The organism is Kitasatospora albolonga, assembly GCA_002082585.1.
In the GTDB taxonomy this organism is placed as follows: Bacteria; Actinomycetota; Actinomycetes; order Streptomycetales; family Streptomycetaceae; genus Streptomyces; species Streptomyces stephensoniae.
Window position 1 is genome coordinate 800,001 of sequence record CP020563.1, and the last position, 57,671, is coordinate 857,671.

Here is a 57,671-nt window from a genome sequence, read left to right on the forward strand (position 1 = left end):
GCCACCTCCGACGGGCACAAGGTGCCGCTGCTCGCCAATGTCGGCGGTCCGGGCGATGTGCCCGCCGCTGTCGAGGCGGGGGCCGAGGGTGTGGGGCTGTTCCGCACCGAGTTCCTCTTCCTGGACGACAGCAAGCAGGCTCCTTCCGAGGAGAAGCAGGTCGCGGCCTACCGGGCGGTGCTGGAGGCGTTCCCCGAGGGGCGTGTCGTCGTACGCGTACTGGATGCCGGGGCCGACAAGCCGCTGGACTTCCTGACGCCGGCCGACGAGCCGAACCCGGCGCTGGGTGTGCGCGGGCTGCGGAGCCTGCTGGATCACCCCGAGGTGCTGCGTACCCAGCTGACCGCGCTGGCGAAGGCCGCCGAGGGGCTGCCGGTCTACCTGGAGGTCATGGCCCCCATGGTGGCCGACCGCACCGACGCCAAGGCGTTCGCGGACGCGTGCCGCGAGGCCGGGCTGCGGGCGAAGTTCGGCGCGATGGTGGAGATTCCGTCCGCCGCTCTGCGGGCGCGGTCGATCCTCCAGGAGGTCGAGTTCCTGTCGCTGGGCACCAATGACCTGGCGCAGTACACCTTCGCCGCCGACCGTCAGGTGGGCGCGGTGTCGCGGCTCCAGGACCCGTGGCAGCCGGCGCTGCTGGACCTGGTGGCGCTGTCCGCCGAGGCCGCCCGTGCCGAGGGCAAAAGCTGTGGTGTCTGCGGGGAGGCCGCGTCCGATCCGCTGCTGGCCTGTGTGCTGACGGGGCTGGGGGTCACCTCGCTCTCGATGGGTGCCGCGTCCATTCCTTATGTGCGCGCCACGCTGGCCAAGTACACGCTGGCGCAGTGCGAGCGTGCGGCGAACGCCGCCCGTTCGGCCGACTCCGCCGACGAGGCCCGCAAGGCCGCTCAGGCTGTGCTGTCCGGCGAGTAGGCACGCCGCGGGTGGTGTGTGTTGCAGGAGGGGCTTTCCGCCTGGGGGCGGGGAGCCCCTCCTGTTGTGTGTCGGCGTCAGTGGTGCGGTTCCGCGGGGTCGGCTCCGATGTCGAAGCCCGCGCAGTACTCCACGCCGGATTCCGGGGAGACGGGCTCTCCGGTCTCGGCGTCGGTGCAGTAGGCGTTGAAGACCTCGCCCGCGGTGAGCGGGGCGAGGGCGCCGTGGGCCAGGCGCCAGCCGTGGACGCGGTCCGGGGTGTCGGGGGCGCTGGTGCGGAGCACCACTCCCCCGGGTTTCTCCAGGGCGATGGCCACCGCGAGCACGGTGGCGAACTCCGCTCCTTCCGAGGTGTCCAGGCGGGCCGGGCCCGTGGGGTCGCGGTGGGTGTGGAGCACCGCCAGGAGCTGGTCGTTCTCCGTGGGGGTGGAGCAGACCAGGTGGTGGGTGCCCGGTCCGGCCCGCTCCAGCAGCCGGGTCAGGAGGTGGGAGGCCCGGTCGAAGGCCGCGCGTCCGATGTCCTGGCCGCAGTCCGCGCAGGCTCCGAGGTCGGTGAGGACGAGGGTGGCGTACTCCCAGGTGGCACGGCGGACCGCGCGGGAGACCAGGAGGGGGATGAGGTCGGTCAGGCGTTGGCCGGTGTAGGCGACCGTGGCTCCGGCGGCGGCGATCTCGGCGGTGAAGCGGCTGCGGCTGGCGCCGGTGTCCGCGTCGAGTCCGGACTCCGCGCAGAACTCGGCGTAGTCCTCGGGGTCGAAGAGGGCGATCGTGGTGTGCACGCCCTGGGCCGTCAGCGTCTTGAGCAGGCGCTCGACCTGGTGGAGGTAAGCGGCGTGGTCGTCGAAGGGGAAAGTGCGGTAGCGCCGCATGGCCGCGAAGTCCTGCTCGTCGACCAGGAGGCCGACGGTGCTGGGGGCTTCGCGGCGCAGGATGCGTCGCAGGGTGGTGCCGGGTGCCGTGCGGTGTTTCGAGCTGTGCTCGGTGGTGCGCTTGGTGTTGTTCGTCTGCGCCATGTGTCGTGTCCCCCTGTGCACGGTGAATCCTTGCTCACTCAGCGTAATCAGGGGGACTGACAACCGGTCCGGGACGGCTTCTAGCGGCGGCGGCTCGCGGCCAGTTCGGCGTAGAAGTGGAGCAGGTCGAGGTTGTCGACCGAGCCCGGGTTGACCGCCTTGGCCAGCTCGGTGCCCTGGAGCAGGCGTTTGACCGGGACCTCGATGCGCTTGCCGGTGAGGGTGTGCGGGATGGCGGGGACCTCGATGACCTCGTCCGGGACGTGGCGCGGGGAGAGGTTCTCGCGGATGGTCGCCTTGATCGCGGCGCGCAGATCGTCGTCGAGGGTGGCGCCTTCGGCGAGGTGGACGAAGAGCGGCATCCAGTAGCCGCCGTCGGGTTCCTCGATCCCGATGACGAGGGACTCGCGGATCTCGGGGAGCCGTTCGACGGCCTCGTAGATGTCGGCGGAGCCCATGCGGACGCCCTGGCGGTTGAGGGTGGAGTCGGAGCGGCCGTGGATGATCACCGAGCCGTGGTCGGTGAGGGTGATCCAGTCGCCGTGGCGCCAGACGCCGGGGTACATGTCGAAGTAGCTGTCGTGGTACCGGCTGCCGTCGGGGTCGTTCCAGAAGCGGATCGGCATGGAGGGGAGCGGGTTGGTGACGACGAGTTCGCCGACCTCGTCGGTGAGGGGTTTGCCCGCCGGGTCCCAGGACTGGAGGTCGGTGCCGAGGCAGGGGGCCTGGAGTTCGCCGATGTGGACGGGGAGCGTGGGGACGGCTCCGGCGAAGCAGGAGCAGACGTCGGTGCCGCCGCTGACCGAGGCGATCCAGAGGTCGTCGGCGACCTCGTCGTGGAGCCAGCGGAAGCCGTCGGGCGGGAGCGGGGAGCCGGTGGTGGCGACGCACTGGACGCGGGAGAGGTCGAAGTCGCGGCCGGGGTGGATGTCGGCCTTGCGGCAGGCCATGACGTACGCGGCGGAGGTGCCGTAGAGGGTGGCGCCGGTCTGTTCGGCGATCCGCCACTGGGCGCTGACGTCGGGGTAGCCGGGGCTGCCGTCGTACAGGACGACGGTGGTGCCGGTGAGGAGGCCGGAGACGAGGAAGTTCCACATCATCCAGCCGGTGGAGGTGTACCAGAAGAAGCGGTCCTCGGGGCCGAGGTCGCAGTGCAGGCCGAGCTGCTTGAAGTGTTCGAGCAGGATGCCGCCCTGGGACTGGACGATGGCCTTGGGCAGGCCGGTGGTGCCGGAGGAGTAGAGGACCCAGAGCGGGTGGTCGAAGGGGACCTGCTCGAAGACGGGCTCGGTGTCGGCGGAGGTGAGGGCGGCCCAGGCGAGGGCGCCTTCGGGGGCGTCGGTGCCGAGCAGCGGGATGTGGACGACGGCGCGGAGGGTGGGCAGTTCGCGGCGGAGTTCGGCGACGGTCTCCGTACGGTCGTGCTCCTTGCCGCCGTAGCGGTAGCCGTCGACGGTGAAGAGGACGACGGGTTCGATCTGCTGGAACCGGTCGAGGACGCTGCGGGCGCCGAAGTCGGGGGCGCAGGAGGTCCAGACGCCGCCGACAGCCGCGGTGGCGAGGAAGGCGACGACGGCCTGCGGGATGTTGGGGAGGTAGCCGCTGACGCGGTCGCCGGGGGTGACGCCGAGGGCGCGGAGTTCGGCGGCCAGTGCGCCGACCTGGCGGCGGAGGTCGGACCAGCTGATGGGGACCTGGGTGTGGGTCTCGTCGACGTACAGGAGGGCGGGGGTGTCGGCGCGGGCCGGGTCCTCGGAGGTGCGCAGGGCGTGTTCGGCGTAGTTGAGGGTGGCGCCGGGGAACCAGGTGGCGCCGGGCATGGTGCGGTCGCCGAGGACGCTCTCGTACGGGGTGGAGAAGCGGATGTCGAACCAGTCGGCGACGGCCTGCCAGAAGGTGTCGAGCTCGTCGACGGACCAGCGGTGCAGGGCCGCGTACCCGCCCTCGGCCGGGGCTCCGTAGCGGCTCGCGGCCCAGCTCTGGAAGCGGGTGACGGCCGCGGCGGCGATGCGTTCGGGGCCGGGCTGCCAGAGAGGGGCGTCGGGCGTGGCTGCGGTCATGGGGCGGCTCCCTGGCTGGACGACGGGTACGCGGGTGGCGTGTCGGCGCGCACGGCTGGGGTGTGCGCGTGGGCGGCTGACACGGACGATGCCATGTGATCGTCTTCGGCACCAGGGTGGGTCGACGTGATGCGGGGCTCGGTGGGGGTGGGTGCCGGGCCGTCGGTGGGCCGGGCGGTTGCGCGGCGGAGCGGGTGAACGGGAGTTGAACGGGAGGTTCTGCGGTCCGGGCGGGTGGCATGGTGTGCGCCATGGACGGTCGTGACCTGGTGCGTCGGGTGAAGCTGGTCGGTTCGGTACGGGGGCTGCGCACGGTGCGTGCTGCCTGGCGGCGCCGGTCGGCGGACGCGCGTGCGCTGCCCGCGCGCGGTGCCGAGCGGGCCCGGGTGCCCGGTGCTCTGGTGGGGGCGGAGCCGGGTCCGGGCGGGGGTGTGGTGCGGTTCGCCCGTTCGGAGCTGCGGATCAGGGTGGCGGTGGGCGGTGCGGTGTTCTGGGCGTGGGACGGGGCCGGTCCGCTGCCGTCGTACGCACCGGCGGGCGAGGTGCCCGCGGCCGATCCGCGGGCGGTGCTGGAGCCGGGTCAGGACGGTGGCTGGCAGGTGGTGTCCGAGCGGCTGACGGTGCTGGTGTCGCGTTCCGGTGCGGTGGAGCTGCGGACGCCGGGCGGGGTGCTGCTGCGGCGGGAGCTGCCGCCGCGCTGGTGGGAGCCGGTGGGCGGGGGTTCGGTGCGGTGGGTGCAGCGGTCGGAGGTGCCTGCGGACGCGCGGTTCTTCGGGCTGGGCGGGCGGGCGTCGGGGCCCCGGCTGCGGGACGGGGCGTACGGGCTGTGGAACACCGATCCGGGCGGGCGGTTCGGTCCGGGGGACGATCCGCTGTATCTGACGATGCCGGTGCAGGTGGTGGTCTCGGACGCGGGTACGCATCTGGCGTTCCACGACAACACCTGGGCGGGCCGGGTGGTGGTGCGCGAGGGCGAGGAGGGCGCGGGGTCCGGGCACGACCGGCCGGGCACGTGCGAGGTGCGGATGGAGGGCGGTCCGCTGCGCTGCTGGGTGGTGGCGGGGACACCGGCCCGGGTGCTCCAGGGGTGGACGGCGCTGACGGGTGCGCCGGCGGTGCCGCCGTCGTGGGCGCTGGGGCCGCAGCACGCCCGGTGGGGGTTCGGCAGCGAGCGGGAGGTGCGGCGGGTGGTGGCCGGGTACCGGGAGCGGGGGCTGCCGCTGTCCGTGCTGCATCTGGACATCGACCACTACGACGGGCACCGGGTGTTCACGGTCGACCGGGAGCGGTTCCCCGATCTGCCCGGGCTGGCGAAGGAGTTGCGGGCGGAGGGCGTGCGGCTGGTGTCGATCGTCGATCCGGCGGTGAAGGCGGCGCCGGGCGACGCGGTGTTCGACGCGGGGCTGGCGGTCGGGGAGCGGGGGGCGTACGTCCGGGACGCGCGGGGGCGGGTGGTGGTGGGCGAGGTGTGGCCCGGGGCCTGCGTCTATCCGGATTTCACCGATCCGCTTGTGCGGGAATGGTGGGGATCTCTGTACGGGGAGCGGCTTGCGCAGGGCTTCTCGGGGGTCTGGCACGACATGAACGAGCCGGTGTCGTTCGCGGCTTTCGGGGACCCGTCGCTCCCCCGTTCCGCCCGGCACGTCCTGGAGGGCCACGGCGGGGACCACCGGGAGGCGCACAACGTGTACGGGCTGGCGATGGCGCGCGCCGGGTACGAGGGGCTGCTCCGGCTGCGCCCGGAGGAGCGGCCGTTCCTGTTCTCGCGGTCGGGGTGGGTGGGGATGCAGCGGTACGGGGGCACCTGGTCCGGTGATGTGTCGTCCGGGTGGCCGGGGCTGCGGGCCTCGCTCTCGCTGGTGCTGGGCCTCGGGCTGTGCGGGGTGCCGTACTCGGGGCCGGATGTGGGCGGGTTCGACGGGTTCCCGTCGCCGGAGCTGTATCTGCGGTGGTTCCAGCTGGGCGCGTACCTGCCGTTGTTCCGGACCCATGCGGCGATCGACGCGGGGCGCCGGGAGCCGTGGGAGTTCGGGCCCGAGGTGCTGGAGCACGCGCGGGCGGCGCTGGTGGAGCGGGAGCGGCTGCACCCGTACTTCGTGACGCTGTCGCAGGTGGCGCGGCTGACGGGGGCGCCCTATGTGCGGCCGGTGTGGTGGGGGGCGCCGGGCGACCGGGGGCTGCGGGGGTGCGAGGACGCGTTCCTGCTGGGCGACGCGCTGCTGGTGGCGCCGGTGCTGGAGGCGGGTGCGGACCGGCGGGTGGTGCGGCTGCCCCGGGGGCGCTGGTACGACACGGTGACCGGGCGGGCGTACGAGGGGCCGGGGCCGGTGGTGGTCGAGGCGCCGCTCTCGCGGATTCCGGTGCTGGCGCGGGCGGGGGCGGTGATTCCGGTGCGGGACGCGGACGGGGAGCTGGAGCTGGAGGTGTGGGCCCCGGCGCCGGGGCGTACCGGGGGCGGGCTGGTGGTCCGGGACCCGGGTGACGGGTGGGCGGAGGCCGAGGTCGAGCGGTATGTGGCGCGGTGGGAGGGGGACCGTGTGGTGGTGGAGCGGGACGGCGGTGGGGAGGGGGTGGAGGCGGTGGGGCTTCCGGTGCGGGTGCGGGGGGTGGTGGAGGGGTGAGCGGGCCCCTTGAGGGGTCCTCTGCCGGGCGGAGCCCGTACACCGGGGGTCTCAGCCGTAGCGGCCCGCGAACCAGGCGTTCACGGCCTCGGTGTGGAGCGGGAACGTCAGCGGGCGCGGGGCGTGGAGGATCTCGTACCCCGAGGTCTCGTGGGTGGGGGTGGAGGGCGGCAGGGCCGACAGGGGCCGTTGCGGGAGGAGGCCGAAGAGCAGGAGGTGGCCCGCGGTGTCGCTGAGGGCGTCGGCCAGGCGGACGTCCTGTTCGGCGGCCTCGATCCCGGTCTCCTCGCGCAGTTCCCGGACGACCGCGTGGCGCCAGTCCTCGGCGTGGTCGATGAAGCCGCCGGGCAGCGCGGTGCCGCCCTTCCCCGGTTCGATGGTGCGGGTGATCACGACGAGGCCGGTCGGGCCGGGGCCGGTCACGGGGAGCAGGGCCACGGCGACCGGGAGCGGGTTGCGGTAGGCGGTGGCACCGCAGCGGGCGCAGGTGCGGGGCCAGGTGCCGGGGGCCGGGAGGGCCGTGTACGGGGCTCCGCAGGTGGAGCAGTGGGAGTCCCTGACGTACGGGGAGGGCTGCCGACCGGCCGTCGGGGCGGGGCTGTTGGTGGGCTCGGGCACGGGCGGACTGTATCCGATGGTGCTCTTGTGCGTGTTGCGAAGCCGGTGATCGTGCTCTCGTGTGTGCCGTGAAGCGGCGATCGTGCTCTCTCGCGCCTGCCGCGAAGCCGGTGGTCGTCCTCTCGCCCGTGCCGTGAAGCCGGTGGACGATGTGGGCCATGACAGGAATGCGTACCGCCCTCCGTGCCCTGGCCACCGCTGCCGCCGCCGCTGCCCTGCTCGCCGGTGCGGTCGTCTCCCCGGCGCCGGCCCGGGCGCGCCCCGAACCCACGGCTCCCCGGGAGTTCGTGGCGCTGCGTTCGGTCGATCCGACGATCATCCAGGAGATGCGTTACACCACCGCGCACACCTTCCTCGGCGAGCGGGTCGACGGCTACCGGCAGCCGGTCTGCATCCTGACCCGGCCCGCCGCCCGTGCGCTGCACCTCGCGCAGAAGCGGCTGCTGCGCCAGGGGTATTCGCTGAAGGTGTACGACTGTTACCGGCCGCAGCGGGCGGTGGACCACTTCGTGCGGTGGGCGGAGGATCTCGAAGAACAGTCGATGAAGGGGGAGTTCTATCCGCTGGTCGGCAAGCACCGGCTTTTCGAGGACGGTTACATCGCGGAGAGGTCCGGGCACAGCAGGGGCAGCACGGTGGACCTGACGCTGGTCCGGCTTCCGGCGCTGCCGACCAGGCCGTACCGTCCGGGTGAGAGGCTGACGCCCTGCTTCGCGCCCCGGGGCGAGCGGTTTCCCGACAACTCGGTGGACATGGGCACCGGTTACGACTGTTTCGACACCCTCTCGCACACGGACGACCCCCGGATTCAGGGGACCCAGCGCGCCAACCGGCAGTTCCTGAAGCGGACGTTGGCCGAGGTGGGGTTCGTGAATCTGCCGGAGGAGTGGTGGCACTTCACCCATAGGCCCGAGCTGTTCCCGGACACCTATTTCGACTTTCCGGTGGCTCTCGGGTCGGTCGCCGGGCACTGAGCGGGGCGGGTGCCGGAGGGAGGTGAACGGGCGGACCGGGACCACCCCCGTGGGCTCCGGCCGCCCGTTCTTCCCTTCGGACGCGCAAGGACCGTTTTCGGTTGCGGTCCGGGCGGCTACGGTGCCCGTATGTCACAGCAGACGTTCGATTCGTACGAGGAATTCTGGCCGTACTACGTCGCGATGCACTCCCGCGCCGCCACCCGCTGGGTCCATCTGACCGGCACACTGACCGGTCTCACCGTCGCCGCCTACGGGCTGGCCCGGGGCCGGAAGCGGTATCTGGCGGCCCTGCCGCTGATCGGGTACGGCACGGCCTGGCCCGCGCACTTCCTGATCGAGAAGAACAACCCCGCCACCTTCGGGCATCCGGCGTGGTCGCTGCGCGGGGATGCGCGGATGATCCGAATGATGCTCGCGGGACGGGACGCGGAGCTGGCGGAGACCGCGGCGAAGTGGCGGGCCGAGCACGGCTGAGCCGCGTACAGAGCAGGGCTCCGGGCCGCGCCTCTCGTCGGGGGCGGCCTCCCGTGGCACACTTCTGACGTTCCGTCAGAAGTGATGCCGGGGAGGGGTTTTGTCGCGTACACGCATACCGGTGGTGGCCGGTTGGTTCACCGGGGACGGCCCCGGGGAGGAGTTCCGGCTGCTGGGCACCCGCTGCTCCGGGTGCCGGACCGTGCACTTCCCCCGGGAGGACGGCCACTGCCGCAATCCGGGCTGTCCCGGCGGCGAGTTGGAGGAGGTGCCGCTGTCCCGGCGGGGCACGGTGTGGTCCTGCACCGACGGGCGCTACCGGCCCCCTCCCCCGTACGTCAGCGATCCCGGGGCGCCCTGGGTGCCGTACACCCTGGTCGCCGTGGAGCTGGCGGCCGAGCGCATGGTGGTGCTGGGGCAGGCCGCGCCCGGGGTGGGCGTGGCCGATCTGCCCGTCGGGTCGGCGGTGGAGGTGGTGCCGGGCGTCCTGGACGAGGACGCGGGGGCCAACACCGTACATACGACCTGGAATTGGCGGCCCGTGGCGGCGGAGGCCGGACCGGAGGAGCCGGGAACCGTACCGGCGGCGGAGGGGGCGGTGTCGTGACCGGTGATGTGGCCGTTCTCGGGGCCGGGATGCATCCGTGGGGCAAGTGGGGGCGCGGCTTCGTCGCGTACGGGCGGGTCGCCGCGCGCGCCGCCCTCGCCGACGCGGGGATCGGCTGGCCCGAGGTGGGGTCGGTGGTCGGCGCGCAGACGGTCCGGGGCGGCTATCCGGGGTATGTGGCCGGGGCGACGTTCGCGCGGGCGCTGGGGTGGCAGGGGGCGCGGGTGACCTCCGTGTACGCCGCGTGCGCGTCGGGGGCCCAGGCGATCGATACCGCGCGGGCCCAGATCCTGGCGGGGATGGCGGACGTGGTGCTGGTGGTGGGGGCCGACGCGGCGCCCAAGGGGTTCTTCGCCCCGGCGGGCGGGGAGCGGCCGGATGATCCGGACTGGCTGCGCTTCCGGGTGCTCGGGGCGACGAACCCGGCGTACTTCGGGCTGTACGCGCGCCGCCGGATGGCCCTGTACGGGGATACGCCCGAGGACTTCGCGCTGGTCAAGGTGAAGAACGCGGCGGCGGGCGCGCTCAACGCGTACGCCCGCTACCGGAAGCCGGTGACGGCCGAGGAGGTCGCCGCCTCCGCGATGGTCGCCGATCCGCTGCGGCTGCTGGACATCTGCGCCACCTCCGACGGGGCGGCGGCGCTGGTGCTGTGCGGCATGGAGTTCGCGCGGCGGCGCGGGGTGGCCGATCCGGTGCGTATCCGGGCCGTTTCCACGGTGACGCCGACCTTCCCCCGGACCGTGCTCGATCTGCCGGACATCGGCACCGACTCGGCGGTGGCCGTGGAGCCGTCGCCGGAGAGCTTCCGGGCGTCGCTCGCGCGGGCCGCGTACGAGGAGGCGGGGGCCGGGCCGGAGGATCTGTCGCTGGCGGAGGTCTACGACCTGTCCACGGCACTGGAGTTGGAGTGGTACGAGGACATCGGCTTGTGCGGTCCCGGCGAGGGGGCCGGGCTCGTGCGCGCGGGCACCACCGCGCTGGGCGGCCGGATTCCCGTCAACGCGAGCGGGGGGCTGGCCTCGTTCGGCGAGGCGGTGCCCGCGCAGGCGATCGCCCAGGTCTGCGAGCTGACGCAGCAGTTGCGCGGCCGGGCCGGGGACCGGCAGGTGCCGGGGGCCAGGGTGGGCATCACGGCCAACCAGGGTCTCTTCGGGCACGGTTCGGCGGTGATCGCCGTCCGCTAGAACAGGTGCGGCAGAACGGGTCGGGTGCGCCCATGACTTGACGAGCCGTCACGGCCGCAGAACACTCACAGCCCGGTCCGCCGGACGACGTGCGGCCCGTACCCCTGTCGGCGGGGGTACGGGCCGCACGCGTAAACCCGTTCAGGTGGCGACGGGCTGGCGGTCCCGGGCCGCGCGCTCCAGGGCGTGTTCGACCACCGCGACCAGAACGTCACGCACCGAGGAGCGGTCCCGCGCGTCGCACAGCAGCACCGGGACCTCGGGGTCGAGATCGAGTGCGGCCCGTACCGTTTCGGCGGGGAACCGGCCCGCCCCCTCGAAGCAGTTGACGGCCACGGTGAACGGGATGCGCCGGCGCTCGAAGTAGTCCACCGCGGCGAAGCAGTCCTCCAGGCGCCGGGTGTCGGCGAGGACGACCGCGCCCAGGGCGCCCTGGGCCAGCTCGTCCCAGAGGAACCAGAAGCGGTCCTGGCCCGGCGTGCCGAAGAGGTAGAGGACGAGGTCCTCCCGGAGCGTGATCCGGCCGAAGTCCATGGCGACCGTGGTGGTGGTCTTCCCCTCGACCCCCTCCAGATCGTCCACCGGGCGGCCCGCCTCGCTGAGGCGTTCCTCCGTGCGCAGCGGTCTGATCTCGCTGACCGCGCCGACCGCGGTCGTCTTGCCGACGCCGAACCCTCCCGCCACCAGGATCTTCAGAGTGACGGGCTCGACGGGCCGCTGGGAGCGGCGGCTAGAGCGCCCGAAGGCCATTGATTACCTCGCGAAGAATGTTCACGTCCGGCAGCTCGGCCGGTGGAACGGGACGGGTGACGTGCACCAGCTCGTCCTCGACGAGATCGCCGACCAGGACCCGTACCACCCCTACCGGGAGGTCGAGTCCGGCGGCGAGCTCGGCGATCGACTGGGGCGTGTCGCTGCAGAGTTCGACGATCTGTACGTGTTCGGGCGCGAGCGTCTGGTCCCGGCCGGGGTCCTCGGCGGCCGGTTCGGGCACGACGAGGGCGATCAGGTCGAGCCGGTGCCGGGAGGCGCTGCTGGTACGCCCCCGGGTCATGGCGTACGGGCGGACCACCGGCCCCGCCTCCGCGTCGTACCAACGCGAGGACTGGGGGTCGGCGGCCCCGTCCGGAGAGGCGGGGTCCATGCCCCGGGGGGAGTCAGCGCTCATTCCCGCCCCTCACCCTCCGGCGGGCAGACCGGTCGTCCGCGGGGCGTTGGCCAGATGAGCCCCCACGCGCTTGACCATGAGCGTCATCTCGTACGCCACCTGGCCCACGTCGGAGTCGGCATCGGCCAGGACGGCGAGACAGCTGCCGTCCCCCGCCGCGGTGACGAAGAGGAACGCCTCGTCGAGTTCGACGATGGTCTGGCGTACCTGCCCCGCGTCGAAGTGGCGTCCCACGCCCTTGGCGAGGCTGTGGAACCCGGAGGCGACGGCGGCCAGATGCTCGCTGTCCTCCCGGGTCAGGTCCTGCGAGGTGCCGGTGGCGAGCCCGTCGCTGGAGAGCACCAGCGCCTTGCGGATGCTGGCGACGCGCTGGACGAGTTCGTCGAGCAGCCAGTTCAGTTCGCCCGAGCCGTGGCGTGCGGGGTTGGGTGCTGCGGCGTTCGGTGCGGTCATCGACCGTCCCCTCCCGGAGTGGTTCCTGGTGCTGTTCCCTCGGAGCCGGCCGTGTCGTCGGTGTTCTCGGCGTGTTCGGCGTTCTGCCGACGACCGCGCTGCCAGCCGCGTTGGAGTGAGGCCATACGGTTGCGTACTTCGTCCGCGTCACGCTCGACGTCGTCGGCCGTGTCCACGGGCGCCCGGTGCGGAGTCCGGTCTGCGGAGTCCTCACGGAGCTGGGGGGCGAGGCTGGCCTGCCGGACCCGCCGGGGCAGGCCGCCCACGGTGTCGGGGGCGGCCGGGCCGTCCGGCGCGGGGGTGGTGCCGCGCCGGGCCTCGGGGATGCGGGGTGGTTCGGGGGTGCGCGGGGGTTCTGTGGTGTCGTGCGAGGGCTTCGTGGTGCCGTGCGGGGGTTCCGTACTGCCACGCGGGGCTTCCGTACTGCCACGCGGGGCTTCCGTGCTGCCGTTCCGTGGTTCCGTGCTGCCGAGTGGCGTGGGGGTGCGGAGTGCGGCGCGGGCGGCCCAGGGGGTGGTGGGGGTGATCTGTGATGCGCCCGGGGACCGTGGTGCGTCGGGGGTGTGCGTTACGTGGGTGGCGCGGGATGCGTCCGGGGCTCCGGCGCCCCGGGGCGATCGCGGGGGTTCCTTGTGCGCGACCGGGCCGGTCGGGGTGCGGGGAGCGGTCGCGGACCGGTCGGCCGCCCCCGGGTCCTGGTCGTCCACGCGGCGGCCCCGGTCGGTGACCAGGGTCGGCGGGGTGCGGCGCGGCAGCGGGACCGGTCCGGCGGGGCGCATCGGACGGACGGCGGCCGTGGGGCCGTCGCCGTGGTCGCGGGCCTGCTGGTGCTGTTCGCGGCCTGCGGCGCGGCGCGCGTTCCCGGCGTCACCGCGGCGCAGCTTGACGGCGTCCTCGCTGCGGAGGCCCCGGGCGTCGTCGCGGCGCGCACCCAGGTCGTCGTCCCGGCGGGCGCTCAGGTCGTCGTCGCGGCGCGCGCCCAGGGCGTCGTCGTGGTCGTCGTCGCGGCGCAGGTCACGGGCGCGGAAGATGCCGCCGCGTTCGCTCTCGGTGTCCTCCAGGTCGGAGACTCCGTCGAGCACGGGCCCCAGGGCCGGGTCCAGTGCCGGGTCCGGGGTGCGGTCCAGCGGGTCGTCCACGAGGTCCAGCGGGCCGACCGGGGCCTCCAGCTCGACCGGGCCGTCGAGGACGGCCGGTCCGGTGAGCCCGGTGGGGACCGGGGAGAGGACGGTGGAGCGGCCACCGGCCCTGCGGTCGCCGCCCTCGGCCGCGGAGTCCCGGCCGCCCCCGGTGCCCGGCGCGTCGCCGTTGGTACGGCCGCTGCCGATCGCCCGCTCCGCACGGCGGTCGAGGCGGAATCCGGTGCCGTGGGTGTCGGGGGCCTCGGTGAGGAGGGCGGCCGGGATGAACACGACCGCCGTCGTGCCTCCGTACGGCGATTTCTGGAGGGAGACCCGGACGTTCTGCCGCTGGGCGAGGCGGCTGACCACGAAGAGGCCGAGGCGGTCGGTGTCGGAGAGCTCGAAGTCGGGGGTCTCGGCGAGCCTCAGGTTGGCGTCGAGCAGGACCTCGGGGGGCATGCCGAGGCCCCGGTCGTGGATTTCGAGGGTGAAGCCGTTGGAGACGCGTTCGCCGTGCACCTGGACCGCCGTGTGCGGGGGCGAGAAGACGGTGGCGTTCTCCAGGAGTTCGGCGATGAGGTGGGTGAGGTCGGCGACGGCGGGGCCGCCCACCCCGATCCGGGGCAGCCGCCGGACCTCGATGCGTTCGTAGTCCTCGACCTCGGCGACGGCCGCCCGCACCACGTCCATGAGCTGGATGGGCTTGCGCCACTGGCGGGAGGGGGCGGCGCCGGAGAGGATCACGAGCCCCTCGGCGTGGCGGCGCATACGGGTGGTGAGGTGGTCCAGGCGGAACAGGTCGGCGAGCTCGTCACTGTTCTCGGTGCGGCGCTCCATGGTGTCGAGCAGGGTCAGCTGGCGGTGCAGGAGGACCTGGTTGCGGCGGGCGAGGTTGACGAAGACCTCGGAGACGCCGCGCCGCATGTCCGCCTGCTTGACCGCGGCCTCGACGGCGGCCCGCTGGAGGGTGTTGAGCGCCTGGCCGACCTGGCCGATCTCGTCGCGCTCGTAGGTGAGGTGCGGGGCCTCGGTCTCGACGTCGACCTGTTCGCCCGCGGCCAGTCGGCGCATCACGCTCGGCAGCCGGACGCCGGAGACCTCGTGGGCGTCCTTGCGGAGCCGGGAGAGGTCACGGACGAGTTCGCGGCCGATCCGTACGGAGACGAAGATCGAGACGACCAGGGCCAGGAAGCCGAGGACTCCGGCGGCACCGGCCTGCGCGAGGACCCGGTACCCGACCGGTTCGGCGCGGTCCTGGAAGCGGTCGCGCATCTCCGTGGATTCGTGTGCCAGCCGGTCGAGGACGGGCAGGGCCGCCTCCTGCCACCGCTCGGTGTCGACGGCGCCCGGGCGCTCGGTGGGCCCGGCGGCGATCAGGGTGTCCTCGGCGGTGCGCAGCGGTTCGGCGTCCGGGCTGCTCCAGAACTGCTCGACGCGTCGGCGTTCGGTGGCGGGGAGGTTCTCGAGGCTGACCTCGTAGAGCAGTTCGCGCTGGGCCACCAGGCCGGATATCTGACGGAGTTCGGCGGTGGTGAAGCGGCCCGCGATGAGCCCCGAAGCGACCAGCGCGTCCTCGCGGGAGAGCATCTCCCGGGCGCGGGACACCCCGGCCAGGGCCCGCATCTGCCGGTCCACCGACCCGTTCCCGGTCGTGTGGAGACCGTTGAGGAAGCGGTACGCGGGGTCGACGAGGCCGTTGTAGAAGTCCAGGGCCTTCGCCCGGCCGATGGTGCGCCTCTCGACCGATTCGCGCAGGGAGCCCAGGCCGTCGACGGCGCTCAGGATCGCGTCGAGACGGGTGCGGGCCTCGGGGGTCAGCTCCTCGCGGACGTCGTTCCGCCGGGCGCTGTCCCTGACCTCGGCCACCACCCGGTCGGTGTCGGCGCGCTGGCGCAGCAGGACGGGCAGGGCGTCGGAGGCGCGGGGGTCCGCCAGATAGACCAGGGTCTGCCGACGTTCCGCCTGGACGGCCCGGACGGTCTCCTCCAGCGGTCCGCCGACCTTCTCCACGATGCTGCCGGCGGTCATCAGTTCGCTCGCCTGACGGCCGGTGACATAGGTGGCGAGGACCCACAGGCCCGTGAGGGAGACGAGCGGCACCAGCAGCAACGCCACGATCTTCCTGCGGATGGACTTCCCGCGAAAGCGCATGGCCTCCCCCAGATCGGCCCCGCACCGCGGGGGTGGTCTTCTCCCGGTCGTCCCTCGACCCTGCCCCGACATTCGCCGTGCGTACACCGGCGCGCATCGGACGAACGCGGGCGAGGGTCCGTCCTGCGTCAATAAACGGCGCGAGCCTACTACTGACACAGAGACAACTCGAAGACACGTCCGGATGATTTTCAGCCGTCCGGCCAGGCGTTGATCATGAATTGTCCCGGTATTCCCGGAGATGAAATTCGCGAAAGCGACACAGGATCACCGCCGACCCACCGCGTACAGGCCCACATCAGTTGGCTGGAATTCTTCGTTCCGTGACTTTCGGGGCTCTGTGGTGGCTTTCAGGGGGAATCTTCGGAGCGGGTGGTTCGTCCATATGTACGGGGTAGACGCACGGCGGGGGCGTGCGCGGCGGTACGGAGTCCAACCGCCCGCGTAGAACCGGCGCGAGCCGGGCAGCCACCCTGAAGTCGGACAGCGGTGGGGAGTTGAAGGACCTTGAGCACGCAGGAACGCGGAAGCGCCGGAGCACCGGTGGGCACCGCGAGGACGGACACCGTGGACGGGGCGAGGATTCCGCGACAGCGGCAGTTGTGGGTGGAGGAGCCGGCGAAGAGACGGCGGATGCCGGATGCGGTGCGGACGGCCGCCGTGCGGGCCGTCCTCATCATGTCGCTGACGATCATCCAGGCGGTGGTCGCTTTCCTCTGCACACTGGCCGGTTCCTGGCTGGCCTTCCCGATGGTGCTCAGCAGTGTGGCCAGCACGGTGGTCGCCACCTGGGCGGTGCTGGACGTCTGGGTCACCCGGCAGGTGTGGAACCAGCGCCATGGCGTGGTGTCCGAGCCGAGCAGCACCGCCCGGCAGATGCGCCGGGAGCGGCGCCGGGCCCAGCGGGCGGCGCGAGCCGCCGAACGGAGCGATGCGGGCGGCGGCATACGCGACCGCCGGAGCACCGGCGATCTCTCCCGGGCGTAAGGGACTCCCGGCGCTGAGACTCTCCCGGGCGTAAGGGTCCCCCGGGCGTGAGTCCGCCCGGGGGCCCGTCACGCCTCCGGCTGCGATTCGGCGGTCATGCCTCCGGCTGCGGTCCGCTCGGCTGCGGCCCGCTCCGCTTGAACATGCGGGTCGCCGTGATCTCGCCGTGGACCGTCTCGCCCTCCGGGTCCTGCTGGGGCAGCCCGGGGCGCAGGTGCTCCTCCACGCTGATGTACTTCAGCCCCGCCCTCAGGTCGGCGTCGTTGCGCAACCGGATGACCAGGGGGAATTCGGCGAGCGCGGTCGTGTCGAAGAGGCCGGTCGTATAGAGCAGCTGGACGCCCAGCGCATCGGAGACCGCTCGCTGGAGCTCCAGCAGATACGTGGCGTTGGCCCGGCCGATCGGGTTGTCCAGGAACAGGGTGCCCGCGTGGCGGTGGCGGTCGCGGCCCCGGTCGTTGCTGCGCAGTGCCGCCATCGTGCAGTAGAGGGCGATGGCGGCGGTGAGCAGCTGGCCGCCGGAGAAGACGTCCCCCATCTGCCCGACCGGGACCCGCTCGGCGCGCAGCACCGCGTCCGGCTTGAGGATCTCCACGGCGATGCCCTTGGGCCGCAGCGCCGCCTCGACGCCCCGCAGCAGCAGGGACATGCCGTCCCGGCGGAGGTCGGAGTTCTTCTTGAGGGCGGCGTGCGTCGCCTCGTCGATGACCTCGCCGAGGCGTTCGGTGAGGGTGGCCTGGTCCGGCTCCTCGAAGCGAATCCGGAGGAACTCCTGCCCCGACCACTCCCCCAGCCCCTCGGGGAGCTGGGAGAGCCGCTGGGCGGAGCGGAGCGTGGCGAGGGCCGACTCGACCAGGCCGCGCAGCCGGTCGACGATGGAGTCGCGGTTGCGCTCCAGCTGGACCAGCTCGTCGGTCAGGACACGGAGCCGGGGGGCGAAGGCGTCGGCCCACTTCTGGGCGTGCTCCGGGAGCGCGGACGCGGGCAGTTCGCGGATCTGCTGGCGGGCCGGGGTGCGGACCTGCTCGTAGCGGGTGGAGTTGGCGTGCCGGACGAGGATGTCGCTCGCCTCCCGCACGGCGCTCTCGGCGGCGGAGAGGTCGGTGGTGCAGCCGCGCAGGGAGCGGCGGGCCTCGGCGGCGGAGTGCCGGGCCTCCTCCAGGGTGCCGGGATACGGCTCGGGGGTCTCGGTGACCTCCTCCGTACCGTGGTCGCGGAGCAGGTCGCGCAGGAGGGCGGCGGTCTCGTCGAAGCCGCCCGCGGAGTCCTCGGCGGTGCGGTGGGCGTGGAGCAGCTCGCTGTGGGCGGCGCGGGCGGTGTCCAGGGCGGCGGTGGCGGAGGCCAGTTCGCCGGTGGCCGTACGCAGGAAGGTCTGGGCCTGTTCGGCGTCGGCCGGGACCAGCTCGTCGGGCAGCTCGGTGTGGTGGGGCCGCTCGTCGTCGGGGGCGAGCCGCTCGGCCTCGCCGCGGAACCGGCCCAGCTGCTCGCTGGCGGTGGAGGCGCGCGTCTCCAGGAGCTGTACGTGGGACTCGGCGCGGGCGGCCGCCGCCTGGCGGGAGGGGCCGTCGGCCCCGTCGGTGCCTTCGAGGAGCTGGGCGGCGCGGGTGCGGACCTTGTTGGTGAGGCGGTCCAGCTCGGCGAGGGCGGCGCTCTCGTCGCTCTCGGCGCGGGCCTGTTCGGCGCGCAGGTCGGCGCCGACGCCGACCTTCTCGTACAGCTGGGAGGCAGCGCGGTATGCCTCGCGGAGGGTGGGCAGCGCGGTGCGGGGTTTGGTCGCGTCGGGCTCCGGGAGGGTCTCCGGGGCGCCGGCGATCTCGGCGCGTTCGGCGCGCAGGGCGCGGGCAGTGCGGCGGGCGTCGTCGCCTGCGCGCTGGGCGGCCCTGCGGTCCTCGTCTGCGGAGCGGGCGAGGTCGAGGCAGACGGCGGCGCGGGCCTCGGACTCGGCGGCCTCGTCGGCCAGTTCGCGCAGCCGGACCTGCCAGCGGGCCCGCTCCCGCAGCCGGTGGGCGAGCCCGGCCAGCGCGTCCGCGACCCGGCGGGCGCGCTGGGCGGCCTCCTGGCGTTCGTCGCGGACCCGGGCGGTGTCGGCGGCGGCCTCGTCGGCCTCGGCGCGGGCGGTACGGGCCTCGGCGAGGACGGCTTCGGCGCTTTCGGCCGCCGTACGGGCGGTGGCGGCGGCCTCCGCCAGCTCGGCGAGCATGCCGGGCGGGCAGTCGGCGCGCCAGGAGCCGATGCGGGCGGCGAGGGCGCGGTCCCCGGAGAGCCGGGCGGCGAGGGCGCGGATGTCCTCGTCGCGGGCGGCGGCGCGGGAGCGCAGGGCGTGGCGCTCCTCGTCGGCGGCGTGTTCGTCGTGCATGGCCGGGTTCGGCGGGACGAGGAAGACGCCGTCGTGCTGGGCGTCGGACCCGGTGGCCGGGTCCGGGACGGGGGCGAGGAGGGCGGCGGCGGTGCCGACGGCGACGGCCGAGCGGGGCAGCAGGGCGGCGCTGCCGAGGACTTCGCGGGCGCGGGTGTGGGCGTCGGGGTCGGTGATGACGACGCCGTCGACGAGCTCGGGGCGGGCGGCGAGGACGGCGGCGTGGTCGGCCGGGTCGACGGCCTGGGCGAGGTAGCGCCAGCCGGGCAGGGCGGGGATGCCGTGCTCGCCCAGGTATTCCACGGTGGCGAGGACGTCGGGGCCGGGCGGCAGCAGTCCGCCCTCACCGAGGGCGCCGAGGATGCGGGCGTCGTCGGCGGCGGCGGTGCGCAGGTCGAAGAGGCGGCGCTCGGCGGCGGTGACGGACTGGTCGAGCAGCTCGCGCAGCTCGTCGGCGCTGCGGTCGAACTCCTGGGCGGTGAGGGGCTGGTGGGCGGGGGCGGGCTGGTCGGCGAGGGCGAGGGCGCTGTCCGGTGCGGTCTCGGTGGCGGTGGTGCCTGTGCCGTCGCCCGGGTGGCCGGGGCCCGTGCCGGTCGTGCCGTCGTTCCGGGGGCCGGTCGCGGTGCCGTCGGCGGTGCGCGCGGCGGCCCCCCGGTCCGGTCCCGGTGTCTCCTCGGCCGCTCCCCGGCGGGGGTGCGGGACGCCCGTGCCGGAGGGAAGGCCGAGCAGGTCGGCGAGGCGGGGGTCGGCGGCGATGGACTCGGCGGCCCTGAGCTCGTCCTCGTAACTCTGCTCCGCCGCCTTGGCCGCGTCGGCGGCGCGGGCGGCGGCCAGTTCGGCGCGGCTCTCGGTGGCCGCGGCCTCGCGGGCGTGGTCGGCGGCGGTGCGGGCGGCCTCGCGGGCGGTGTCCCAGGCGGCGACAGCGGACTGTTCGGCGTCGCTGGCGGCGAGGGCGGCGCGGGCCGGGTCGGCGTCGGGCGCGGTGTTGTCGAGCCAGCCCGCCCGGACGGCCTCGCCGGTCTCCTGCTCGACCTCGGCGAGGCGCTGGCGCAGGTGTCCGGCCTCGCTGCGGGCGCGCTGGGCCTCGGTGGCGGCGGTGGTGGCGTCGCGGTGGGCGCGCTCGCCGGTGGCCTGGAGGGTCTCGGCGCGCTCCTCCTGCTCGTTGGCGACGCGCTCACCGTCCTCGGCGGCGAGGTGCAGGGCCCGTACGAGATCGGCGGCGGCGGCGGCGCGCGCGGCGAGGGCGGGGGCGGCGTCGCGCTCGGCCTCGCGGATGGCGGCGGCGACCCTGGCGGAGCGGTCGGCGGCGGCGCGGTGGCGCAGGACGGCTTCGGCGGCCTGCCAGGCGGCGTGCAGGGTGCGGGCCTCGGCCAGCTCCTTGCGTCCGGCGGCGGCGCTCTTCTCGGCCCCGGCCAGGGCCAGGGAGGCGTGCCGGTAGGCGAGTTCGGCGGCGATGAGGGAGCGGTGGCCCCGGGTGGACTCGGCCTCGGTGACGGTGTGGGCGGCGGCGGTGACGCGCTCGGCCAGCTCGGCGGTGCGGCCGCGCTCCTCGGCGGCGCGGGCGGAGAGGCGGCGGGCCAGGGTGCGGGTGCGGCGCTCGGCGGCGGCGTGGATGTCACGGCTGCGGGCGCGGGCCCCGGTCGCTTCGACGATGCGGCCGAGCAGGTCGACGGAGCCCGCGGTGAAGTCGCGTTCGGCGGTCAGCTCGGCCCGGCGGCCCAGCTTGTTGCCGAAGCCGCTGACCAGGTCGGCGAGGCCGTCGGTGTCGCGGGTGTCGGTGACGGCGCGGAGCAGCAGGTCGGTGAAGTCGGAGTCCTTCTTGACCGCGAAGAGTCCGGCGGCCTCGCCCTCGTCGGCGTTCATCTCGCGCTGGTAGCGGAAGAGTTCGGGGTCGAGTCCGAGGTCGCCGAGGTGTTCGTTCCAGCGGTCGTGGATCTCTTCCCAGTGCACGTCGAGGTGCTGGTAGAACTTGCCCGCGTCCACCAGGGCGTCGCGGAACCCCTTCATGGTGCGGCGCCTGCCCCGGGCCCCGGAGACCCCTTCGGCGGGGCGGCCGACGGCGGTGGCCTCCGCGACGGGCAGGCTGTCCAGGCTGAGCCCGGGGCCGGGCCGGAAGGAGTACCACGCCTCCGCGAACTTCCGCGGGTCGTTGGAGACCTGCCGCCCCCGCCACTCGCTGACCTTGCCCACGACGACGCACTCGCCGGTGAGCGTGTGCTGCCACTCCAGGGCGACATGGCCGCAGTCGTCGGCGAGCAGGAACTTGCGGAGCACACCGGAGCTGGCGCCGCCGAGGGTGTTGCGGTGGCCGGGGAGCATCACCGAGAAGATCAGCTTGAGCAGGACGGACTTACCGCCGCCGTTCTCCAGGAAGAGCACACCCGCCGGGGCGGGGCGGCGCGGCGGGCCGACCGGCTCGTCCTCGAAGAACTCCGCCTGGGCGGGCGCGGGGCTGGGGACGGGTTCGCCGACGCCGCGCAGGTCGAGGACGGTGTCGGCGTAGCGCGCACCGGCAGGCCCGATGGAGTAGAGGCGGACCCGGGACAACTCGTACATGGCGGCGGACTCTCGTCGTTCGGAGAAGCGGTGGCGGAGCTGGGCGGTGCGGGCGGGGTCAGGAGGAGTGGAAGGGCAGGCCCGCGTCGGCGGCCAGCTCGATGTCGTCGGGGTCGGGCGGCGGCAGCAGGGTGGCGGAGCCGTCGGTGACGGGGACGACGCCGAGCTCCAGCAGCTCGGCCATGGCGGCGCCGCCCGCCAGGTCGCGGACCTGGAGCTGGTAGCGGGCGGTGGTGCGGTAGGTGCCGCCCGCGTCGTCCCCGGTGCGCTGGAGGAAGCCGGAGTCGGTGAGGAAGGCGACGGCCTTGCCGATGATGCCGGTGGTGGAGCCCGCGAGGCGGCGGGCGTCCTTGGTGGCGCCGGTGGAGCTGCGGCGGGCGTAGATCCGCCAGCCGGATTCGAGGCCGGGAGTGTCGGTGGCGGGGTCGGTGTTGTCGCCCTGCTCCTCGGCGCGCTCCTCCAGCCGCTTGCAAGTCTGGCGTACGAAGGCGTCGACGCCGTTGACCGTGATGCGGCCGATGTACGCGTCGTCGGCGAGGTCCTCGGGGCGGGGGAAGGCGAGGGCGGCGACGGCGAGGTGGGCGAGGCCGTGGAGGAAGCGGTCGGCGGCGTCGGAGGAGGCGCGGCGGGCGTAGTCGCCCATGCGGACGGCGAAGACGGAGTCCTCGCCCGCCGTGACGGCCATCCCGGCGCGCGGGGAGACCTCCAGGACGATGAGGCCGAGCCCGGTGGCGACGGCGTCGGCGAGCCGGGCGAAGGCGCTCTCCTCCCGGTAGCGGCGGAGCAGGTCGGCGTATTCGGCGTCGCGGGCGGGGAGCAGCTTGGGCTGGAGCCCGAAGGAGACCAGACGGGCCGCGTCGGCGGCGTCGGCGGGGGTGACGGGTGCCTGGCCGGTGGGCTCGGCGGCGTGCGGGTGCGGGGAGTCGCCCGCGTACGCCGTGGAGGAGCCCGCGTACGTCTGCGGGGAGGCGGCGTACGCGGTGGGCTCGGTCCACGCGTCGGGGTGCTCGGCGGCGCGGTCGCTCACGGCTGGGACTCCTCGGTACGGAAAGGGTGGGGGTGCGCGGGGCGTACGGAGCCGGTCATGAGACCTCCTGGCGGTCCGCGGCCATTCCGGCGGCGTCCAGCAGGGCGGTGCCCACGATCAGGTCGGCGCCGCCGAACTCCGGGTCCTCCAGCTGCGTACCGTCGTCCACCGCGAAGAGCAGGCGGCGCTCGCCCTGGCGGTAGGCGGTGCCGACGGGCGGGCTGGCGGCGTGGACGGCGAGCAGGGCGACCAGGTAGGGCAGGTCGGGGTCGCTGCGGCGGGCCTCGGCGAGCAGCCCGGAGAGCCGGCGGGGGGCGTCGTGCTCCAGGTCGAGGAGGGCCATGGCGCTGCTCAGCTGGGCGTCGCTGAAGCGGCTGTCGTCGGGGGTGGCGATCAGGTCGGGCTCGGGCATCTCCATGCCGAGGTGCTCCCGCTCCAGCGGCGGGGTGAGGAGCATGTCGACCAGGTCGCCGACGCGCACGGAGGTGGGGGTGCGCAGTCCGGTGCCGTGGGCGAAGAACGCGTCGGTGGCCCGGAGGGACTGCTCCACGGGGAGCGGGAGGAGCGGGGCGAGGAGCTGCCCGTACAGATCGAGGCCCGCGTGGGCGGCGGGGGCGGCGAACGCCTGCCGGTCCTGCTCGGCGCGGAAGAGCGGTCCGGCCTCGAGGAGGCGGGACTGGAGCTGGGTGTGGCGGCGGATGCAGTCCTTGACGATGTCGACGAGCTCGGCGGCCCGGCGCTTGTGCTCGGGGTCCTCGGCCTCGTCGCGCGCCTTGCGGATGTTGGTGAGGATCGCGTTCTCGTGGCGGTAGCGGTCGGCCACGTGGTCGAGGGCCTCGGCGATCATGTCCGGGACGGTGGTGAGCCAGTCGACCGCGCGGACGTTGCGCCGGGTGGCCTCCAGGGTGCGGCGGAGCGTCTCGGCGTACTGCACGGTGCGGTAGCGGGCCTGTTCGGCGGCGAGCTGGGCGTCGGCGAGGCGGCCCCGGCTGATCAGCACCTCCAGTTTGACCTCGGCGGCGATCTGGGCGCTGGTGACATCGGTGTCCAGGGCCCCGACGAGGACGTTGACCGCTTCGTCGGTGGCGCGGAGGTAGACCGTGCCGCCGTATCCGGGGACCTCCTCGATCAGCTTGAAGTCGTAGTCCCGGCGGACGTAGACCCCGTCGGGCCCGAAGGTGCCGTAGACCGCGCGGAAGCCGCGGTCGACGCTGCCGACGTTGATCAGGTTGTCCAGGACCCAGCGCGCGACCCGCTCGTGCTCGGCGACGGGGCGGTCCGGGGCCTGGGCGCCGACGCGGGGCAGCAGTTTCGCCACTATCTGGTCGTGGTCGGCGCCCGTGTCGAAGTCCATGTTGAGCGTGACGTGGTCGATCGCCGCGAGGGCGACCTCCGCCATGGCGTAGACCGTGTACTCGCCTGCCAGATTCGCCTTGCGCACGTCGAGGTCGTGCAGCGGCGCGGTGCACGCGAGCGCGCGCAGCCGCCGCGAGAGCCCCTCGTCGGCGGCGGGGCCCGGGGCGGGCCTCGGCCCCGCGCTGAGCTGCGGCGCAGCGTTTTCCGTGTCGGCAGGCGAAGTCACGAGGGACAGATTAGGTCCTCGCACTGACAACGGTCGAAACGGCGTTTATGCGACCGGCGGCAGCCGCTCGCGCCACGGCTTCCGGGCGGCTCCGCGCGCCCCCGGGTCACGCTCGCGCCTGCCCGTACCCCCCGCCGCCCGGCGTCCGCACCACCAGCACGTCACCGGCCTCCAGTTCGGCGGTGTCGCATCCCTCCAGCCGGTCGACGCCGCCGCCCGCCCGCTCGATGTACTGCTCCCCGAGCTCCCCCGGCTCCCCGCCCCCGGCCCCGTACGGAGGGATACGGCGGTGCCCGGAGAGCAGCGCCACCGTGACCGGCTCCAGGAAGCGCAGCCGCCGCTCCACGCCCCGGCCGCCGTGCCACCGACCCGCGCCCCCGCTGCCGTCCCGGACCGCGAAGCCCTCCAGGAGCACGGGCAGCCGCCATTCCAGGATCTCGGGGTCGGTGAGCCGGGAGTTGGTCATATGGGTCTGTACGGCGTCGGTGCCGTCGAAGCCGTCGCCCGCCCCGGAGCCGCTGGCGACCGTCTCGTAGTACTGGACGCGGTCGTTGCCGAAGGTGAGGTTGTTCATGGTGCCCGACCCCTCGGCCTGGCCGCCGAGCGCTCCGTAGAGGGCCCCGGTGACGGCCTGGGAGGTCTCCACGTTGCCCGCCACGGTCGCCGCCGGGTAGGCGGGGTCGAGCATCGAGCCGGGCGGAATCCGCACGTCCAGCGGTTTCAGACAGCCGCTGTTGAGCGGGATGTCCTCCCCCACGAGCGTGCGGAAGACGTACAGGACGGCGGCCGTCACCACCGAGCGGGGCGCGTTGGTGTTGCCGGGCTGCTGCGGGGAGGTCCCGGTGAAGTCGATCACCGCGCTGCGGGCGTCCCGGTCCACGGTCAGGGTCACCTGGATCACGGCCCCGCCGTCGGCCTCGTACCGGAAGCTGCCGTCCTTGAGCCCGGCGACGATCCGGCGTACGGACTCCTCCGCGTTGTCCTGGACGTGGCCCATATAGGCATGCACGACGTCGGCCCCGAACTGGCCGGTCATGCGGCGGAGTTCCTCGATGCCCTTCTCGTTGGCGGCGATCTGGGCGCGGAGGTCGGCGAGGTTGGTGTCCGGGGAGCGGGAGGGGTACGGGGTGCGGGTGAGCAGTTCGCGGGTCTCGGCCTCCCGGAGGCAGCCGTCGCGGACCAGGAGCCAGTTGTCGAAGAGGACGCCCTCCTCGTGGACCGTCCGGCTGAAGGCGGGCATGGAGCCGGGGGTGGTGCCGCCGATCTCGGCGTGGTGGCCGCGCGAGGCGACGAGGAACTGGAGCTTCCCCCCGTCGAACACGGGCGTCACCACGGTGACGTCGGGGAGGTGGGTGCCCCCGTGGTACGGGTCGTTGACGGCGTACACGTCCCCGGGGCGCAGGGTGCCCTCGTTGCGCCGGAGCACCTCCTTGATGGACTCCCTCATGGAGCCGAGGTGCACCGGGATGTGCGGGGCGTTGGCGATCAGGTTGCCCTCGGCGTCGAAGAGGGCGCAGGAGAAGTCGAGGCGCTCCTTGATGTTGACGGAGTGGGCGGTGTTCTCCAGGCGGACGCCCATCTGCTCGGCGATCGACATGAAGAGGCTGTTGAAGACCTCCAGCATCACCGGGTCCACCCGGGTGCCGACGGCCGTCCGGTCCGGCCGGGGCGTGGCGCGGGTGAGCACCAGGTGGCCGGTGGCGCTGCCCGCCGCCTGCCAGCCGGGGTCGACGACGGTGGTGGCGTCGTCCTCGGCGATGACGGCGGGCCCGGTGACGGTGTCGGTGGGGCGGAGGTCCTCGCGCCGGTGGAGGGGGGCCTGCCGCTCCCGCCCCCCGGCGTACAGGGTGACGGTGGCGCGGGGCCGGAGGGGGCCCTCGCGGGGTTCGGGGTCCGGAGGGCTCGTACGGTGTTCCCCGGTCGTGCCCGTGGCCTCGACGGAGACGGTCTCGACCACGACCGGCTTGTCCATGGTGAAGCCGAACCGGGTGCGGTGGGCGGCGGCGAACTCCTCGCCCATCGCGGCCACGGAGTCCGGTTCCACGCCGAGCGCCGCGTCCGTCCCCGCGTACCGCAGCAGGACCCGGGCGCGGGTGCTGATCGCGGAATCGGGCACTCCGTCGGCGCGCAGGGCGTCCCGGGTGCGGTCGGCCAGCTCGGCGCAGAGCCGCTCGGCCCGTTCCCGTACGGTCTCGTCGAGCTCGGCCTCCACGGACTGTTCGCGCATCGCGGTGGCGTCGGCCAGGCCGATGCCGTACGCGGAGAGCACCCCGGCGAGCGGCGGGATCAGGACGGTGTCGATGGACAGGGCGTCGGCGACGGCGCAGACGTGCTGGCCGCCCGCGCCGCCGAAGCCGGTGAGGGCGTAGCGGGTGATGTCGTGGCCGCGCTGCACGGAGATCTTCTTGACGGCGTTGGCCATGTTGAGGACGGCGATCTCCAGGAAGCCCGCCGCCACGTCGGCCTCGGTGGGCCTCTGCCCGGTGGCGCGCCCGATCTCGTCGGCGAGGGCCGCGAACCGTTCCCGTACGGCGTCGGCGTCGAGCGGCTGGTCTCCGTCGGGGCCGAAGACGGCGGGGAAGTGGGCGGGCTGGACGCGGCCGAGCATGACGTTGGCGTCGGTGACGGTGAGGGGGCCGCCCCGGCGGTAGCAGGCGGGGCCCGGTTCGGCGCCCGCGGAGTCGGGGCCCACCCGGTAGCGGCGGCCGTCGAAGTGGAGCAGGGAGCCGCCGCCCGCCGCGACGGTGTGGATGCTCATCATCGGGGCGCGCATCCGTACCCCGGCGACCTGGGTGCCCAGCTCCCGTTCGAACTCCCCGGCGTAGTGGGACACGTCGGTGGAGGTGCCGCCCATGTCGAAGCCGATGACCCGGTCGTGTCCGGCCTGCCGCGAGGTGCGGGCCATGCCGACGACTCCCCCGGCCGGGCCGGAGAGGACGGCGTCCTTGCCCCGGAACGCGGCGGCTTCGCGCAGTCCGCCGTTGGACTGCATGAACAGCAGCCGGATGCCTTCGAGGCGGGCGGCGACCTCGTCGACGTACCGGCGCAGCACGGGTGAGAGGTAGGCGTCGACGACGGTGGTGTCGCCCCGGGGCACGAGCCGGATGAGCGGGCTGACCTCGTGGGAGGTGCTGACCTGGGTGAACCCGGCCTCCCGGGCCGCTTCGGCGACGGCCCGCTCATGGGCGGGGTGGCGGTAGCCGTGCATCAGGACGACGGCGGCGCTGCGCAGCCCGTCGGCGTGGGCGGCCCGCAACCGCTCGCGTACGGCGTCGAGTTCGAGGGGCCGTACGGTGCGGCCTTCGGCGTCGATCCGTTCGGGGACCTCGATCACGCGCTCGTGGACGGCCTCCGGGAGGAGGATGTGCCGGTCGAAGAGGCGGGGCCGGTTCTGGTACGCGATGCGCAGCGCGTCCCGGAAGCCCTCGGTGATGAGCAGGACCGTCGGCTCTCCCCGCCGCTCCAGCAGGGCGTTGGTGGCGACGGTGGTGCCCATGCGGACGGCGGCGACCCGGTCGGCGGGCACGGGCTCGCCGTCGCCGAGGCCGAGGAGCAGCCGGATTCCGGCCACGGCGGCGTCGTCGTAGCGGTCCGGGTCGTGGGAGAGCAGTTTGCGGGTGACCAGCCGGCCGTCGGGGCGGCGGCCGACCACGTCGGTGAAGGTGCCGCCCCGGTCGATCCAGAACTCCCAGCGTCCGGTCATGGCGCCATTCTCTGCCCGCGGACGCGCCCCCGCAGGGAGAGAGCCCCGGCCGGGCGGCCCCGTGCTCAGGACCTGTGCCGACCCGTTCCCGGCCCCGGCCCAGCTGAGGACGCCTCACTCCAGGAAGAGCGCCGCCAGCCGGGGCAGGTGCCGGCGGGTGAGGCCGTCGTCCTCGGGGTCCCAGGTCGCGCCGCCCGGTTCCCCGGTCCGTATGCGGCCCCGGTCGGCCGCCTCCACCGCCGTACGGAACGCGTCGGCCGTGCCCCCGGTGCGCTCGTACGCCCTTCTCACCGGGCCCTCCAGGGTCTCGTAGCCGATCCAGCCGCTCTCGCCGCGGCTCATCCGGACCACGACGGGCAGTGCGGCCAGGGAGTCGGGGTCGGCCACCGCCCGGGTGAAGACCTCCCGCCCGAGCAGGACGAGCCCGTCACGGAAGTCCATGAACCCGTCGTCGCCGCAGCCGCCCTCGATGACGTACGCCGCGTTCCACAGGGGCCACCGGCAGGCCGAGGCGGTCACCTCGTCCGCCGTCACGGCGAAGTCCACGATCCGCGCGGGCTCCAGGGCCGCGAGCACGTCGGTCAGGGCGTCCGGCAGGGGGTCGTCGGGCGGGTCCCGGTCGTCCGCCCGGTCCCCGGCCGCCTCGCGCGCCCGTTCGACGAGCCCCCACCACTCGTTGATGTCCATGGTGAGAAGCGTAGGAGGGGGGTCTGACAACGCCCCCCTCCCACGGAATCACGCAGTCGGCGGGAGGTTCAGAGAGCCGGTGCGTCCGGCCCGATCCGGCTCCGGACCGCCGTCTGCACCTCGGCCTCCTCGGCCGGGTCGGCGGCGAGGCGGCGCAGCCGTTCGGCGACGCGGATGTCTCCGGTCTCGGCGTGCAGGGCGGCGACCTCGCGGGTGGTCTCCTCGCAGTCCCAGAGGCACTCCACCGCGAACCCGGTCGGGAAGGAGGGGTCGGTGGCGGCGAGGGCGCGGGCGGTGCGGCCGCGCAGGTGGGAGGAGGACGTCTCCCGGTAGATGTGGCGCAGTACGGGGGCGGCGCAGGCGATGCCGAGGCGGCCGGCGCCGTCGACCAGGCACCAGAGCCGGGGGGCGTCGGGGCCCTCGCCGCGTACGGCCTCCCGCAGCGCGCCGAGGACTTGGGGAGCGTCCTGGGCGGTGCCGCGGCAGGCGAGGATTCCGGCGGCGGAGGCGCCGAGGGCGTCGGGCCGCCGGGCCCAGCGCCGGGCGCGTTCCACGGCGTCGTCCCCGCACATCCGCTCGAAGGCGGCGACGGCCGCGTCGGCGACCGTGCGGGACGGGCTGAGGGCGGCGGACTCGATGAGGTCGAGGACGGCGGGGTCGGCCGCCTCGGCGAGGTAGTGCAGGGCGGCGCAGCGGGCGCCCTCGGAGCCGGTGCGGGCGGCCTCGACGATCTGGGGACGGTCGTCGGGTCCGGCGACGGCGGAGAGGCAGCGGGCCGCGGGGACGTGCAGTTCGCTGCCGCGTTCCAGGGCCTGCTGGGCCCAGTCGAAGACGGCCTGGACGCTCCAGCCGGGGCGGGGGCCGCCGGGGCGCAGCTGGCGCTGCCAGCGGTCGAACGAGCCCTGTTCGGTGGCGGCCCGCACGCGGGCGCCGACCGCTTCGCGCGGGTCGTCGGCCCAGAGCCGCCAGGGGCGCGGCTCGAAGGAGTCCCGTACGGCGGCGGCGAGCTCGGCGGTGCCTTCTTCTGTGGCCGGAAAACGACTCAGGACGGGCAGGGCGAGGGAGCGCAGCCCCGCGTCGTCGTCGCGCAGGGCGAGCTCGTCCAGGGCCCAGGCCCAGTTGGCTCCGGTGGCCGCGTAGCGGCGGAGGAGGGCCAGGGCGTCGTCGCGTCCGTAGGAGGCGAGGTGGCCGAGGACGGAGAGCGCGAGACCGGTGCGGGAGTCGTCGGTGTCCGTGTGGTCGTCGGGGTCACCGAGGTGGCGCTCGATCTCCTCGATGCCGCCGTCGAGGTCCAGGTACAGGCGGGCGTAGTAGAGGGAGCGGTTCTCCACCTGCCAGTCGTGGCGGGGGTCGCTCACGACGCAGTGGTTGAGGGCCGCGAGGGCCTCGGGGCGCGGTGCGGCGAGCGCGTGGAGGGTGCCGTCGCCGCGGCCCCTCTGCAACAGGCCGAGCAGGGTGCCGCTCGGCGCTATGAACGGATCGAACATGGGAGAAAGCCTCACATCAAGCTGTCGACACAACCGGGAACTGTGCAGTGCCTGGGCCCGCGGGGCACAGGGGGATGTCCGGGAAACATCCCTACGCCGCCCCGCGACATGATCGGCCGACCGCCGTCTTCCGCTTGATGTAGACCATCATCCTCTGCCTCTCGTCGGTGGCCCGAAACGGACCCTCGACGTCATGATGACCCAGCCATTTCGCCACCGCGACCACATTTACGACGGACCGGTCAGCAGCCCACGCGGCGGACACACCTCCGGGTGCGCCCGCCCTCGTCTCAACGGGCACCGAAGCGTTCCAGCAGGTCGGCCTTGCCGAACATCCGGGCCGTGTCCCGCGCGGACGGCGTTCCGGCGGCGGGGTCGGCGCCCGCGGCGAGGAGGGCCTCGATGACGGCATCCTCGCTCTTGAAGACGGCTCCGGCCAGCGGGGTCTGGCCCCGGTCGTTGGCCCGGTCCGGGTCGGCGCCGCGGGCGACGAGCGCGGTGACCGCCTCGGCGTGCCCGTGGTAGGCGGCGAGCATCAGCAGCGAGTCCCCCCGGTCGTTGGTGAGGTTGGCGGGAACGCCCGCGTCGACGTACGCGACGAGCGTCCCGGTCTCGCCGGTGCGGGCCAGGTCGAAGACCTTGGTCGCCAGCTCGACCACCTCGGGATCGGGAGTTTCGCTCATCGGGCGGGCCGCCTTCCTTGACCTCGCGGCGGCCGGCGCCACCGCTGCTGACCGGGGTGTACGGCCGGGGCCGTACGAGTGAATCGACAGGGTACTGCTCCGGGCCGCACATGACCGGGCCCGGATGCGGCAAAGGATCACCGCGGGTGGTTCCTGCCCGGCACGGACCCGGAAATACCGCGCGCGGGCCACGGTCTTCACTCAGCCAGTCAAGTGAAAATGCGTTTTATTCACCCGATTGCACCTTTTATCGTATAGATACTTCGCGTGATCCTGGAAGGACTCATGGTGACTGTCCCCTCAACCAGGAGATCCGCTCATGATCCTTTCCATCTCGGGCGTGGTACTGCTCGCCATCGTCGTCTTCCTGTTCTTCAAGAAGGACGGGCTCAAGGCGTCCCACGCCATCGTCTGCGCACTGTTCGGCTTCTACCTGGCCGGCACCGCGATCGCGCCCAGCATCACGGCGGGCGGGGCGAGCCTCGCCGGTCTGCTGGGCGGGATCAAGTTCTGACGCTCCGCGACCGCTCCCACCCCTTCAGGAGACAGCTGTGGCCCGGCGACCACTCCCCCGCATTCTGAGCAGCGGCAGCGCTTCGATCACTCGCGGCAGAGATCGCGGCAGAGAGATCGCGCGCACGGCCGCCGACGGTGCCACCGATGTCCTCCATCCGCTGATCACGATCCTGCGTGGTCTGCGGCTGCTGGCCGTGTCCGGCCGGCAGAAGTGGGTCGCGACCCCCAAGGAACGGCGTGGTCCCAAGCTGTTCCTGGCCGCGGCCTGCCTGCTCGCCGTGGCGCTCGTGCCGTACGGGCCGATCCTGGCCCTGATCACGGTGATGGGCGCCGCCGCGTGGAAGGGGCGGGAGCGGACCCCCGTGAAGACCGGCCCGGACGACGCGGAGACCGCGCGGCTGCGCGGCCTGTACGAGGCGCTCGTGCCGTACTTCTCGGTGCCCGACGACCCCAGCCCCCTGTTCGCCCACGGCGGCGACTGGGAGAAGGCGCTCGACGGGTACGTCTTCGACGACGACGGGCGGCTCACCCGCCTCCAGATCTCCTACCCGGCGTACTTCACCGACGGCGAGGCCGCCGCGCGGTCCCGGATCGAGCAGCTGCTGCACACCAAGTCGGGGCGCGGCCGGGAGTACCGCTTCGCCTGGGACGAGGAGGCCAACCGCCTCGTCATGACCGTCCCGGCCCCCCTGTCGACCTCGGTCGCCGCCCAGCGCTTCGTCACCGCCCCCGGCGAGACGGTCCTCGGCTTCACGGACCCCGACGCGGTCCGCCGTACGGTCCCGGTGCGCGACGGCGACACCACCGTGGACGCCTCCCCCGTCGTCTGGCGGACCGGCGGCCGCTCCACCGAACCCCACCTCCTGGCCGTCGGACAGCCCGGCAGCGGCACCACCACCCTGGTCCGCTCCATCGCCCTCCAGGCCCTCCAGCAGGGCGACGTCCTCGTCATCGACGGCAGCGGGACCGGTGAGTACGGCGCCCTCACCGGGCGCACCGGAGTCCTCGCCGTGGAGTCCGGCCTGGGCGGTGCGCTGGCCACCCTGGAGTGGGCGGCGCACGAGACGGAGCGGCGGCTGATCTTCGCCAACCGGGCGCGGCAGGGCGGGCACCCCCTTCCCGAGGACATCAAGCGCCCGCTCTGGGTGCTGCTCGACCGCCCCGGCGTCCTCGGCCACCTCGCGGCGGCCGACGGCAGGCCCGACCCTCTGGAGCTGCTCCAGGTGCCGCTGCGGCACGGGCGGGCGGCGGGGGTCACCGTCGTCCTGGCCGACCAGTTCGACGCCGTGGAGACCCTCACCGAGACCGTACGGACCCACACCCGGGCCCGGGTCGTCCTCGGCCCGGCCTCCCGCGAGCAGATCGTCTCCGTCCTGGGCGCCGAGCCGAGCACCACCCCGCCGCCGGAGGTCCCGGCCGGGCGGGGGTACGTACGCCTGGGCACCGGTCCTGTCCTGCGCCTCCAGGTCCCGGCGACCCCCGACCCGTACGACGAGGACGCCCCCGAGGCGCACCGGCAGGCGGTGCTGGACGTGCTGCCCGGGCTGCCCGGCGTCTCCCCGAAGCAGGCCCCGGTGCCCGACAAGCCGGTGGCGGACGCCCGCGACGGCCAGGACACCGAGCAGGTCCCCGTGGCGGTGGAGGCCGGGCCGACCGGGCAGCTGACCAAGGCCCAGGCGGCGATCGCGGAGGGGTGAGCCCCCGGCCCGCGGGAAAGACGTGACAGGAGGGCGGGGAGACGGACCGGACGGCCGTCTCCCCGCCCGCTGCCGTTCCCCGTCCCCTCAGGCCACGAAGCTGCGCGGCGCGTCGGCCCCCGCCCCCGCGCCGGACCGCACCAGCTCCACCGCCGCCGCGAGCCGCACCGCCGCCTCGTCCGCCACCGCGCCGCCCACCGTGAAGGGCAGCCGCACATAACCCTCGAACGCCCCGTCGACCCCGAACCGGGGGCCCGAGGGCACCCGTACGCCGACGCGCTCGCCCGCCACCGCCAGCCGGGAGCCGGAGAGGCCGCCCGTGCGCACCCAGAGGGTGAGCCCGCCGCGCGGCACGGCGAACTCCCAGTCCGGCAGCTCCCGGCGCACCGCCGCGACCAGCTGGTCCCGGTTGTCCCGGGCCTGGTCCCGCCGGATGTCGACCGCCTGCTCCCAGCCGCCCGCGCCCATCAGCCAGTTGACGGCGAGCTGTTCCAGGACCGGGGTGCCCATGTCGGCGTAGGCGCGGGCGGAGACCAGGGAACGGATGACATCGGGGGCGGCCCGCACCCAGCCGATCCGCATCCCGGCCCAGAACGCCTTGCTGGCCGAGCCCACGGTCAGCACCGTGCTGCCGGCCGGGTCGAAGGCACAGACCCGGCGGGGCATGTCCACGTCCGGGTCCAGCCGGAGTTCGGTCATGGTCTCGTCGACGACCAGCACGGTCCCGGCGGAGCGGGCGGCGTCGACGAGGTCGCGGCGCTGCCGCTCGTCGGCGAGCGCGCCGGTCGGGTTGTGGAAGTCGGCCACCACGTACGCGAGCCGGGGCGCCGAGTCCCGCAGCACCTGCCGCCACCGGTTCATGTCCCAGCCGCCGATGCCCTCCTCCATCGCGACGGGGACGAGGCGGGCGCCCGCCTCGCGCATCAGCTGGAGGATGTTGGCGTAACTGGGCGACTCGACCGCGATCCGTTCGCCGCGGCCCGCGAAGAGGTGGCAGATGGCGTCGATGGCGCCCATCGCCCCGGTGGTGACCATGATCTGCTCGGGCATCGTGGGGATGCCGAGCGCGGTGTAGCGGTCGGCGATCGTCTGCCGCAGCGCGGGGAGCCCGGCCGGGTAGTCGCCGTGCGTGTGGGCGTACGGGGGCAGTTCCTCCACCGCCCCCTGGAAGGCCCGGGTCAGCCAGGGCTCGGGCGCGGGCAGGGAGGCGCAGCCCAGGTCGATCATCGAGCCGAGCGACTCCGGGGGCAGCGGTTCGAGGCCCCGGGCGGGCAGCGGATTCCCGGCCGGGACGGCGGTCCAGCTGCCCGCGCCGCGCCGCGACTCCAGGAACCCTTCCGCGCGCAGCGCCTCGTAGGCGGCGGCGACGGTGGTGCGGCTGACGGAGAGGGCGAGGGCCAGTTCGCGTTCGGCGGGCAGCCGGGCGGCGACCGGAACCCGGCCCTCCAGCACCAGCAGCCGTACGCCGTCGGCCAGCGCGCGGTAGGCGGGCGGCTTCCGTCCGCCGGGTCCGGTGGGCCGGGGCTGCTGGGCCTGGAGCTGCCGGGCGAGCTGGGCCGCCCCCACGGTCGAAGTCCACTGCGCCATCGAAATCAGTCCACCTTCCTCGAATTGGCCATGTCTGGTGGCCGATGCCCTGCCACAGAGTGACACGCAGCAGTCCACTACCACCACACCAGGGGGCAACACGTGTCCAGGACCACCGCCCGGAGCACCACCCACCTCACCCGGCGGCTGGTCCAGCTGTACGCCGGTCTGGCGCTGTACGGGGCGAGTTCGGCGCTCCTGGTCCGCGCCGGACTCGGTCTGGAGCCGTGGGGCGTCCTGCACCAGGGCCTCGCGGAGCTGACCGGTATCTCGATCGGGGTCGTCTCGATCATCGTCGGCGCGGTCGTGCTGCTCCTGTGGATACCGCTGCGGCAGCGCCCGGGGCTCGGCACCGTCTCGAACGTCTTCGTGGTGGGCCTCGCGATGGACGGGACGCTCGCCCTGGTCGGCGGCCTCGACGGCCTCGGGGTCCGGGTCCCGGTGCTGGTCCTGGGCATCGTGCTGAACGGGGTGGCGACCGGGCTGTACATCGCGGCCCGCTTCGGCCCGGGGCCGCGCGACGGGCTGATGACCGGGCTGAACCGGGTCACGGGCCGCTCCATCCGGCTGGTCCGCACCGCGATCGAGGTGGCCGTGGTGGTCACCGGCTTCCTGCTGGGCGGTTCGCTGGGGGCCGGTACGGTCCTCTACGCCCTGGCGATCGGCCCGCTGGCCCAGCTGTTCCTGCGGGTCTTCCGGCTCCCCGCCCCCGCCGCGGCGACGGTCGCCCCCGCGTCCCCCGCCGGACCCGCCTCGGCCGTCACCGCCCCGTCCCCCGCCGGACCCGCCCCCGTTGCCGCTCCGCCGTCCGGGCAGGCCATACTGCCGCAGTGAAACCGAGCCGCCACCCCTATCTCGACCACGCGACGCCGATCCCCTTCGCCCACCGCGGCGGGGCGGCGGACGGTGTGGAGAACACCGCGGCCGCCTTCCGCCGGGCGGCCGCGGCGGGCTACCGCTACTTCGAGACCGACGTCCACACCACGGCGGACGGCCGGCTGGTCGCCTTCCACGACGCGACGCTCGACCGGGTCACCGACGCCCGGGGCCGGATCTCCGCCCTGCCCTGGAGCGAGGTCCGCCGGGCCAGGGTCGGGGGCACCGAACCGCTCCCCCTCTTCGAGGAGCTGCTGGAGGAGTTCCCCGAGGCCCGCTGGAACGTGGACCTCAAGGCGGAACCGGCGCTGGAACCCCTTCTGGAGCTGATCCGCAGGACGGACGCCTGGGACCGGGTCTGCGTCGGCTCGTTCTCGGAGGCCCGGGTGGCCCGCGCGCACCGCCTGGCGGGCCCACGACTGGCCACCTCGTACGGGGTGCGCGGCGTCCTGGGGCTGCGGCTGCGCTCGTACGGGATTCCGGCGGCGCTGCGCGCGGGGGCGGTCTGCGCGCAGGTTCCGGAGCGGCAGAGCGGCATCCCGGTGGTCGACGCCCGTTTCGTGCGGACGGCGCACGCGCTGGGGCTCCAGGTGCATGTCTGGACGGTCAACGAACCCGAACGGATGGCGGCCCTCCTGGACCTCGGGGTGGATGGCATCATGACCGATCACATCGAGACGCTGCGTACGGTGCTGAGCGAGCGGGGGGCCTGGTCCTGACGCCGGGCCGGGCCGCGTCCGCACGCGACGACCGAGGGGGCGCGGGTTGAGCACCGGAACCACAGGAGCGGCCGATCCGGCCGGAAAGCAGCCGGGCGGCAGGGCGGCGGCCCGCAGACGCGAACAGCACGGCTGGTACTTCTACGACTTCGCGTGCTCCGTCTACTCCACGAGTGTGCTGACCGTCTTCCTCGGTCCGTATCTGACGTCGGTCGCCAAGGCGGCGGCCGACCCCGACGGCTTCGTGCACCCACTGGGCATACCCGTGCGGGCGGGCTCGCTGTTCGCGTACTCCGTGTCGGCCTCCATCGTGGTGGCCGTGATCCTGATGCCGATCGTGGGCGCGGCGGCCGACCGTACGGGCCGTAAGAAGCCGCTGCTGGCGGCGGCTGCCTATACGGGTGCCGCGGCGACCGCCGGGATGTTCTTCCTGGACGGCCACCGCTATCTGCTGGGCGCCTTCCTGCTGATCGTGGCGAACGCGTCGATCTCGGTGTCGATGGTCCTGTACAACGCCTATCTGCCGCAGATCGCCGAGCCGGAGGAGCGGGACGCGGTCTCCTCGCGCGGCTGGGCCTTCGGCTACACCTCGGGCGCCCTGGTGCTGGTGCTCAACCTGATCCTGTACAGCGGCCACGAGTCGTTCGGGCTGACGGAGTCCGACGCGGTGCGGATCTGTCTCGCCTCGGCGGGTGTGTGGTGGGGCGCCTTCACCCTCGTACCGCTGCGCAGGCTGCGCGACCGGCGGGTGGCGGCGGACGGCGAGGGGGCGGTGGGCTCCGGCTGGAAGCAGCTGCGGGAGACCCTGAAGGACATGCGGCGCCATCCGCTGACGCTCTCGTTCCTGCTCGCCTACCTGGTCTACAACGACGGCATCCAGACGGTGATCTCCCAGGCGTCGCTGTACGGCTCCGAGGAGCTGGGCCTCGACCAGACGACCCTGATCATCGCCGTCCTGCTGGTGCAGATCCTGGCGGTGGCGGGGGCGCTCGGCATGGGGCGGCTCGCCCGGGTGTACGGCGCCAAGCGCACGATCCTGGGCTCGCTGGTCGTGTGGACCGCGATCCTGGTGGCCGCCTATCTGCTGCCCTCCGACGCGCCGGTCTTCTTCTTCGTCCTCGCGGCGGCCATCGGGCTGGTGCTGGGCGGCAGCCAGGCCCTGTCGCGTTCGCTGTTCTCCCATCTGGTGCCGCGCGGCAAGGAGGCGGAGTACTTCTCGGCCTACGAGATGAGCGACCGGGGACTGAGCTGGCTGGGGCCCCTGGTGTTCGGCCTGGCGTACCAGCTGACCGGCAGCTACCGGGAGGCGATCATCTCGCTGATCGTGTTCTTCGCCCTCGGCGCGGTGCTGCTCGCGCGGGTCCCGGTGAGGCGGGCGATCACGGCCGCAGGCAATCCCGTACCGGAACGGATTTAGACGTTGAAGTCAAAGGCCGGTAGTGTACGCCTTTGGCCTGCCCGGAGGACCGTTACTGCGAGTGGAAGCAGCTCAACCGTTGGGTGACAACACCCACCAGAGGTGACAAACCGGGCAAGGGTGGGTACTCAACCCAGATAAAGCAGCGGCACGAACGGGCGACGCATGACCGGCGACGGGAATCTTTGCCAGCGACCGGACGTTGACCGGATGACGACGACAGCGACATTTTGTCCTGTGGGCGACAAGCCCGGGAGGCACGATTCATGAGTGAGCGAGCTCTTCGCGGCACGCGACTTGTGGTTACCAGCTACGAGACGGACCGCGGCATCGATCTGGCCCCGCGCCAGGCGGTGGAGTACGCATGCCAGAACGGACATCGATTCGAGATGCCGTTCTCGGTGGAGGCGGAGATTCCGCCGGAGTGGGAGTGCAAGGCGTGCGGCGCCCAGGCACTCCTGGTGGACGGGGACGGCCCCGAGGAGAAGAAGGGCAAGCCTGCGCGTACGCACTGGGACATGCTCATGGAGCGGCGCACCCGCGAGGAGCTGGAGGAGGTGCTGGCCGAGAGGCTGGCGGTCCTGCGCTCCGGCGCCATGAACATCGCCGTGCACCCGCGTGACAGCAGGAAGTCCGCCTGACCGCACAAGCACCACCGCACTCCGCGTAACCAACCGCATGAGCGCGACAACAGCACAGCACCAAGAGCCGCGGGCCGTGACACAGAACGTGTGTCACGGCCCGCGGCTCTTGGCATCCCGGGGGCCGGGGCCGACGTCAGGGGGTGAGCGGCGGGCGCGGGCCCCGGGAGTCGTCGTCGGGGCCGGAAGGGCCGGAGGGGGGCCGGGTGCCGTCCTCGCGGATGACCTCGCCCTGGACGACCTTGCCGTCCGGCCGGTGCATCCGGGCCTGCTGGAAGGCGTCCGAGAGGCTGCCGGGGGACGCGGCCCGCATCCGGCGCTCCAGGGACCGCTCCGCGCGGCGGCTGATCAGGGTGCGCACGGGCGGCACCAGCAGGAGCAGACCCGCTGCGTCCGAGATCAGGCCGGGGATCAGGAGCAGCAGCCCGCCGAGCATCAGCAGCCCGTTGCCGCGGCTGCCCCTGCCTCCGGTGACCTGCGGGGCCTCGGTGGCGCCGGGCTGCCCCGGCATCTGCTGGAGGGTCTCGGTGAGGTTCTTGAAGGCGCGGCGTCCGGCGCGCTTGATCACCACGGTGCCGAGCACCGCTCCGGCGACCAGGATCAGCAGGACGGTGAGCCCGCCGGCGGCCGAGGCGACCATGGTCAGGAGCCAGACCTCCAGGACCAGCCAGGCGGCGAGGGCCAGGGGCAGGAATCTACGGGCGCGCGAGCGCCGGGGACGGGTCGGGGGCGGAGTGCCGGTCGTCATGCGTCCAGTGTGCCCGTACGGAGGTGGAAGCGGCGTAAGGGGGTGATCATGGACCGCCCCGCACCGCCGTGAGCGGGGACCGCCTCCGTACGGCTGCCGCCGCGGAGCGCCCCCGCGGGTACGGGGTCACGTACGGGGTCAGGGTCTCTTCCGGCCCAGGACCTTGTTGGCACGGGAGGTGATGCCCCAGCCGGTGACCCGCCACAGCGCCTCGACGAGGATGTCCCGGCTCATCTTGGAGTCGCCGACCTCGCGGTCCACGAAGGTGATGGGCACCTCGACCACGTGGTAGCCCGCCTCGACGGAGCGGCGGGCCAGGTCGACCTGGAAGCAGTACCCCTGCGAGGCGACCTCGCCGAGGCCGAGGCCCTGGAGGGTCTCGGTCCGGAAGGCGCGGTAGCCGCCGGTGACGTCGCGGACCGAGAGGCCGAGGGCGAGGCGGGAGTAGAGGCTGCCGCCCCGGGAGATCACCTCGCGGCTCCTGGGCCAGTTGACCACCCGGCCGCCGGGCACCCAGCGGGAGCCGAGCACCAGGTCGGCGCCCTTGAGCGCGGTGAGCAGCCGGGGCAGCTCCTCGGGCTGGTGGGAGCCGTCGGCGTCCATCTCGACGAGGACGCCGTAGCCGTGCTCGGTGCCCCAGGCGAAGCCCGCGAGGTAGGCGGCGCCGAGCCCTTCCTTGCCCTTGCGGTGCAGGACGTGGACCTGGCCGTCGGTGGCCGCGAGCTCGTCGGCGGCCTTTCCGGTGCCGTCGGGGCTGTTGTCGTCGGCCACCAGGATGTCGGCATCCGGCACGGCCGCGCGCACCCGGCCGACGATCGGCCCGATGTTCTCGACCTCGTTGTAGGTCGGAATGATCACCAGGACCTTGCCGAGCGGGCCGAACTGCCTCTGACCGCCGTCGTTCACTACTGCCCCTTAGAGTCCGTACACAGAGGGACACCATATCCAGCGCGCCGCCTCCGGGCTGCTACGCGGTGGCACGGGCGCGTGGCACAGGCCGGGCAGATGGACGGAACTGCGGACAGAACGCGGACAGAACACGGAGAGGACGGCGGACGGAACTGCGGATCGGGGCCCGGCGCCCTTCGGGCCGACCTGGGACCCGCTGGCTGCGGGTCGACCGAAAGCCGTTGTCTACTGAACGTCCGGGCCCCACCCGGGTCGCACCCTCCGTCCGGCTGAAACCTTCCCTCGCCCCCGAGGCGCGGGCGCTGAACCTGGCTGTCAGTGGTGGTGCGCCGGTGCGGCACACCACCCCATGACCCAGCGGCGTTCGACGACTGCGTGGAGGTTTAACCGGTCGGACGTCCTGTGGTGGACCCGGCCGAACCTACCGGCCCGTGGGCGCGTTCTGTCAACACCCGTGCGACCTGCGGCTTTTGCCCAAATTGCCTGGTCAGTGCCGAAAATCCGCAGGTCGCGAACGAGCGCCCGAGCCATCGATCGGCGGTACGGAACGCCCCGACGTCACTCGTTCGGGCGTACGTAGACCGTTTGTCCGGAGACCACCGTCCGCAGGCAGACCGGCAGCTCGGCGCCGGGGGTCAGGTCCGGCAGGCCGGGCGTGCCGGAGCGGGGGTCGGTGGACCACCGGGCGACCCGGTCGTCGGGGGCCTGGACCAGGAGTTCGGCGGTCCGCCAGAGCGCGTAGTCGGCCGGGGCGCCCGGCACCAGGAGCCCGGCGTCGTCGCGGCCGATGGCCCGCCAGCCGCCCCGGGTGTGGGCGGTGAACCCGGCCCGGACGGAGATCCGGTGCTCGGGGGTGCGGTGGTGGGCGGCGGCCCGCACGGTGCCCCAGGGGTCGAGCGGGGTGACCGGGCTGTCGGAGCCGAAGGCGAGCGGCACTCCGGCGCGCAGGAGGGCGGCGTACGGGTTCAGGGTCGCCGCCCGCTCCGCGCCCAGGCGCTGGGCGTACATGCCCTCGGGGCCGCCCCAGGCCGCGTCGAAGGCGGGCTGGACGGAGGCGGTGAGGCCCAGCTCCGCGAAGGCGGCGACCGTCTCGGGGGTGAGCATCTCGGCGTGCTCGACCCGGTGGCGCGCGGCGCGGACCCGGGCGAGGCCCAGGGTTCCGGCGGCGGCCCGGACGCCCGCCACGACGGCGGTGACGGCCGCGTCGCCGATGGCGTGGAAGCCCGCCTGGAGTCCGGCCTCGGTGCAGGCGGTGACGTGGGCGGCGATCCGTGCGGCGTCCAGGTGGGCGGTGCCGGTCCGCGGGGCGTCGGCGTACGGCTCGTGCAGGCAGGCGGTGTGCGAGCCGAGGGAGCCGTCCACGAAGAGGTCGCCGGCCGCGCCGATCGCGCCGAGCTCCCGGATGCGGCGGGCGCCCTTCCCGTCCGCGATCTCCTCGGCCCAGAGACCGAAGACCCGGGGGCCGGGGCGCTCGGCGGCGAGGGCCAGGAGGGAGGTGAAGTCCTCCTCGTCGGAGATCTCGGGGCCGCCGCACTCATGGAGGGTGCCGATGCCGAGGGACGCGGCGTGGTCGAGCGCGGCGCACTGGGCCGCGCTCCGCTGGGCGGGGGTGAGGGCGTTGTGCGCGGCGGCGCGTACGGCGTGGTGGGCGTCGCCGGTCAGCGGGGCGTCGGGGTCGTATCCGGTCATGCCGGTGACGCCCGGGACGAGGTCCAGCAGGGCGGTGGTGACGACGGCGGAGTGCACGTCGATCCGGGGCAGGTAGAGGGCCCGGCCACCGGCCGCCTCGTCGAGTTCGGCGCGCGAGGGGTGGCGCCGCTCGGGCCACCGCGCGGCGTCCCAGCCGTGGCCGAGCAGGACGTCCCCGGCGCCGTGCCGGTTCGCGAACGCACGGACGAGGCCAAGGGCTTCGGGGAGCGTACGGGCGCCGGAGAGGTCGAGCCCGGTGAGGGCCAGGCCGGTCGCGGTGGTGTGGACATGGGCGTCGGTGAAGGCGGGGGTGACCAGGGCGCCCTCCAGGTCGACCACCTCGTCGACACCGCTCGCGAAGGCGTCGGCGGCCCCTTCGGAGCCCACCCAGGCGATCTGCCCGCGCTCCACGACCATCGCGGTGGCGAACGGGTCGGCCGGGCTGTGGACGTCTCCCCCGCGCAGCAGCAGGGTGCGGTGGTCGGGGGCGCTCTGGGGGGCGGTGCTCTCGGTCATGGGACCAGTCTCGCGCCTGCCGGGAGCCGCCCGGCCCGCGACCCCCCTGAGGGGCTCCCGGGGCCCCTCAGACGCGCGGGGGCCGGGCCTCGTACGGGGTGGACAGGACGACGGTCGTACGGGTCGAGACGCCCGCCAGCGAGCGGATGCGGGTGAGCAGGTGCTCCAGCTCCAGCGGGGTCGCCACCCGCACCTTGAGGATGTAGTTCTCGTCCCCGGCCACGCTGTGGCACGCCTCCAGCTCCGGCACCCCGGCGAGCCGCTCCGCGATGTCGTCGGGCGCGCTGGGGTCGAACGGCTTCACCGAGATGAACGCGGTGAGGGGCAGCCCGACGGCCTCGGGGTCGACCACCGCGGCATAGCCGCGGATCACCCCGCGCTGCTCGAGTCGGCGGACGCGCTGATGAACGGCCGAGGTGGACAGGCCGGTGGCCTTGCCCAGGTCGGTGTAGCTCATCCGCCCGTCCTTGACGAGCAACTCCACAATCTGACGGTCCAGCTCCTCCATACGGATCAACCTATGGCCCCGGACGCCTCCCGGCACAGTCGTACGGGGTCACGGAACGGCACCTGCGGGCGGCATGTGACGAAGACCACAGACCTACGGGTCGGTAGCGGGCTCCCTCGCGGTTACCGGCCATGCGCGGAGGGAAGTGCTTGCTGTGGTCGAGGCCGTGGCGCCCTGCCGGCCCACCCGAGGGGGGAAGATCCCATGCAGAGCCTGAAGCTCACCGGACGTACCGAACCGGAGCCCGTCGATCCGGACGAGGACGACAGCGCCGATGTGGACGACATGTTCGAGATGTTCCGGGTGATCTGCCCGGACTGCGCCCAGCCGATCGCGCTGCTGGCCGACGAGGACGTCCTGCCGGAGCACGCCCGGTGCCCCTCCCCGTGGAACCCGTTCGGGCTCACCGTCTGCTCCGGCACCGGCCGCGGCGCGGCGGACGCCCGGCCCGCCGACGAGTCGCTGGACCCCCAGGAGCAGGAGGCGGGGCTGCTGCTGACGCTCCCCCAGGGGCTCGACTGGCGGATGCAGCCCTTCTCCCACGCCGGGGGTCCCGGCTCCCGGCCGCTGCGCGTGCCCCGGATGCGGCGCGAGGCCGCCTGAGCCGCCCGCTGCCGGGCTCTCCGGCAGCCGTTCGCCCCGTCTGCCCGCATCACGTCGGCCCGTCCGGCGTGGTGCCCGCAGAGCGGCTCCCTCCGCCCGGGAGCACCTAACTCTCCGCACGGAGGCACCTGCCCTTCACCGTACGGAAGCGCCTGCCTGCTCCGCCGGAGCACCCGGCTCTCCGTCCGGGAGCACCTGGCTCTCTCCGTACGGGAGCACGCGCCGAACTGGCACTCGGGCCGTGACGGCAGTGACCGGGCCCGCCCCGGCGCGTTGACCCCCGTATGACGACGCTGCATTCACCAGTCGGCTCGGGCCGCCGCCGTCTCGCTCCCCCGGCCCCCGAAGAATCGGTTCCGCAGCCGCTGCCCCGGTCGACGGGGAGTTCGCCGATGGCCTCCCCCGTCGACCCGCCCATCTACAGCGCCCTGCTGCGGCAGTGGGCGAGCAGCGGCCGGACCGTGCCGGGGAGCCGGGACCAGGAGTGGAACCGGGCCGTGGCGCTGCCCGTGTGGCCGGACCGGCCGCTGGGGGGTGCCGGACGCCCTCTGGGGGTCAGCGGGTCTCCGGACCCGCGAGGTGGCGCGCGATGACCATGCGCTGGATCTGGTTGGTGCCCTCCACGATCTGGAGCACCTTGGCCTCGCGCATCAGCCGTTCGACCGGGAAGTCCAGCGTGTAGCCGTAGCCGCCGAGCACCTGGACGGCGTCGGTGGTGACCCGCATGGCCGCGTCCGTGCAGAAGAGTTTGGCCATGGCCGCCTGGCGGGAGAAGGGCTCCCCCGCGTCGCGCAGCCGGGCCGCCTCCAGGTAGAGCGCCCGGCCGGCCTCGATCTGGGTGGCCATGTCGGCGAGCATGAACCGCAGCCCCTGGAAGTCCGCGATGGGGCGGCCGAACTGGCGCCGGTCGGTGGCGTACGCGACGGCCTCGTCCAGGGCCGCCTGGGCGACCCCGATGGCGCAGGCGGCGATGCCCAGGCGGCCGGAGTCGAGCGCGGACAGGGCGATGGCGAAGCCCTGGCCCTCCTCGCCGATACGGCGGTCGTCCGCGATCCGTACGCCGTCGAAGTTGAGCTGGGCCGTGGGCGAGCCCTTCATCCCCATCTTCTTCTCGGGGAGGGCGGCGTTCAGCCCCTCGGCGTCACCGGGGACGAGGAAGGCGGTGATGCCGCGCGGGCCGTCGACGCCGGTACGGGCGAGCACGGTGTAGAAGTCGGCGACACCGCCGTGGGTGATCCATGCCTTGGTCCCGGTGATCACCCAGTCCTCGCCGTCACGTACGGCCTTGGTGCGCAGGGAGGCGGCGTCGGAGCCGGAGGCGGGCTCGGAGAGGCAGTAGGCGCCCAGCAGACCGCCGGAGAGCATCGCCGGGAGGTACGCGGCGCGCTGCTCCTCGGTGCCGTATCCGGCGAGCGCGTGGCAGGACAGCGAGTGGACGCTGACGCCGAGGCCGACGGTGAGGCGGGCCGCGGCCAGCTCCTCCAGGACCTGGAGGTAGACCTCGTAGGGCTGATCGCCGCCGCCGTGCTCGGAGCCGTAGGGAAGTCCGAGGAGGCCGGATTCGGAGAGGAGGGTGAAGATCTCGCGCGGGAAGCGGCCCGCGTCCTCCTCCTCGGCCGCCCGGGGGGCGATCTCCTTGGACACGATGTCGCGGACGAGCGCGACGAGCTGCCGGGACTCCTCGGTGGGCAGACGGCGTTCCACCGGCTGCGGGGCACGGTCGGACATGACGGCGCTCTCCTCCCTGTCGGGCGTTGCGACGGTCGCGCGCTCGGGGTGGGAGAGGCGCCGCCGGGTGGTCTCCCGGAACGGAGCCGGGAAAAACAGACTGAACGGCCGATCCTGCCCTCCCGGGTCTCGGGGGGCGCGGCTCAGCGGCTGTGGCGGGTCGAGTATGCCCGATCGGATGTCTCCCGTCACGGGGTAACGGCTGGTCATGAGGCAGGAACGGCGTCCCGGTGATCGCCGGAATGGTCCGAACCATTGACCCAACTGGTCTAGTCCTTCTACGGTTCCACCGAACGCCTTACCGCGTTCATGCCAAACCGGGCGCGTACGGCCCGGCGTTCCCCCCGCACCCCCCACGCACCAGCCCTCCCCCACGAGGAGCCACGATGCTCGCACCGCACCGTCCCCGCGCCCGGCTCCGGGCGCTCGCCGCGGCCGTCTGTACGGCGGCGCTCGGCGCCACCCTGCTCGGCGTCGCCGGTACGTCACCGGCCGGCGCGGCCCCCGCCGCACAGCCCGCCGCAGCCACCGCCGCCGAGACCGCCCCCACAGCGGCCGGCGACAAGGTGATCGGATACTTCACCAACTGGGGTGTCTACGACCGGAATTACCACGTCAAGAACATCGTGACGTCGGGTTCCGCGGAGAAGCTCACCCACATCAACTACGCGTTCGGCAATGTACAGAACGGCAAGTGCACGATCGGCGACGCCTATGCCGACTTCGAGAAGGCGTACACCGCCGAGGAGTCGGTCGACGGGGTCGCCGACACCTGGGACCAGGAACTGCGCGGCAACTTCAACCAGTTGCGCAAGCTGAAGGAGCTCCACCCGGACCTCAAGATCCTCTGGTCCTTCGGCGGCTGGAGCTGGTCCGGCGGTTTCGGTGAGGCCGCGCAGAACCCCGCCGCCTTCGCGCAGTCCTGCTACGACCTGGTGGAGGACCCCCGCTGGGCCGATGTCTTCGACGGCATCGACATCGACTGGGAGTACCCCAACGCCTGCGGCCTGACCTGCGACACAAGCGGCCGTGACGCCTACGGCGAGCTGCTCGGCGAACTGCGGAAGACCTTCGGGGACGACAACCTGATCACCTCGGCGATCACGGCGGACGGCTCCGACGGCGGCAAGATCGACGCGGTGGACTACGCGGGGGCGGCCAAGCACCTCGACTGGTACCTGCCGATGACGTACGACTTCTTCGGCGCGTTCGCGGCCAAGGGCCCGACGGCCCCGCACTCCCCGCTGACCTCCTACCCGGGCATCCCGACGGAGGGCTTCAACTCCGACGCCGCGATCTCCAAGCTGAAGTCGCTCGGCATCCCGTCGGAGAAGCTGCTGCTGGGCATCGGCTTCTACGGCCGGGGCTGGACCGGGGTCACCCAGTCCGAGCCGGGCGGCAGCGCGACCGGAGCGGCGCCGGGCACGTACGAGGCGGGCATCGAGGACTACAAGGTCCTCAAGAACAGCTGCCCCGCCTCGGGCACGGTGGCCGGTACGGCGTACGCCCACTGCGGCGACGACTGGTGGAGCTACGACACCCCGGAGACCATCGGCACCAAGATGGCGTACAAGAACGAACAGTCCCTGGGAGGAACCTTCTTCTGGGAGCTGAGCGGTGACACCGCGAACGGCGAGCTGATCAAGGCGATCGACTAGCCGGTCACGGGGTACACGGACCGGGGGTGGGGTGCCGGGCGGGCGCCCCGCCCCCTCGGCGTTCCCGCCGGACGGCCGCGCGGGAACCCCGAACGGCCGTACATGAAGGTTGCGTTGCCAGGCCCGGGAAGCGATTGACCCGGTTCCGGCGGCCTCCGTACGTTACGGCCAGACCGGCCCCGTACCGCTGCCTCCTGCTGCACAGGGAACCCCATCGTGGCCACCGCCCGCACTCCGCTCACCGTCCTCGACCTCGTGCCGGTCCCCAGCGGATCAACGGCCTCGGACGCCTTGCGCAACAGCCTCGACCTGGTCCGCCGCACCGAGCAACTCGGCTACAGCCGCTACTGGTTCGCCGAACACCACTTCAACCCCGGCGTCGCGGGGACCTCCCCGGCCGTGCTCCTGGCGCTCGCCGCTTCGGCCACCTCCGCCATCCGGCTCGGCTCCGGGGCGCTCCAGCTCGGACACCGTACGGCCCTGTCGACGGTGGAGGAGTTCGGGCTGCTGGACGCGGCACACCCGGGCCGGTTCGACCTCGGGCTCGGCCGCTCGGGCGGGCCGGTGGAGCGTGACGTACCGGCGAAGGAGGCGGCCGGTTCCGGCGGGCGGACCGCCAACGGCCTTCTTGTGCCCGGCCGTTACTCCAACGAGCACCTGCTGCGTTCACCGCGCCTCGCCCTGCACCGCGGGCTGCTCCAGCTGCCGGGGGCCGAATCGCAGGCGTACGACGAACAAGTGGCCGACATCCTGGCCCTGCTGGCGGGCACCTACGCCCCGGACGCGGGGTTCGAGACCTCTGTGGTGCCGGGGGAAGGCGCCGCGCTGCAACTGTGGGTCCTGGGCAGCAGCGCCGGGATCAGCGCCCGGGTGGCCGGGGCCAACGGGCTCCGGTTCGCGGCCAATTACCACGTCAGCCCGGGCACGGTGCTGGAGGCCGTCGAGGGATACCGGCAGGCGTTCAGGCCGTCGGCCGAGCTGGACCGGCCCCATGTGAGCGTCTCCGCCGATGTCGTGGTCGCCGACGACGAGGACACCGCCCGCGAACTGGCCACGGGGTACGGCCTGTGGGTGCGGAGCATCCGCAGCGGCGAGGGCGCCATCGCCTTCCCCGCCCCGGAGGAGGCCCGCCGCCACATCTGGAGCGAGGAGGACCGGGCGCTGGTCGCCGACCGGACCGGTACCCAGTTCATCGGGACCGCGCCCCGGGTCGCCGAGCGGCTGCGGACCCTGCGGGACGCGACGGGGGCGGACGAGCTGATCGTCACGACCATCACGCACGACCACGCCGACCGGGTGCGGAGCTATGAACTGCTCGCCGCGGAATGGGGGTTGACGGCCGGGTGAGGGGCGGGCGGTACGTCCGGCGGGCCTCCGGGACCGGAGACCCGCCGGGGACGGGACCGGCTCAGTGCCTGCCCCAGCCGGGGCGGGAGGTCGTCCCGTCCAGGGTCAGTTCGAACTGGTCGTACCGGGCCATGAGATCGAGCAGTTCGTCCTCGGTGGGCCTGTTCCCGTCCGCGTACAGCTCGGCCAGACCCCGGAAGTACTCCTCGCGGTTGATGGCGGGCGTGAAGATGATGAGCATGGTCGCCTGGTCCTGGTAAGGGTTGCGGAACCCGTGCGACATGTTCTCGGGGACGTTCACATAGGTGCCCGGCGGCGCGGCGAACGTCTTCCCGTCCAGGTGCAGTTCGACGACGCCGTCCAGGACGTAGAAGGCTTCCAGCTGTTCGCGGTGGATGTGCGGCGACGCACCCGGGGCGCCGGGCTCCATCCGGTGTTCGAAGAGGCCGAGGCGGTCGTCGGTCTCGGCGCCGACGGCCTTGAACGTGGTCTTGGTCGTCGTGCCTATCTGCACCGCTTCGCCTTCACCGGGAAGCAGTATGCGGGGAAGCATGGTCATCCGGACTCACTCCTCAAATCTTCGCGACGGTTTCGGTGCCGTGCACTCCGCCGGCCTGCTCCTCCTCGTCGGCGGCGGCCTCGAGCCATGACAGATACCTCTCGCCGGTGTCGGGGAAGACCGTGACGATGGTCCTGCCCGCGTACGCGGGGCGCCCGGCCAGGAGTCGGCAGGCGTGGGCCGCCGCCCCGGAGGAGACCCCCACCAGCAGGCCGAAGGTGCGGGCCAGGAAGCGGGCGGTGGCGAAAGCCTCGGCGTCGGAGACGGTGACCACCTCGTCGATCACGTCGACGTCGGTCGTGTCCGCCACGAACCCGCCGTTCAGCCCCGGGATGCGGTGCGGGCCGCCCCAGCCCTCGGTGAGGACGGGAGAGCGGACCGGCTCGACCGCGACCACCCGGAGGTCGGGATTGCGCTCCCTGAGGTAGCGCGCGGTGCCGCTCAGGGTGCCGCCGGTGCCGACCCCGCAGACCAGGACGTCGACCCGGCCCCCGGTGTCGTGCCAGATCTCCGGGCCGGTGGTGGCGTAGTGCGCCCGCACGTTGTCGGGGTTCTCGTGCTGGCAGGCGAACCAGGAGCCGGGGCGCTCGCGGTGGATCTCCTGGGCCTTCTCGATCGCCGCCGCGTACCCCTGCTCGTGCGGTGTCCGCACCACCTCGGCGCCGAACGCGCGCAGCAGCTGGACCCGTTCGTTGGTGGCGTTGTCCGGGAGGACGATGACGCAGGTGTAGCCCCGGGCGGCGCACAGGGCGGCCAGCGAGATGCCGGTGTTCCCGGAGGTGGCCTCCACGACGGTGGAGCGGCCGGGGGTCAGCTCGCCGCGCTTCTCGGCCGCCTCCAGCATGTACAGGCCGGTGCGGTCCTTCACGCTGGAGAGCGGGTTGGCCATCTCCAGCTTGGCGTAGACGGTGGTGCCGGACTCCGTCCCGCCCAGGTCGAGCCGGATGACGGGGGTTCTGCCGATCAGATCGTCGAGCGAGGTCGCGGGCCTGCGTCGGTCCGGGGCGAGCATGGGCTTCTCCGTTTCGGTGGATCGGGTCGCCGGGGAGCCGGATCACCACGAGCGGGTCACCGGAGGGTCACCAGGCGGGGAAGAGAACGGTGACCTCCTTCTCACGCGACGGGCGCGACGGGAGGGGCTGATGGGGCGTACGGCGCGGGCGCGGTGCGGCGGCCACCGGGGCGAGCACCCGGGAGTGGCTCGGCACATCGCGGATCACCAGGGCCTGCGCGCCGACGACGGTGTCGTGGCCGACGGTGATCGGCCCGAGCAGGGTGGCGTTGGCGCCGATCACGACCCGGTCCCCCACCTCGGGGTGGCGGCGCGCGCCCTCGGCCCTGGCCTCGTCGTGCCACCAGCCGACCGCGCCCAGTGTCACCTGGTGGAAGACCGTGACGTCGTCGCCGACAACGGCGGTCTCACCGATCACCACCCCGGCTCCGTGGTCGACGAAGAAGCCTCGGCCGATCGTGGCGCCCGGGTGGATCTCGATCCCGCCCGACGCCAGCCGCGCGGCGGCGGAGACCAGCCGCGCGGTGCGGCGCAGCCCCCTGAGGTGCAGCCGGTGCGCCACGCGGTGGCCCCAGACGGCGGGGACGGCGGGGTGCAGCAGGGCCTCGGTGCGCGAGTGCACCGACGGGTCGCGCGACCTGATCATGTCGAGGTCGCCGACCGCCCGGCGGTAGAGGCCCGGCGGGCTCACCGGGGCCCCTCGGTGCCGCCGGGGCGGCTGCCCGCGGCCGGTTCGGCGCCTTCGGCGGCTCCGGGTTCCGGCGTCGTGGCCGTGGGCGGGCCCGAGGGCGTGTCCGCCGTCGTCTCCGGAGCCGAGCGGGCGGGCGGGTCGGCGGGCGCCGGGTCCTTGGGGCGGAGCTGCCGTAGGCGGTTCTCCGCGTACGCCACACCCGCGAGCACCACCAGGCCGCCGACCAGCAGGTTCCAGGTGACGGACTCGCCGAGCGCCACCACGCCGATGAGGACGGAGGCGACCGGGACCACGTAGTTCACGGCGGAGGCGGTGGTGGCGCCGACGTCACCGATGAGGCGGAAGTAGAGCACGTACGCCAGACCGGTGCTGAACAGGCCGAGCGCGACGATGCTGAACGTCACCTCGAGGGTGAACTCCGGGGTTCGCCAGGTGAGGAAGGGGGTGACCACGGCCTGGAGCACGGTGGCGGCGAGGAGCTGGGAGGCCGCGGCGGCCATGGGGGCGAGGCCGAGCGGGGAGAGGTACTTGCGTACGTACACGAAGCCGCACGCGTAGCTCAGTGCGGCGCCGAGGCAGGCGAGCTGTCCGCCGAGGGAGCCGAGGGCGTCGGTCCACGGGCCGATCAGGAGCACCACGCCGACGAATCCGATGATGAGCCCGAGGACCTTGCGCCGGGTCGCCCGCTCGGTGGGCAGCGCGGCGGCGGCGATGGTCAGGGTCAGCAGCGGGGTGGCGCCGATGAGGACGCCCGCGATACCGGCCCCCGTGGTCTGTTCGCCGTAGGAGAGCAGCAGGAACGGGATGACGTTGCCGAAGAGGGCGGCGGCGGCGACATGGCCCCAGACGCGGGCGGACCGGGGAAGGCCGATCCTGCGGAACGCGACGATGGCGAGCAGGACGGCGGCACCCAGCACCAGGCGGCTGAGCACGAGCTGACCGGGGGTCAGCCCGTCCAGTGACACCTTGATGAAGGTGAAGCTGCCTCCCCACAGGAATGCCAGCAGCAGGAACCGGCCGACGGTTGCGTTCTTCATGCACCCTCCCTTTGTGTTACGGATTTCTTCTCTGTTCCACCGGACACCTCAGTAGTTCGGCGTCTTGAGCAGCAGGTTCTTTCTCTGGACTATCTCCGGTATGTAGACGCGTTCGTTCCACACCTCTTTCTCCACCGGTTCGAGGGCCACCGATATCGCTCCCTCGTCGCAGCGGAAGGCGCTCGTGACCGCCCGGGTCACGGCCGCGACCAGCTCCGACTGCTGGTCCTCGCTGAGCGGAACGGGAAAGTGCTTGATGTTGACGTGCGGCACGACGGTTTCCTCTTTCCTGATGGGGAGACGCCTTCCCGTGGAGAGACGGTGGCGGATCTGCTGGGTCAGCTCGTTCAGACCGGGGCTTCTCAGCATGGTGTAGTGCCCGCAGGCCAGTTCGACGACGGTCGGCTCCGCCTCGGAATACCCGCTGCTGCTCTCGATGAACGAGTAGTCGTCACCGCGCGCCTTGAAGAGGGTGATCGGCGCCTTGACCTTCCGTTCCCGCAGTTCCTGGAACGTGTACCGCAGTTGGAAGGTGCGGCGGACGATCCGGATGATTCTCCCCACCAGTTCGGCGTCGAGCTCCGGCCGTTTTCCGCGGATGAATTCCGTGAAGCTCTCGTCGTCCTCGGCGTGGGCGACGCAGGCGTCCGCCTCCTCACCGGTGATGGTGCCGGCGAAGACGGAGTGGAGAATGCGCACGTACGCCTTGTTCGTGTAGACGGGATCGTCGTCGCCGTGCGGGCGGGCGCCGCCGTCCGGCTGCGGGAGGACGGGCGAGCCGGGCGCCAGGAGGAAGAGGTTCTCGACCGTTCCGCCCGCCCGCTCGATCTGGTGGGCGGCTTCGAAGGCCACCCGGGCGCCGAAGGAGTAGCCCCACAAGGTGTACGGGCCGTTCCTCTGGAGCCGTTCGATGGCGCGCACATCCGCGGCGGCCATCTCCTGGATGGTGGCGTACGGGATTTCCCCGGGGTTGATCCCGTAGGACTGCACACCGTAGAACGGCCGACCGATGCCGAGTTCACCGGCGAGGGGCCGCAGATTCATGGTGTATCCGCCGAGCCCCGGCCAGCAGAACACCGGGTTTCCCGCGCCTTCGGTGTGCAGGCGTACGAGGCGTGAGGCGGGTTCGGTGTCCGTGCTTTCCAGTGCGCGGGCGAGTTTCTCGATGGTCGGGGAGTCGAAGAGGATCTGGAGCGGCAGTGCGCTCCCGAACGCGCGGTTGATCCTGTTGACGAGTCCGACGGCCAGCAGGGAGTTCCCTCCGGAGGCGAAGAAGTCGTCCTGGACCGATGAGCCGTCCTGTTTCATCACCTTCTCCCAGATGTCCCGGATTCTCTCCTCGGTCTTCGTCCGGGGTGCGACGAATACCCGACCGGTGTTCAGCGCGGTGATCCGGTCCGAGGATTCGAGCGCCTTGACATCGATCTTTCCGTTCGCGGAGAGGGGGAGCCCGTCCATGACGACGACCCGGTTCGGCATCATGTAGTCCGGCACAAAGCGGCTGAGGTCCTCCCGGATGATCTCCGCCGGTCCTTTCATGTGCACGATGTCCTCGCGCATTCCCTCACTGCGCAGCTGCCCCTCACTGATGCGGCCGCCCACAGCGAAGTACGAGGCTCCCGCGCTCTCGCCCAGGGCCCCGAGGATGCCCGCCATCCTGGTCGCGGCCGGCAGGTCGTGCCCGGTCTTCGAGCTGTATCCCGAGGACATCAGGCCGATGCGGAGGCCGTTCATCTGGAGGTGCTGGAGTTCCCTGCCGAGATCGGCGTAGTCGAGCCATGCCTCCCGGGCGCGGCTGATGACGGTGATCCCGAAGGCGGCCTTCTCGTAGACCTGTTGGTTGATCGCGATGACGTGTCTCTTGTGGACCAGCGCGTCGGAAACCCTGTCCAGTACGCCGTTCCGGTACCGGTACTGGCCCTCGGGCAGACCGGTGACCTTTCCCACGTGCGCCTGCACATAGATGTCGGGGCGGGGCCGGGAGCGTACGGCGGCCAGGGGGAGCATCTCGAACGTGCCGAGGTAGAAGTCCTCCTCGGCGCAGTCCAGGTGGTCCATGGCGGCCGGTTCGTACGCCGTGGCCTCCAGGCCCAGTCCGTGGGCGGGCAGGACGCGGTCGAAGAGACCGGCCATATGGCCCGCCTCGATCTCCAGGACCTCCAGGATGTTGTTCTTGTAGACGGGCTCGATGGCCCGGCGCTTCCCCGCGAAATGCAGCCTGATCCGCGCCCGCGGTTCCGGGGCCCCGGTCCTGGGGGTGATGAGGATCAGCCGGTGCTCCACCGGGTGGTAGTAGTGGAAGCCGGGGGCCAGGAAGGGGAGGCCGTCGGTCTCGAGGTAGAGCTGTGTGGCGTACAGGGCACCCGGTGACGCGTAGGCGTACTTCGGCAGCAGGCGTTCCTCGCTGAGGAACTGCCCGAAGTTGCGCAGGAGTTCACCGAGTCCGGCGAGGTCCAGGTCGCTGATGTCCCGGGATTCCGCCGCAGGTGCGCCGGGCCCGGCGAGCAGGGCGAGAAGGTCGGCCGCGGTGACCTCTCCGCCCTCGAAGGACCGGTAGGTCTTCCGTGCGAAGGCGAGCCGCCGCTGCTCCGGGGTGGGCGTCCGGCCCGGCAGGTCGACCGCCTTCCGGCCGCCGGTCTCCCGGTCGTCCCGTGTCCCCGGGTTCGCGAGCTGGGCCCTCACCTGGAGCTTGCTCTCCTTGGACTGGTGGTGGGCGCCGTGACTGCCCTGGTCCATCAGCGCCGCTTCTTTGGGGCTGAGCTCGATGCAGGCGATCAGGTTCTGGAATCCGGTGGCCGGGTCCTCCTTGACGAGAACCGCCGCGTTCTTGACCCAGTCATGGGTCTCGATCGCCAGCCGTATCTCGTCCAGCTCGACCCGGAAACCGCGCAGCTTGATCTGATTGTCCGCCCGGCCTGCGAACCGGACGGTGCCGTCGTCGCTCCAGTGGGCGAGGTCTCCCGTCCGGTACAGCCGTACGGAGTTCTTCTCACCGTCGCACGTATGGGCGATAAATCTTTCCGCGGTCAGTTCGGGCCGGTTCAGATATCCCCGGGCGAGCTGGACGCCGCCGATGTAGAGCTCCCCCACTTCTCCGGCGCCCACCGGTTTCCGGTCACCGTCAAGAATATGGAACCGGGTCCCCGGGACGGGTCTGCCGATGGGGACCATCTGCGGGGACTCCGCGAGAGTGCGGCGGTCCACCGTGAAAGCCGACGCGTTGACCGTGGTCTCGGTCGGCCCGTAGAGATTGGTCAGAGCGCTCCCGGGCAGCGTATCGAGGAATTTCTCCGCGAGGTTCCCGGAAAGGGCCTCACCACCGCTGAAGACCCGGGTGAGCGAGGTGCAGGAGGAGAACTCCTCGGTGTCCAGGAGCGCCTGGAGCAGAGTGGGAACGCATTGCAGGGCGGTGACCCGATGCGCGATGACGGTCTCGATGATCCTTTCAGGGTCGCGGTGCAGGCCGGGGGCGCCGACCACGACCCTGCTTCCGCAGACGGGGGCCAGGATCTCCCACTGGGCCGCGTCGAAGCTCATGGGGGTCTTCTGAAGGACGGTGGTCGACCGGTCCAGCGCGCCGGACTCCGCCAGCCAGCGCATCTGATGGACGATGCTGCGCTGCTCGATCATGACGCCCTTCGGCTTCCCCGTGCTGCCGGAGGTGTAGATGACGTACGCCAGCCGGTCCGGCGTGAGGCCCGCGGGGGCGGTCCACTCCGGCGGCGGACCACCCGGCGCGCCGAATACCGCCGGGCTCTCCGGGCTCTCCGGGCAGATGATCCGGGTGCCGGGCGGGGCCAGCAGGGAGAGCTGCGGACGGAGGTCCTCCGACGTGATGACGACGCGCACCCCGGAGTCCTCGATCATGTAGCGGAGGCGCTCCTCCGGGTATTCCGGCGAGAGCGGAAGATAGGCGCCGCCCGCGAGGAGAACGCCCCAGACACTCGTCATCAATGCGATCGACGGTTCGACGAAGATTCCGACGGAATCATCGGGGACAACCCCGAGATTCCTCAGATCATCAGCAATTCCCGCACTGCGGACGGCCAGGTCGCGATAGCTGAGAAGCTCGCTCCCGTGAACGACGGCCGTACGGTCGGGATGTTCCCGCACCCGCTCCATGAGGAGATGAGGGAGGCACTGTTCTTCGGCGGTATCACGTTCCGTCTGTTCGATGTCATTGATGACCATGGTCTTCTTTCGCCTCGAAAGAAAAATGGGCTCGGGAGCCACCGAACAGGTTGGCCGAATCGTGCCCATGTAAGGGTCTCTCACGGCGAGCCTTGCATTCAACCACCCATGGGGCCATGATGCTGCAAACAGCAACCTGCACGGGGGTAAAGATGGACAGAAGCGGCTTTATCGACGATGTGGTGGGCGATCACCGGCTTAACGCGACCGCCATTCGTGTTTACAAATGGTCAGTATCCCGGGGATTTGTTTCAATCGCCGAAACGATTGACCTCCTGGGGTTGACGCAGTGCGAGGCGAGAGACTCACTGGACCGTCTGGTTTCCGCACACCTGATGTCCTTACAGGTGGACCCCGAAAAGGCGGAGGACCCCGGCGGCATGCGGTGGCGGGCGCTCGATCCGCAGATCGCCGCCGCGGGTATCGCCTCGGCCGAGTCCCGGCTGCGCCGGACGATGGCGGAGCTGAGCGGGTCACGGCAGAACCTCGACGAGCTCTCCCGGGTCTACTCCGTCCTCTCCTCCACCGCGAACCGCGGCCGGGACGCCGTCGAGGTCTTCGACTCGCCCGCGGAGACGGCCCTGCTCTTCGAGGAGGCCGCGAGCAGATGCCGGACCGAGGTGGTCAACGCGCAGCCCGGCGAGGGGCGTCCGGCGGACGAGACGCAGCGGGCCGCGGTGCGGGACACCGAACTGCTCGGCCGCGGGGTGCGGATCAGGGCCCTGTACCAGGAATCGTCCCTCCACCACCCGCCCACCCGTTCCCACATCGGCAGGATCACCGCGGCGGGAGCCGAAGTGCGGACGAGCGCCGAGCTGTTCGGGCGGCTCGTGGTCTTCGACCGCTCCGTGGCCTTCGTACCGCATCACCGTGTCACCGGCGGGGCGGCCGTGGTCCGGGACCGGTCGGTCGTCGCCCTGCTCTGCGAGGCGTTCGACCACGCCTGGGGCCGGGCGGACTGCGCCGAGGCCGGCCGGGCGGAGCCGGTGGAGCTGAGCGATCTGCACCGGACGGTCCTGCGGCTGCTCAGCGAAGGGGCCCGGGACGAGACGATCGCCCGTCGGCTGGGGGTGTCGCTGCGCACCTGCCGCAAGTACGTGGCGGAGATCTTCGAGGCGATCGGTGCGGAGAGCCGGTTCCAGGCCGGGTACCTGGCCACGCACCGGGGGCTCCTCAAGTGAGCCGCTCCTGTTCCGGGGGCCGGTCGGCGTGGTCTGCGGCGGACCCGGCCGACGGTCCCTCGAACCGTCGCTCGCGCCAGGCCGGTCCGAGCACGGCCAGCAGGAGCGCGGCGGTGACGGCGAACCCCCACGGGTAGCCGGTCCGGTCGATCAGCAGCCCGAACCCGACCGCGCCGAGCCCCATGCCCGCGTCGAAGGCGAGGTTCCACACGACGCTGACCCGGCCGAAGCCGGAGCGGGGGACGCGTTCGAACATCGCGGCCAGGGTGAGGTTCTGCACCGCGCCGAACCCCGCGCCGAAGAGGACCATGCTCACGATCACCACGACCGGGCTCTCCAGCCGTACGAGCCCCGCCGTGCCGAGGGCGACGGCGAGCACGGAGGGCAGGAGCAGCGAGGAGGCGCCGTGCCGGTCGCCCCACCATCCGGCCCCCCAGCGGGCGAGGGGGGCGACGGACGACTGGACGAACAGGGCCACCACCGCCAGGTGGGCGGGCCCGCCCAGCAGGGCCAGCGGCAGGAACGTGACGAGGACACCGGCGGCGAAGGTCGCGGCGGCCAGGATCAGCACCGGCCCGGCGAGCGAACCAGCCCCCGGACCGCCGAGGAGACCGCTCAGCACTGAGCTCCGGCGCTCGGGCAGGCCGCCCTCGCGGCGGCGGCGGAGGCCCGGACTCCACTGCCCGGACCGCCCGCCTTCACGGCCAGGGCCGCCTCCACGGCCAGGACCGGGGCCGGGGCCAGGACTGCCAGGACTCCGCCGCCCGGGCCGGGTCCGCCCCGAGGGGAGGCCCGCGACGGCGGGGAGCGCCAGCAGGGTCAGGGCGGCGGTCGCGAGGAAGACCGGCGCGAAGCCGTAGCGGTCGCTCAGCCAGACCCCGGCGGGCAGGCCGAGCACCGCGGGGACGCCCAGGCTGACTCCGTACAGGCCGAGGTTCTCGGACCGCCGTCCGGGCGGCGCGAGTTCGGCGGCCAGCTTCGTCCCCGCGACGACGACGATGCCCAGGCCCACCCCGCGCGCCAGACAGACGCCCAGCGTCAGCGGGAACGCGGACCACAGGGTCAGCGCCGCCGCCGGAACGCCGAGCAGCAGCAGGCCCGCCCCCACGACCGCGCGGTGGCCGAACCGCGCGAGGAACCACGGGACCGCCGGCTCCGCCACCACGGTGGCCAGCATCATGGCCCCGGTGGTCAGCCCGGCGCCCACCCCGCCTCCACCGGCCGTGGCCGCGTACAGGGGGATCACCGACAGCAGGAGGTAGAAGCCGCCCATCCCGCCGACCGAGGCCACCAGCAGCATGAGCATCGGCCGGGTGAGCAGGCGGACCGTACCGGTGGCCGCCGCCGGGCCTTCCCGCCCGCTCATCGAGCGGGCCGCGCGGACCTCGGCATGGCCGGTCCTCCGATGCGA

45 protein-coding genes (1 of these 45 only partly in view) are annotated in these 57,671 nt (G+C 73.0%); 18 read left to right on the top strand and 27 right to left on the bottom strand.

All coding sequences use genetic code 11. The annotated features are described in order from the left end of the window. Positions 1–912: the 3' portion of a phosphoenolpyruvate--protein phosphotransferase gene (locus B7C62_03395; protein ID ARF71405.1), read on the top strand. The gene continues 759 nt to the left of window position 1, outside the view; the window shows 912 of its 1,671 coding nt (coding positions 760–1,671); its start codon lies off the left edge, out of view; its stop codon occupies positions 910–912. 77 nt (positions 913–989) lie between these two features. Here B7C62_03395 and B7C62_03400 read toward each other — a convergent pair whose 3' ends face one another. Further along, the gene (locus B7C62_03400) at positions 990–1,925 is read right to left on the bottom strand and encodes a hypothetical protein (protein ID ARF71406.1); all 936 of its coding nucleotides are present in this window, start codon (positions 1,923–1,925) and stop codon (positions 990–992) included. Between the two features lie 80 nt (positions 1,926–2,005). Then, positions 2,006–3,985, bottom strand: coding sequence for an acetoacetate--CoA ligase (locus B7C62_03405; GenBank protein ARF71407.1), 1,980 nt, complete (start codon positions 3,983–3,985; stop codon positions 2,006–2,008). Between the two features lie 251 nt (positions 3,986–4,236). On the opposite strand from B7C62_03405, the gene B7C62_03410 reads away from it, so the two are divergent. Continuing rightward, positions 4,237–6,606 carry a glycosyl hydrolase gene (locus tag B7C62_03410; GenBank protein ARF71408.1) on the top strand — a complete coding sequence of 790 codons (2,370 nt, stop codon included), beginning with the start codon at positions 4,237–4,239 and terminating at the stop codon, positions 6,604–6,606. A gap of 51 nt (positions 6,607–6,657) precedes the next feature. Here B7C62_03410 and B7C62_03415 read toward each other — a convergent pair whose 3' ends face one another. Beyond that, positions 6,658–7,224, bottom strand: coding sequence for an NUDIX hydrolase (locus B7C62_03415; protein ID ARF71409.1), 567 nt, complete (start codon positions 7,222–7,224; stop codon positions 6,658–6,660). A gap of 158 nt (positions 7,225–7,382) precedes the next feature. Between B7C62_03415 and B7C62_03420 the strand changes: the two genes are divergently transcribed. From B7C62_03420 to B7C62_03435, 4 genes are all read left to right on the top strand, one after another. Further along, positions 7,383–8,198: a D-alanyl-D-alanine dipeptidase gene (locus tag B7C62_03420; GenBank protein ARF76967.1), complete on the top strand. Its 816-nt coding sequence runs from the start codon at positions 7,383–7,385 to the stop codon at positions 8,196–8,198. Between the two features lie 129 nt (positions 8,199–8,327). Then, on the top strand, positions 8,328–8,675 hold the full coding sequence (locus B7C62_03425; GenBank protein ARF71410.1) for a hypothetical protein: 348 nt from the start codon (positions 8,328–8,330) through the stop codon (positions 8,673–8,675). 124 nt (positions 8,676–8,799) lie between these two features. After that, positions 8,800–9,282, top strand: coding sequence for a benzoylsuccinyl-CoA thiolase (locus tag B7C62_03430; GenBank protein ID ARF76968.1), 483 nt, complete (start codon positions 8,800–8,802; stop codon positions 9,280–9,282). Beyond that, entirely contained in the window at positions 9,279–10,469 is a 1,191-nt protein-coding gene (locus B7C62_03435) for a lipid-transfer protein (protein ID ARF71411.1), read from the top strand. Before B7C62_03430 ends, B7C62_03435 begins: the two co-directional genes overlap by 4 nt. A 141-nt stretch (positions 10,470–10,610) precedes the next feature. Here B7C62_03435 and B7C62_03440 read toward each other — a convergent pair whose 3' ends face one another. Genes B7C62_03440 through B7C62_03455 form a run of 4 tightly spaced genes read right to left on the bottom strand, consistent with a single transcriptional unit; the run spans position 10,611 to position 15,362 of the window. Then, entirely contained in the window at positions 10,611–11,219 is a 609-nt protein-coding gene (locus B7C62_03440) for an ATP-binding protein (GenBank protein ID ARF71412.1), read from the bottom strand. Beyond that, positions 11,200–11,637, bottom strand: a complete 438-nt coding sequence (locus tag B7C62_03445; GenBank protein ID ARF71413.1) for a hypothetical protein — start codon at positions 11,635–11,637, stop codon at positions 11,200–11,202. Before B7C62_03445 ends, B7C62_03440 begins: the two co-directional genes overlap by 20 nt. Before the next feature lie 9 nt (positions 11,638–11,646). Beyond that, positions 11,647–12,090: a dynein regulation protein LC7 gene (locus tag B7C62_03450; protein ARF71414.1), complete on the bottom strand. Its 444-nt coding sequence runs from the start codon at positions 12,088–12,090 to the stop codon at positions 11,647–11,649. Further along, the gene (locus B7C62_03455; GenBank protein ARF71415.1) at positions 12,087–15,362 is read right to left on the bottom strand and encodes a histidine kinase; all 3,276 of its coding nucleotides are present in this window, start codon (positions 15,360–15,362) and stop codon (positions 12,087–12,089) included. Before B7C62_03455 ends, B7C62_03450 begins: the two co-directional genes overlap by 4 nt. Positions 15,363–15,995: 633 nt before the next feature. Here B7C62_03455 and B7C62_03460 point away from each other — a divergent pair. Beyond that, positions 15,996–16,349 (top strand): hypothetical protein, encoded by a 354-nt coding sequence (locus B7C62_03460; GenBank protein ARF71416.1) that lies wholly within the window; start codon positions 15,996–15,998, stop codon positions 16,347–16,349. 94 nt (positions 16,350–16,443) lie between these two features. Here the strand turns inward: B7C62_03460 and B7C62_03465 are convergent, their stop codons facing one another. From B7C62_03465 to B7C62_03500, 8 genes are all read right to left on the bottom strand, one after another. After that, a complete protein-coding gene (locus tag B7C62_03465; protein ID ARF71417.1) occupies positions 16,444–21,261 on the bottom strand; it encodes a hypothetical protein in 4,818 nt (1,605 codons plus the stop codon). Positions 21,262–21,319: 58 nt separating this feature from the next. Then, positions 21,320–22,288 carry a hypothetical protein gene (locus tag B7C62_03470; protein ID ARF71418.1) on the bottom strand — a complete coding sequence of 323 codons (969 nt, stop codon included), beginning with the start codon at positions 22,286–22,288 and terminating at the stop codon, positions 21,320–21,322. A 55-nt stretch (positions 22,289–22,343) separates the two neighbouring features. Then, positions 22,344–23,870 carry a hypothetical protein gene (locus tag B7C62_03475; protein ARF71419.1) on the bottom strand — a complete coding sequence of 509 codons (1,527 nt, stop codon included), beginning with the start codon at positions 23,868–23,870 and terminating at the stop codon, positions 22,344–22,346. A gap of 106 nt (positions 23,871–23,976) precedes the next feature. Then, entirely contained in the window at positions 23,977–27,573 is a 3,597-nt protein-coding gene (locus B7C62_03480; GenBank protein ID ARF71420.1) for a 5-oxoprolinase, read from the bottom strand. 114 nt (positions 27,574–27,687) lie between these two features. Further along, on the bottom strand, positions 27,688–28,260 hold the full coding sequence (locus tag B7C62_03485) for a hypothetical protein (protein ID ARF71421.1): 573 nt from the start codon (positions 28,258–28,260) through the stop codon (positions 27,688–27,690). A gap of 68 nt (positions 28,261–28,328) precedes the next feature. Then, on the bottom strand, positions 28,329–29,747 hold the full coding sequence (locus B7C62_03490; protein ARF71422.1) for a hypothetical protein: 1,419 nt from the start codon (positions 29,745–29,747) through the stop codon (positions 28,329–28,331). 91 nt (positions 29,748–29,838) lie between these two features. Continuing rightward, positions 29,839–30,048 carry a hypothetical protein gene (locus tag B7C62_03495; GenBank protein ARF71423.1) on the bottom strand — a complete coding sequence of 70 codons (210 nt, stop codon included), beginning with the start codon at positions 30,046–30,048 and terminating at the stop codon, positions 29,839–29,841. Next, on the bottom strand, positions 30,038–30,430 hold the full coding sequence (locus B7C62_03500; GenBank protein ID ARF71424.1) for a hypothetical protein: 393 nt from the start codon (positions 30,428–30,430) through the stop codon (positions 30,038–30,040). The genes B7C62_03495 and B7C62_03500 overlap by 11 nt, the downstream gene beginning before the upstream one ends. Positions 30,431–30,749: 319 nt before the next feature. On the opposite strand from B7C62_03500, the gene B7C62_03505 reads away from it, so the two are divergent. Together B7C62_03505 and B7C62_03510 are read left to right on the top strand one after the other, a co-directional pair. Further along, positions 30,750–30,944, top strand: coding sequence for a hypothetical protein (locus tag B7C62_03505; GenBank protein ID ARF71425.1), 195 nt, complete (start codon positions 30,750–30,752; stop codon positions 30,942–30,944). A gap of 37 nt (positions 30,945–30,981) precedes the next feature. Beyond that, positions 30,982–32,643 carry a hypothetical protein gene (locus B7C62_03510; GenBank protein ID ARF71426.1) on the top strand — a complete coding sequence of 554 codons (1,662 nt, stop codon included), beginning with the start codon at positions 30,982–30,984 and terminating at the stop codon, positions 32,641–32,643. A gap of 87 nt (positions 32,644–32,730) precedes the next feature. Here the strand turns inward: B7C62_03510 and B7C62_03515 are convergent, their stop codons facing one another. After that, a complete protein-coding gene (locus tag B7C62_03515; protein ID ARF71427.1) occupies positions 32,731–34,230 on the bottom strand; it encodes a GntR family transcriptional regulator in 1,500 nt (499 codons plus the stop codon). A gap of 102 nt (positions 34,231–34,332) precedes the next feature. On the opposite strand from B7C62_03515, the gene B7C62_03520 reads away from it, so the two are divergent. From B7C62_03520 to B7C62_03535, 4 genes are all read left to right on the top strand, one after another. Next, positions 34,333–35,064, top strand: a complete 732-nt coding sequence (locus B7C62_03520; GenBank protein ARF71428.1) for a hypothetical protein — start codon at positions 34,333–34,335, stop codon at positions 35,062–35,064. Next, complete coding sequence (locus B7C62_03525; GenBank protein ARF71429.1) at positions 35,061–35,825, top strand: glycerophosphodiester phosphodiesterase; 765 nt, start codon at positions 35,061–35,063, stop codon at positions 35,823–35,825. Before B7C62_03520 ends, B7C62_03525 begins: the two co-directional genes overlap by 4 nt. A gap of 46 nt (positions 35,826–35,871) precedes the next feature. Continuing rightward, positions 35,872–37,242, top strand: a complete 1,371-nt coding sequence (locus B7C62_03530; GenBank protein ID ARF71430.1) for an MFS transporter — start codon at positions 35,872–35,874, stop codon at positions 37,240–37,242. Positions 37,243–37,508: 266 nt separating this feature from the next. Then, positions 37,509–37,883 (top strand): hypothetical protein, encoded by a 375-nt coding sequence (locus tag B7C62_03535; protein ARF71431.1) that lies wholly within the window; start codon positions 37,509–37,511, stop codon positions 37,881–37,883. Between the two features lie 136 nt (positions 37,884–38,019). Here the strand turns inward: B7C62_03535 and B7C62_03540 are convergent, their stop codons facing one another. The 4 genes from B7C62_03540 to B7C62_03555 all read right to left on the bottom strand — a co-directional run bounded on the left by B7C62_03540 (position 38,020) and on the right by B7C62_03555 (position 42,253). Beyond that, positions 38,020–38,631, bottom strand: coding sequence for a hypothetical protein (locus B7C62_03540; GenBank protein ID ARF71432.1), 612 nt, complete (start codon positions 38,629–38,631; stop codon positions 38,020–38,022). Between the two features lie 138 nt (positions 38,632–38,769). Then, positions 38,770–39,537, bottom strand: a complete 768-nt coding sequence (locus B7C62_03545) for a dolichol-phosphate mannosyltransferase (GenBank protein ID ARF71433.1) — start codon at positions 39,535–39,537, stop codon at positions 38,770–38,772. A 561-nt stretch (positions 39,538–40,098) separates the two neighbouring features. Continuing rightward, positions 40,099–41,745 (bottom strand): amidohydrolase, encoded by a 1,647-nt coding sequence (locus B7C62_03550; GenBank protein ARF71434.1) that lies wholly within the window; start codon positions 41,743–41,745, stop codon positions 40,099–40,101. 67 nt (positions 41,746–41,812) lie between these two features. Continuing rightward, positions 41,813–42,253, bottom strand: a complete 441-nt coding sequence (locus tag B7C62_03555; GenBank protein ID ARF71435.1) for an AsnC family transcriptional regulator — start codon at positions 42,251–42,253, stop codon at positions 41,813–41,815. Between the two features lie 204 nt (positions 42,254–42,457). Between B7C62_03555 and B7C62_03560 the strand changes: the two genes are divergently transcribed. Continuing rightward, positions 42,458–42,856 (top strand): hypothetical protein, encoded by a 399-nt coding sequence (locus B7C62_03560; GenBank protein ARF71436.1) that lies wholly within the window; start codon positions 42,458–42,460, stop codon positions 42,854–42,856. A gap of 392 nt (positions 42,857–43,248) precedes the next feature. Further along, the gene (locus B7C62_03565) at positions 43,249–43,449 is read left to right on the top strand and encodes a hypothetical protein (GenBank protein ARF71437.1); all 201 of its coding nucleotides are present in this window, start codon (positions 43,249–43,251) and stop codon (positions 43,447–43,449) included. Here B7C62_03565 and B7C62_03570 read toward each other — a convergent pair. Continuing rightward, positions 43,412–44,584, bottom strand: coding sequence for an acyl-CoA dehydrogenase (locus tag B7C62_03570; GenBank protein ARF71438.1), 1,173 nt, complete (start codon positions 44,582–44,584; stop codon positions 43,412–43,414). The genes B7C62_03565 and B7C62_03570 overlap by 38 nt on opposite strands. Positions 44,585–44,970: 386 nt before the next feature. Between B7C62_03570 and B7C62_03575 the strand changes: the two genes are divergently transcribed. Next, entirely contained in the window at positions 44,971–46,242 is a 1,272-nt protein-coding gene (locus B7C62_03575; GenBank protein ARF71439.1) for a chitinase, read from the top strand. Positions 46,243–46,458: 216 nt separating this feature from the next. Beyond that, entirely contained in the window at positions 46,459–47,589 is a 1,131-nt protein-coding gene (locus B7C62_03580; GenBank protein ID ARF71440.1) for a luciferase family oxidoreductase, read from the top strand. Positions 47,590–47,650: 61 nt separating this feature from the next. Here B7C62_03580 and B7C62_03585 read toward each other — a convergent pair whose 3' ends face one another. The 5 genes from B7C62_03585 to B7C62_03605 form a co-directional block, all read right to left on the bottom strand. After that, positions 47,651–48,148 carry a cupin gene (locus B7C62_03585; protein ARF71441.1) on the bottom strand — a complete coding sequence of 166 codons (498 nt, stop codon included), beginning with the start codon at positions 48,146–48,148 and terminating at the stop codon, positions 47,651–47,653. 13 nt (positions 48,149–48,161) lie between these two features. Next, on the bottom strand, positions 48,162–49,160 hold the full coding sequence (locus B7C62_03590; protein ID ARF71442.1) for a cysteine synthase A: 999 nt from the start codon (positions 49,158–49,160) through the stop codon (positions 48,162–48,164). Positions 49,161–49,227: 67 nt separating this feature from the next. Continuing rightward, a complete protein-coding gene (locus B7C62_03595; protein ID ARF76969.1) occupies positions 49,228–49,806 on the bottom strand; it encodes a serine acetyltransferase in 579 nt (192 codons plus the stop codon). 41 nt (positions 49,807–49,847) lie between these two features. Continuing rightward, positions 49,848–50,888, bottom strand: a complete 1,041-nt coding sequence (locus B7C62_03600) for an EamA family transporter (GenBank protein ARF71443.1) — start codon at positions 50,886–50,888, stop codon at positions 49,848–49,850. A gap of 48 nt (positions 50,889–50,936) precedes the next feature. Further along, the gene (locus B7C62_03605; protein ARF71444.1) at positions 50,937–55,079 is read right to left on the bottom strand and encodes an amino acid adenylation protein; all 4,143 of its coding nucleotides are present in this window, start codon (positions 55,077–55,079) and stop codon (positions 50,937–50,939) included. Positions 55,080–55,426: 347 nt separating this feature from the next. Here B7C62_03605 and B7C62_03610 point away from each other — a divergent pair, with 347 nt between their 5' ends. Continuing rightward, positions 55,427–56,260, top strand: coding sequence for a hypothetical protein (locus B7C62_03610; GenBank protein ID ARF71445.1), 834 nt, complete (start codon positions 55,427–55,429; stop codon positions 56,258–56,260). On the opposite strand, the gene B7C62_03615 is transcribed toward B7C62_03610, so the two are convergent. After that, entirely contained in the window at positions 56,253–57,626 is a 1,374-nt protein-coding gene (locus B7C62_03615) for an MFS transporter (GenBank protein ID ARF71446.1), read from the bottom strand. The genes B7C62_03610 and B7C62_03615 overlap by 8 nt on opposite strands. Between the last annotated feature and the right edge of the window lie 45 nt (positions 57,627–57,671).

What these genes read in the sequence shown, in the direction of transcription:
- B7C62_03595 (ARF76969.1), bottom strand. Translation starts at nt 49,806, where the DNA reads ATGATCAGGTCGCGCGACCCGTCGGTGCACTCGCGCACCGAGGCCCTG.
- B7C62_03450 (ARF71414.1), bottom strand. Translation starts at nt 12,090, where the DNA reads ATGACCGCACCGAACGCCGCAGCACCCAACCCCGCACGCCACGGCTCG.
- B7C62_03500 (ARF71424.1), bottom strand. Translation starts at nt 30,430, where the DNA reads ATGAGCGAAACTCCCGATCCCGAGGTGGTCGAGCTGGCGACCAAGGTC.
- B7C62_03490 (ARF71422.1), bottom strand. Translation starts at nt 29,747, where the DNA reads ATGTTCGATCCGTTCATAGCGCCGAGCGGCACCCTGCTCGGCCTGTTG.
- B7C62_03410 (ARF71408.1), top strand. Translation starts at nt 4,237, where the DNA reads ATGGACGGTCGTGACCTGGTGCGTCGGGTGAAGCTGGTCGGTTCGGTA.
- B7C62_03575 (ARF71439.1), top strand. Translation starts at nt 44,971, where the DNA reads ATGCTCGCACCGCACCGTCCCCGCGCCCGGCTCCGGGCGCTCGCCGCG.
- B7C62_03600 (ARF71443.1), bottom strand. Translation starts at nt 50,888, where the DNA reads ATGAAGAACGCAACCGTCGGCCGGTTCCTGCTGCTGGCATTCCTGTGG.
- B7C62_03585 (ARF71441.1), bottom strand. Translation starts at nt 48,148, where the DNA reads ATGACCATGCTTCCCCGCATACTGCTTCCCGGTGAAGGCGAAGCGGTG.
- B7C62_03535 (ARF71431.1), top strand. Translation starts at nt 37,509, where the DNA reads ATGAGTGAGCGAGCTCTTCGCGGCACGCGACTTGTGGTTACCAGCTAC.
- B7C62_03605 (ARF71444.1), bottom strand. Translation starts at nt 55,079, where the DNA reads ATGGTCATCAATGACATCGAACAGACGGAACGTGATACCGCCGAAGAA.
- B7C62_03440 (ARF71412.1), bottom strand. Translation starts at nt 11,219, where the DNA reads ATGGCCTTCGGGCGCTCTAGCCGCCGCTCCCAGCGGCCCGTCGAGCCC.
- B7C62_03455 (ARF71415.1), bottom strand. Translation starts at nt 15,362, where the DNA reads ATGCGCTTTCGCGGGAAGTCCATCCGCAGGAAGATCGTGGCGTTGCTG.
- B7C62_03570 (ARF71438.1), bottom strand. Translation starts at nt 44,584, where the DNA reads ATGTCCGACCGTGCCCCGCAGCCGGTGGAACGCCGTCTGCCCACCGAG.
- B7C62_03405 (ARF71407.1), bottom strand. Translation starts at nt 3,985, where the DNA reads ATGACCGCAGCCACGCCCGACGCCCCTCTCTGGCAGCCCGGCCCCGAA.
- B7C62_03420 (ARF76967.1), top strand. Translation starts at nt 7,383, where the DNA reads ATGACAGGAATGCGTACCGCCCTCCGTGCCCTGGCCACCGCTGCCGCC.
- B7C62_03480 (ARF71420.1), bottom strand. Translation starts at nt 27,573, where the DNA reads ATGACCGGACGCTGGGAGTTCTGGATCGACCGGGGCGGCACCTTCACC.
- B7C62_03615 (ARF71446.1), bottom strand. Translation starts at nt 57,626, where the DNA reads ATGAGCGGGCGGGAAGGCCCGGCGGCGGCCACCGGTACGGTCCGCCTG.
- B7C62_03460 (ARF71416.1), top strand. Translation starts at nt 15,996, where the DNA reads ATGCCGGATGCGGTGCGGACGGCCGCCGTGCGGGCCGTCCTCATCATG.
- B7C62_03505 (ARF71425.1), top strand. Translation starts at nt 30,750, where the DNA reads ATGATCCTTTCCATCTCGGGCGTGGTACTGCTCGCCATCGTCGTCTTC.
- B7C62_03540 (ARF71432.1), bottom strand. Translation starts at nt 38,631, where the DNA reads ATGACGACCGGCACTCCGCCCCCGACCCGTCCCCGGCGCTCGCGCGCC.
- B7C62_03515 (ARF71427.1), bottom strand. Translation starts at nt 34,230, where the DNA reads ATGGCGCAGTGGACTTCGACCGTGGGGGCGGCCCAGCTCGCCCGGCAG.
- B7C62_03590 (ARF71442.1), bottom strand. Translation starts at nt 49,160, where the DNA reads ATGCTCGCCCCGGACCGACGCAGGCCCGCGACCTCGCTCGACGATCTG.
- B7C62_03560 (ARF71436.1), top strand. Translation starts at nt 42,458, where the DNA reads ATGCAGAGCCTGAAGCTCACCGGACGTACCGAACCGGAGCCCGTCGAT.
- B7C62_03400 (ARF71406.1), bottom strand. Translation starts at nt 1,925, where the DNA reads ATGGCGCAGACGAACAACACCAAGCGCACCACCGAGCACAGCTCGAAA.
- B7C62_03565 (ARF71437.1), top strand. Translation starts at nt 43,249, where the DNA reads ATGGCCTCCCCCGTCGACCCGCCCATCTACAGCGCCCTGCTGCGGCAG.
- B7C62_03550 (ARF71434.1), bottom strand. Translation starts at nt 41,745, where the DNA reads ATGACCGAGAGCACCGCCCCCCAGAGCGCCCCCGACCACCGCACCCTG.
- B7C62_03425 (ARF71410.1), top strand. Translation starts at nt 8,328, where the DNA reads ATGTCACAGCAGACGTTCGATTCGTACGAGGAATTCTGGCCGTACTAC.
- B7C62_03465 (ARF71417.1), bottom strand. Translation starts at nt 21,261, where the DNA reads ATGTACGAGTTGTCCCGGGTCCGCCTCTACTCCATCGGGCCTGCCGGT.
- B7C62_03445 (ARF71413.1), bottom strand. Translation starts at nt 11,637, where the DNA reads ATGAGCGCTGACTCCCCCCGGGGCATGGACCCCGCCTCTCCGGACGGG.
- B7C62_03555 (ARF71435.1), bottom strand. Translation starts at nt 42,253, where the DNA reads ATGGAGGAGCTGGACCGTCAGATTGTGGAGTTGCTCGTCAAGGACGGG.
- B7C62_03485 (ARF71421.1), bottom strand. Translation starts at nt 28,260, where the DNA reads ATGGACATCAACGAGTGGTGGGGGCTCGTCGAACGGGCGCGCGAGGCG.